Genomic DNA, 43,178 nt, shown 5'->3' with positions numbered 1-43,178 from the left:
CCCATCCCGAACTCAGTAGTGAAACGACGCATCGCCGATGGTAGTGTGGAGCTTCTCCATGTGAGAGTAGGTCATCGTCAAGCTCCTATCCCAAACCCCCGATACGCCCAGGCGTGTCGGGGGTTTGTCTTTGGGCACGGGAAAACATCTGCGCACGCGAGAGCTGTGGCCCCCAGTCAGAAGGAGTACCTGACAATCCACACGTGCCGCTATTCTGCTGGCTGGTTCACGACTCGTGCGATGAGATGGCTGACCTGCAGGCTTGAAAGTCAGTCTGGGTGCCTTCCATCCTCGGCACACCAATCGGTAATCAGCCGACGATACAACCTTACGGCTTCCTCGATGCGGGGAACTTCGCAGTACTCATCTGCCTGGTGGGCCATCTCAGGGGTGCCCGGCCCGAGGATGACCATAGGCACGCCCGGATGGGCATGCTGCAATGCGCAGGCGTCGGTGAAGTAACTAGCGCCTCTGGGCTCAGGGCGTATTCCGGTTTCTTCCTCGACGATGCGGTACACCGTCGCTACCCAAGGAGCGTCGATGTCGGTGAATACACCTGGCAGGTCGAGTACCGGGGTTGCCTCTGCGATGTCGGGACTCAGCTCGGCAACCAGCGCTGCAGCGGTGGCGGGGTGGGACATGCCGGGCAGGGTGCGGATATCGACGCACAGCTCGGCATGGTCCGGTACCACGTTGATGCTGCTACCTGCGTGCAGGGTGCCCGCGCTGATGGTGGCTGCGCCCAGAATGGCGTGGCGCGGCGCCGGCACTTGATAGCCTTGGATCCTCTGCAGTGCGCGCCCAGCCTTGTAGAGCGCGTTGTCGCCCTTCTCTGGCATCGAGCCATGGGCACTTTTGCCGTAGGCGGTGAGCTTGAGCCAAAGGGCGCCCTTATGGCCGATCAAGGGGTAGTTGGCGGTCATCTCCCCCACGATGATCGCGCCGGCATTGTGTTGATCGACGCCATCGCGCACCAGGGCCATAGCGCCCTGGCAGCCAGTTTCCTCGCTGGCCGTGAGGACCAGCACAACACCACTGCTGTTTACGATTGACTCTCGCTCTTCCAGTGCAGCGGTAATGAAGGCCGCGACTCCGGCCTTCATGTCGCTGCTGCCACGTCCGTACAACTTTCCGTCCCGGATCTCTCCGGCGAACGGATCGACCGACCAGGTTGCCTTGCCAAGAGGCACGGTATCCAGGTGGCCGGTGAAACAGAGCGGGCGACCGCGACCGTTGCCCAGATACGCCACCAGGCTCGCTCGATCTGGTTCCAGCTCATGCAGAGTGACGCTGAATCCCTCCCTCTCCAATAACTCAGCCAGAAACTCGGCACAGCGCCCCTCATTGCCGGGTGGGTTCGTGGTGTCGAACCTGACCAGATCCCGGGTCAGGTCGATTGCGTATTCGAGTAGGCTCATAATGATCTCCCGTCAGTACGTCGGTGGCGTTTCAGGGCTGCAACTGTTTGACAAGGTCGACGGCCACAGCGTCCACCTGAAGCGGAACGCCGCGCGGCAGTCCATTCACACGGACCACCGTGAATGGCGGCAGAGATTCTCCACAGAGCTGCTTCAGGGCAGCAGCGAACAGTGACATGGCATGCTCGGGAGCGTCATTCGCCTCGTCGCCGGCGATAAACACGTGCAGGTGGGCGAGGGCGGTCGGGCTGCTACCAACGGCTTCAAGCTTGAGCGCGAGCTGGTTCACCACGTCTTCACATGCCGGCTCGAGCGCCTTGTATCTGGCGCTCAAACCGGCAATCTGGATATGCGATCCTGTGCGCAGTACCTGATGCTCCGCTGCCCAATTGCGGTTGCTGGCCCGCGTCTGTAACGCCTTGCTGGCAAGGCCAACGTGGGCGGTTGCGTCGATCTCCAGCAATAGCCCTTCGTACAGCAAGCTGATGCCGAAGGCAGTGACTGGTGGCAGTGTCTCGCCGCAGATGTCGCGGATCACCTTCATGATCTCCTGCAGACGTTGCTCGGCAGCGTGGGCGTCGCCGTCATGCAGGTAGCAGACCTTGAGCTGAGTCAGGTCGGCAAATCCTGCCCCGGCGTCCAGCAGCACGTGGCGGATGTGCTCCAGCACATTATGTGTCTGCCCAGGCAGATCGCCGATGCTGACCGCTTTCCCGGCCATGTCGGCCGAAACCTGTCCGCCGACCCAGACCTGGCTGCCGATCTTCCAGCCCTGTGACAGCGGCACCGGAATGCTCCAGTCCCAGCTCTTGCTCGGCATGATCCGCTGTCGCTGCGCGGCTGGAGCGGCGAACGCCTCGGCTTCCAATTGTATCAGCGCCCCAGAACGCCCCATTCCCCGCACGCGCACGGCTGTGGCGGCAGGCCCTGGGTTGGGCAGGTACTGCAGGCGAACCCGGGTCATTTTCTCCCAGTAGAGCGTGGCATCGCTCTCGTAGCCCTCGAACACGTAATAGGTGTTGAGCCGAACCAGGTCGGACATTTCCAGGCCAGCACTTTTCAGTGCTACATGAAGATTGCGGAATACCGCGTGAGTCTGGGCCTCGATGTCCCCGGCCCCTCGCAGGGTGCCCTCCGGGCTGATAGGCAGGACGCCGCCGATGAACAACTGCTCGCCAAAGCGGCGAGATTGGAAAGGGTAAGGCGAAACCAGCGGGGCGCAGTCCGACATGTTTAGACTCCAGGGCGTGACGGGATGGTCGAGAGGTAGACCATTGATTCGTCCCGACTCTAGAGAGTCTGATAAGTTGGAAAAATATTCGGATCAAGAAGTTAACTTCGGCGTTAGGCGAATCAAGGGCCCCACCAGGCCTGTCACCCGTTGGCTGCACCTACGAAACTGCGTCCGGTCTGAGCACGGAGCTGCTGAGCAACTGCTCATGGAATGCCGTGACCGCGCGCGGAGTGCTGGCCCCGTGACGCATGATGATGTCGAAATCGAGGAAGGTGGCGTACGCCTCGGGACGAAGCCGGCGCAGCTCACCCTTGTCCACCCAGGGCTGGGCATAGTGCAGGGGCAGAAATCCGATGTACTGGCCGGACAGGATCATCATGGCCCGCGCCTCCACATTATCCACGCTGCCTGCGGCTTGTTCGGCCCGCAGTTGTTCAAGATCGAAGCGCCCTAGGAAGGCGCGCGCAGCGACCCTCGACTGGCTCAGCCGGGGCAAGGTGATCTCGGCATCATCTTGTGCGTACAGCGGGTTGGTACGGGAGCAGAAGAGGCCGTGGGTTTCGCGATAGAGCGGCGTGTAATCAAGCCCTGGCAGCCTGGCTGGAAAGGGTCCAACTGCAAGGTGCAGGCGGCCATCCATGACCCGTTGCTCCAGTGCGTTGGGGGTATCGATTTGGACCTGCAGGTGAACCTGCGGTGCGATTTCACCAAAGCGTCGAATGGCGAGGGTGAGGGGGCTACCCGGATCGGTCAGGGTCGCGTCGATTACACCAACGCGCAGTGTTCCGCGCAGTTGACGGCGCAAGGTCTCAGCCTCCATGCGGAAGGTTTCGACTGCCGACAACATGCGTTGCGCGGCTTCATACAGGACCTCTCCCTCTTCGGTCAGTCGGAAGCCGGAGCGGCCACGCTCGCACAACCTGACGCCCAGTCGGGTTTCCAGCTGACTCATCTGCTCGCTGATAGCCGAAGCACTGATGTTAAGAACGGACTGGGCTGCCGAGAATCCGCCACATTGCACAATCGTCTCGAAGATCCGCAGTGACTTCAGATCTGCGTCCTGTATCTGCATTATCGTGGCTCCTCGCTTCAGCTTGTTCGGGGCTGTATGAGAACGCGTCGTGTGAAGTCTGGGCAAGGTGCGTGTCAGCGCCGAGAGCTATCATTCGAAACCAGTCGAGTAACGTAGGCGACGCAATTGCCGCATCGGCGTGGCTGTGCAGAGCGGTGCGTGAGTGGCTAGGGCCCGGGTACTGCGGCCCGGAAATACTACCCGGTGTAGCAAGAGAGCTCACTTGGCCTGACCGGCATCTCTCCTGCGCCTCATCTCTGCTCAGCGGCATTGGCAAACGGGGAAAACGATCAGATCAGAGCGCCGGTTGCCTTAATCCTTCAATGACGCCTCACGGAACCTGAATCTCACCCGGCCAGCGTCGGGTCGCTCGATCAAGCAACTGGAGCGCGAGCTGGCCATTTTGGGCGTACGAAACCACGGCCGGCTCAGGACGCAGGAGGAGACAGCCATAAACAAGAAAGCCCGCACAGGGCGGGCTTTTCAGGGTGTTTCGTAGACTGCTGGAGACAGGTAGAAACTGCTATTTGGCGCATCCGGCGGGATTCGAACCCACGACCCCTGCCTTCGGAGGGCAGTACTCTATCCAGCTGAGCTACGGATGCTTGTGCGGGCGCAATCATACTCATCTCGAGCCCTGGCGTCCACGTTGGCGCGTTTGTTCGTAATGTTGAACGAACGTGCGTCGTTCGGTCATCTTTGATCAGGATTTCGACAAAGGGCATCTACTTTTTGTTGATTTTATCGAACGGGCTATTGCCCTTCACTTCCTCGCACCCTAGGATTCGTTTGAGATTTCAAACGCCCTTTTGGCCCCCCCACATGAGCCGGGCCGCTCCAATCGACTCCGTCCTGGCCGATCGTGGATTGGCTGGAGAACAACCACCTACCCCGGCGCACGTTGCGACGGTGTGAAGGAGACAGAGATGCAACTGAAAGACGCCACGCTGTTCCGCCAGCAAGCCTATATCGATGGCGCTTGGGTGGATGCCGACAACGGCCAGACCATCAAGGTCAACAACCCGGCTACCGGCGAGATCATCGGCACTGTGCCGAAGATGGGCACCGCCGAGACCCGTCGCGCCATCGAGGCTGCCGATCGGGCTCTGCCGGCTTGGCGTGCGCTGACTGCCAAGGAGCGCGCCAACAAGCTGCGCCGCTGGTTCGAATTGCTGATGGAAAACCAGGACGACCTCGGCCGCCTGATGACCATCGAGCAGGGCAAGCCGCTGGCCGAAGCCAAGGGCGAGATTGCCTATGCCGCGTCTTTCATCGAGTGGTTCGCCGAAGAAGCCAAGCGCGTCTACGGTGACGTGATTCCTGGCCACCAGCCGGACAAGCGCCTGATCGTGATCAAACAGCCGATCGGCGTCACCGCGGCGATCACCCCGTGGAACTTCCCTGCGGCGATGATCACCCGCAAAGCCGGCCCCGCCTTGGCCGCTGGCTGCACCATGGTGATCAAGCCTGCGTCCCAGACCCCGTATTCCGCGCTGGCCCTGGTCGACCTGGCCGAACGTGCCGGCATTCCGAAAGGCGTGCTGAGCGTGGTCACCGGCAGTGCCGGCGAAGTCGGTGGCGAGCTGACCAGCAACCCGATCGTGCGCAAGCTGTCCTTCACCGGCTCCACCGAGATCGGCCGCCAGCTGATGGCCGAATGCGCCAAGGACATCAAGAAGGTGTCCCTGGAACTGGGCGGTAACGCTCCGTTCATCGTCTTCGATGACGCCGATCTGGATGCCGCCGTTGAAGGTGCGCTGATCTCCAAGTACCGCAACAATGGCCAGACCTGCGTCTGCGCCAACCGCCTGTACGTGCAGGAAGGTATCTACGACGCCTTCGCCGAGAAGCTGAAGGTCGCCGTGGCCAAGCTGAATATCGGTAACGGCCTGGAGGCTGGCGTCACCACCGGCCCGCTGATCGACGAGAAGGCCGTGGCCAAGGTCCAGGAGCACATCCAGGACGCGGTCAGCAAAGGTGCCAAGGTTGTCGCCGGCGGTAATCCGCATAGCCTGGGCGGCACCTTCTTCGAGCCGACCATCCTGATCGACGTGCCGAACAACGCTGCCGTGGCCAAGGAAGAAACCTTCGGCCCGCTGGCCCCGCTGTTCCGCTTCAAGGACGAGGCTGATGTGATCGCCATGGCCAACGACACCGAGTTCGGCCTGGCTTCCTACTTCTACGCCCGTGACCTGGGCCGCGTGTTCCGCGTGGCCGAGGCCCTGGAGTACGGCATGGTGGGCATCAACACCGGCCTGATCTCCAACGAAGTGGCGCCTTTCGGCGGCGTGAAGGCTTCTGGCCTTGGCCGCGAAGGCTCCAAATACGGCATCGAGGATTACCTGGAGATCAAGTATCTCTGCCTCGGCGGTATCTGATCCAAAGACGGGGCAAGGCGCGAAAGAGCGCGCGGCGCCCCAGTTCCACCACAAAACCAAACGGGCCTCCGGCAAGCCTGCGCAGTCGATCATCGAATGCTGCGCTGGCCCCTACCGGGGGCATTCATCCTTGAGACTGCGCCGCCCGATGAGCGGCCGTGAGGAACTTATGAGCAAAACCAACGAATCCCTGCTGAAACGCCGTGCTGCCGCTGTTGCCCGTGGCGTTGGCCAGATCCACCCGGTTGTCGCCGAGCGCGCCGAAAACGCCACCGTATGGGACGTAGAAGGTCGCGAGTACATCGACTTCGCCGGTGGCATCGCCGTACTGAACACCGGCCATCTGCACCCGAAAGTGGTCGCCGCTGTTCAAGAGCAGCTGACCAAACTGTCCCACACTTGCTTCCAGGTGCTGGCCTATGAGCCCTACATCGAGCTGTGCGAAGAAATCGCCAAGCGCGTTCCGGGCGACTTCGCCAAGAAGACCCTGCTGGTGACTTCCGGCTCCGAAGCGGTCGAAAACGCTGTGAAGATCGCTCGTGCCGCCACCGGTCGTGCTGGCGTGATTGCCTTCACCGGCGCCTACCACGGCCGCACCATGATGACCCTTTCGCTGACCGGCAAGGTGGTTCCGTACTCCGCTGGCATGGGCCTGATGCCCGCTGGTGTGTACCGCGCTCAAGCACCGTGCGAGCTGCACGGCGTGAGCGAAGACGAGTCCATCGCCAGCATCGAGCGCATTTTCAAGAACGACGCTCAGCCCCAGGACATCGCCGCGATCATCATCGAGCCGGTTCAGGGCGAGGGTGGTTTCTACGTCAACTCCAAGCCGTTCATGCAGCGTCTGCGCGCCCTGTGCGACCAGCACGGCATCCTGCTGATCGCTGACGAAGTGCAGACTGGCGCTGGCCGTACCGGCACCTTCTTCGCCACCGAGCAACTGGGCATCGTTCCGGACCTGACCACCTTCGCCAAGTCCGTTGGCGGTGGCTTCCCGATCTCCGGCGTATGCGGCAAGGCCGAAATCATGGACGCCATTGCTCCCGGCGGCCTGGGCGGCACCTATGCCGGTAGCCCGATCGCCTGCGCCGCGGCCCTGGCCGTGCTGAAAGTGTTCGATGAAGAGAAGCTGCTGGAGCGTAGCCAGGCTGTAGGCGAACGCTTGAAGGCCGGTCTGCGTGACATCCAGGCCAAGCACAAGGTCATCGGTGACGTTCGTGGCCTGGGTTCGATGGTTGCCATCGAGCTGTTCGAAGGCGGCGACGAGAGCAAGCCGGCTGCCGAACTGACTGGCAAGATCGTTGCCAAGGCGCGCGAGAAGGGCCTGATCCTGCTCTCCTGTGGCACCTATTACAACGTCATCCGCTTCCTGATGCCGATCACCATCCCGGACGCTCAGCTGGACAAAGGCCTGGCCATCGTTGCCGAGTGCTTCGACGAACTCGCCTGAGTCTCGACCGTGATGTAAGAAGAAACCCGCTTCGGCGGGTTTCTTTTTGCCCGGAGTTCCGCCGACACGGGCAAGTCCCTCTTCTACTGGTGCCGTGGCTCCATGTCGTGCCTGGCTACGTTGCGCTTCATTCCGTCAGCCCAGCCAACGAGGCTCAGCCTTCAGTTCTGTTTTGTTTGAACTGGGGCAAGGTCGCTCAGCAAGGCTTCACGAGAACCGCTCATCGCTCTGTTCAGTGAGTAAGGCGGCAGTTTAGACTCCGCGGCTTCCAGCTCTTCCCGTCCGCACGATCTTTCCGCCAGTCGAGGTACCGATGCCTGCCCCCTCCAAGGTTCCGGAGATCTTGATCGCAGAGGCCGATCCATGGACAGCAGAGCTGATCGCCCAACTGGTGTTGGACCTGCATGCGAATGCCCGAGTGGTGTTGGTCAGCGATGGGCACGAAGCGCTCGGCCGCTGCAAGCGCCGCCTCCCGGAACTGGTCATCGCGGATGGCGAGTTGCCCGGTATCAATGGCGTCGAGTTGCTGCGCCAGTTGCGCCGCCACCCGCGCACCCCGGCGCTGCCCTTCGTGCTGATCAGTGCCCGGGTCGACGCCAATAGCGTGCGCGCCGTACGCCCGCTGGCGCCATCCGCCTATCTGGGCAAGCCGTTCAACGCCGCCAAGCTGCGCAAGCGTCTGTCTGCCTTGCTGCCGGCCCAGGATGCCGGCGCAGGTAGCCCAGCCCCCGCGCTGCTGGTGGACAATCTCAATGAGTACCTCGACGGCGTGCGTGAAGAAGGCTTCGGCGCTCCGTTGCTGGGTGATGTGCGGGATGCCGTCAGCCAGTGCCTGAACGCCGACCAGATCGACCTGGGCGATCTTGAAGAAACCTTCTCCCGTGACCCGCAGATCACCGCGAGGCTGATCGCCGCTTCCAACAGCGCCGCCCAGCATCTGGGCGTACCCTGCCAGACGCTTTTCCAGGCGATTCAGCGTCTAGGTATCACCCACGCGTTGAACCTGGTGCTGGGGATGGCGTTGGAGCGTAATGCACGGCTGCATGACCCGCGCCTGGCTGAGTTGGCCAAGAGCACCTGGCAGTCAGCCCAGCGCAGTGCGGAGTTGGCTTACTGGCTCGCCAGCGAGTTGGATCTGGATGCCGAGCTTTGTTACACCGCAGGTCTGCTGCACAACATGGGCGAGCTGGCCTTGCTGCGTAGTCTGCAGGACTGGCAGGACCGCGGGGGCAGCCTGGACGACCAGGCGCTGCAGGCTACCCTCACGCAACGCGCCGCCAGCTTCGGCTCGGCGCTGCGCATCCGCTGGCGTCTACCCTTTGGCCTGCGTGAGCTGGTGGCGGCCTACCACGTTCTGGGTAGCGGCGTATTTTCCCGCGAGACGCTGGTGCTCAACCTCTGTGCTGCACTGCTGGAACTGCCCGCCGGGCGGTCACCACTGAGCCTGATGGATGAACGCGTCACGCGACTCTTGCGCATCGATCCAGAGGTACTGGAGCGACTGCCTGCCCGGTTGTTGGCCGGCTGATCAGCTGCCTGCAAGCGCCTCGGCGACGAAGTCCAGGCGGTCCTGGCCGAAAAACATCTCATCACCGACGAAGCAGGTCGGCGCACCGAATACGCCACGCTTCACCGCCTCTGCGGTGGCAGCCTTGAGCGCGTCTTTCACCTCTTGATTCCCTACCAGGGCAAGCACCGTTTGCGGGTCGAAGCCCGCCGCCTCCAGCGTTTGCACCAGGACAGCCGGGTCGCCGAGATTGCGTTTGTCCTGCCAGAGCGCTTTGAACATGGTGTCCAGATAGGCCTCGAAGCGCTCCGGCTGGTGCAGCTGGATGCCGATGGCGCCGCGCATCAGTGTCAGGGTGTTGATCGGAAAGTACGGGTTGAATACCAGAGGCACGCCATAGCGCGTAGCAAAGCGCTGCAGGTCGATCATCGAATAGCGCCCTTTAGCCGGCACGGCGATGGGCGAGGCGTTGCCGGTGGCCTGGAACACGCCGCCAAGCAGCATCGGGCGATAGCGCAGGGTTGCGTTGCTCCGGGCGCAGATCGCCGGGAGTTGGGTCCAGGCGAGGTAACTGGCCGGGCTGCCCAGGTCGAAGAAGAATTCGATGGTTTTGGTCATGGGGTGGTTTCTCGTTGTTGTTGGCGAAGGCTTACCAGCGTTCCATCCAGGGCCGTAGGTCCAACTCGAAGGTCCAGGCATCTCGCGGCTGGCTGTGCAGATACCAGTAGCTGTCGGCGATGTGTTCCGGGTTGAGGATGCCGTCCTGGTCCTTAAGCGCGTAGCGCTCGGGGAAGGACTCGCGGATGAACTCGGTGTCGATGGCACCGTCCACCACCACATGAGCGACGTGGATGTTTCGCGGCCCCAGTTCGCGCGCCATGCTCTGCGCCAGCGCGCGGATGCCGTGCTTGGCCCCGGCGAAGGCGGCGAACCCGGCGGCGCCGCGCAGGCCGGCAGTGGCGCCGGTGAAGAGAATGGTGCCGCGCTCGCGGGTCACCATGCGCCTGGCCACCGCCTGGCTGGTGAGGAAGCCGGCGAAGCAGGCCATTTCCCAGATCTTGAAGTACTTGCGTGCCGTTTCGTCGAGGATGCTGCACGGCACGTTGGCGCCGATGTTGAAGACAAAGGCCTCGATCGGGCCGATATCGCGCTCGATGGTTTCCACCAGCGCCGCCACCTCTTCTTCCTTGCGAGCATCGGAGGCGAAGCCATGGGCCTCACCGCCTTCAGCGCGGATGGTCTCCACCAGCGGTTGCAGCTTGTCGGCATGGCGCCGGGTCACGCAGGCAACGTAACCCTCGCGGGCAAACCGCCGGGCAATGGCGCCGCCGGTGGCATCGCCAGCCCCTACAACCAGCACGACCTTCTTCTTATTCGTCTCGTTCGTCATGGTGCTCACCTTTTACTAAACGATCGTTAGTTTAACGGACGTTATGCTATGCTTGCCCACGCGTCAAGCCAGTCAAAGCGGAGGTCGTTGTGCGCTATTCATCCACCCATAAGGAAGAAACCCGGCAGAAGCTGCTGGAAAGCAGCGGCGCCATTGCCAAGCGCGGCGGCTTTTCCGCAACCGGCGTCGACGGCCTGATGAAAGCCATTGGCCTCACTGGTGGGGCTTTCTACAGCCACTTTCCCTCGAAGAACGACCTGTTCACCGCCATCGTCCAGCGCGAGCTGTCGCAGAGTCTGATCGGCAACGTTTCGCGTGAGCAGGGTTTCACGCGCGACAAGCTCGAGCGCTGCCTGGAGCGTTACCTGAGCATGGCCCATCTGCAGCATCCCGACAGTGGCTGCGCCATTCCGGCCCTGGGCGCGGAGATCGCTCGCGCCGACCTCGCCGTACGCGAAGAGGCCGAGCACTGGATGCGTCAGCTACAGCAGGCCTGGGCGGAGATCCTCAACAGCGAGGAACTGGCCTGGGCGTTGATCGCTCAATGTGTCGGCGCGCTGGTGGTGGCACGCATGCTGGCTCGGGAAGGGACGCAGGAGCAGGTGCTGAGCGCCAGTCGCCGTTTCCTCGGCGAAGCTCTGGAGGGGCGGTTAGAGCAGTGACTGCTCGGCACAAACGCTCAGTATCTGCTCGCGCAGCCAGGCATTCGCCGGGTCCTGGTCGAAGGGCTGGGCCCAGAGCAGCTCCAGGGAGAAGCTCGGTAGGCCATCCAGCGGGCTACTGACTTCGGTACGGGCGTCACTGAGCAGTGCATACACTCGAGCCGGCAGGACCAGCAGCAGGTCGCTGCCGTGCACCAACTGCAGGGCTGCCAGATAGTTGTTGGTTCGTGCGGCGATTTGTCGGGCTCGGCCCTGTTGCTGCAACCAGCCGTCGATCATGTTGCGATCGGAGTCCCAGGGCGTCGGAAACATCTGTCGCCGTGCACAGAAGCTGTCGAGGTCCTCCACCGGCGCAGTGCCGGCTGCCCTCACGCAGAGCAGATCGTCCTTAAGCAAGGCCAGGCTGACCAGGCCAGGATGGGCACGGTGCTGGTGCGGGCCGAAGCCGAGGGCAAGGTCCAGCTCACCGTTCTGCAAGGCATCGGCGGGAATCTCCTTGCCCAGGCGCTGCACGATGAGGCTCACCGGGTAACCCGCCGCGCCGATTCGACGCAACAGCAGCGGCAGGATCAGCAGCTCGAAATACTCCGGGGCGCAGAGCCTGAAGGTGCGCGGAGCCTGTTTGGGGTCGAAACTGCTGGCCTCGCTGTAGCAGGTGTTGATCAGGTCCACCATCGACTTGGCGTGGGGGCGCATGGCCAGCGCCTTTCGCGTCGGTTGCATGCCGTTGCGGGTGGCGATGAACAGCTCGTCGGCAAAGCATGAACGCAGCTTTTTCAGGCTGTAGCTGATACTTGAGGCACTGAGATTGAGGGCCTCGGCCACCTCGCCCAGATGCTGGCGCTCACAGATTGCGAGGAAGACCAGCAGGTCCTGGATGTCGATCTTGCGCAGTCCATTGGCGAGCAGCATGGCGTCGTTCCGGGAAGATGAGGACACCATCAGAACCCGAGGCTCCGCTGATCGCAAGGCAGATCACGTGTGCCTGCCATCGACCTGATCAACCCTTGGCCACACGGGCCGGACTCAACCGCACCAGCCAGGCCATGCCGAACAGGATCAGCAGCGCACCGGCCCAGGCCAGCGGCGCTGGTGCATGGTCCAGCCAGGCGCTTTGCAGCAGCAGGGCGAACAGGCCGCTCAGGTAGCTGTAGGCAATCACCGTGGCCGGCGGCAGCGAGTGGATGGCGCGGTGCAATAGCCAGAAAGTCGCCAGGGTAGCGCTCAGGGCCAGGTAGAGCAGCCAGGCGAAGTCGCTGGTGGATACTCCCCGCAGCCCCTCCCAACGCTGCCCGAGGGTGCTGGCCAGCGCCAGCAGCAGACCACCGGCCAGCAGGTTACCGCAGGCCAGCGAGGCCGCGCTGCGCTGTTCGCCCAGCCAGGGTTTGAGGCATTGGCTGAGCGGTGCGTAGAGCGCCATGGCCAGGCAACCGAGGCCATACAGACCATAGGCGTAGGCATCGAAATGGGCGCGGTCGAGTCCGAGCAGGGCCAGAGCGCCGAGCGCGGCCACCAGGGTTGGCCACAGGCGCTGAAGCACGGACCTGCGCAGCAGCAGGCGCTCTCCGGCCAGGGTCAGCAGCGGCACGCTGACATAGAGCAGCGCGGTATCCAGGGCCGTGGTGTGTTTGAGGGCCTCGAACAGGCTGCCGAAGTACAGTGCCAGGAGGAAGCCGAGAACAGCATGGGCTGTCAGCGCCCGCCCATTCGGCAGGCTGGGTCGTCGCAGCAGAAAGGGCAGGAACATGGCGGCCGAAAGCAGCAGGCGCAGGGCCGTCAGTGGTAACGCATCCAGCGCCGGGTTGACCTCGGCGGCGGCAAAGAACGACAGCGCTACCAGCAGAGCCCAGAGCAGCATCGAGGCGTGGGCGTTCAGCATGTTGGGTCTCCGGCGAATGGTAGGAAGGCCATTGCGCCAGCGAGGCCAAGAGCGGGCAACTCAAAAACCGGAAGGGTGATGCAGGAAATTGGTGTGGCGCGAGCGCGCTTGGGGTGTCGTCGGACTAGAGTTATGCCCAGCCCCCGACCGAGATGAACCCCATGGCCCATGACGCATCAGCGCACCTCGCCCTGGCGAGCGCTTGCAGCTTGCTCGCCGCCTTCACCCCGGTTCAGGCCGACGAGCGATTCGCCGCCGCCCGAGCCACCTTGCTGGAGGACAGCCACTTCCTCCGTGATGCCACCTTCGAGCGGGTGCAGCAGGTGCGTTTCTCGTTCCGTGAACCGCCATTGGAGGAGGGGCAGACACCCACCTGGGGCCGGGCCTTCGGTAGCCACGGTTCAGTGGATAGCGACCACCAGGCCGCGCGCCGTGAGCGGGACATCGGTGGCCTGTTCGCCGGCAGCGAGCGCAAGATCGGCAGTTGGCTGCTGGGGGCTATGGCCGGATACTCGGCGACCTCGGTCGAAGTCGAGAGTCGCGACCTGGATCTCCACAGTCTCCACTTGGGCGGCTATGCCGGCACCAAGATCTACAACCAGATCGGGGTGAAGCTGGGAGCAGCCTGGAGCGGATCTGATGCGGACGGGCAGGGTGGCGATTCCGACAGCGGGCAAGTGTTCGGCGAGCTGAGCTATTCGCTCGACTTCCGCGATTTCAGCCTGGAGGGTTTCAGCGAACTGGCGTACGTGCGTCTGGATACCGATTCCCACGGGGCCTTGGACAGCCAACGCGATGAGATCGGCTACAGCACCTTCGGCCTGCGCGGCACGACGCGCATCAGCCTCGCCTCGGGCAAGCGCCTGACCGCACGCCTCAGCTCGGGTTGGCGGCATGCCTACAGCGACAGCCGACTCACTGATGAAAGCGGCGCCGAGGTCGCGCTTACCGAAGACAGCATCCGCCTTGACCTGGGGCTGGACTATGAACTCACCGAGCAGGCTTACGTTGGCCTGTTCTACAACGGCGCCTATGCCGAGGACACGCGGGACAATGGGTTGAGCGTCCGGCTCAGTTTGAGGTTGTAGGGTAAGCCGATTCCGACCTTAGATTGCTTGCATATCGAAATCGGCCTTGCCGACGCCGCAGTCCGGGCAGACCCAGTCGTCCGGCACATCGGCCCAGCGCGTGCCTGCGGGGATGCCCTCTTCAGGCCAGCCCTTGGTTTCGTCGTAGATCAGACCGCAGACCACACAGATCCAGGTTTTCATATCGCTACCTCGCTTGCCGCTCATTCTCGGATAAGGCGCGCGCCCAGGCGTGCGTGTTGGCGCGACCATAGACGCGCAGGGGCTCGGGTGCGGCCCCAACCATTGATTGGCGTTAGCAGGCTGTTGAAAAACCACCTGCGTTGCCGATAGGGCATTGAAAACGGGCTCAGAATACTCATTTACAGCTTGTAAACTCCGCTTCTTCGGCCGTTTGCCTCGCCTACTTTTTCATCAAACTGCTAGACGGCCTGTACCTTTTCCGCCGTCGTCCGCTCCTGCGCGTGCCAGCGGTTGGCGCGGGCGAAGGTGCCGAAGTCGTTGAAGCGCACCCCCATCTCGCGCATCACCTTGTGCGCCACTGGCGCGGTCATTTGACGGATGTAGAAGGGCTCCTTCACCACGAAATGGTGAATGGCGTGGGTGCTGCCGAAGTTGAAGCAGAACGCCTGCAGCGGCCACATCCACCAGGGGTTGAGGACCTGGGTCTGCTGGATCACGTTGCCCGGCTCGACGTCGCCGTAATAGTGCATGTTGGAGCTGACGAAGTGCAGGCAGAAGGTGCGCAGCACGTTGGGGCCGACCAGCACCACCACTGCGATGTCGACGATCCCCATAGCCTCCAGCGTGGCGCCCGACCAGCTGATCGGTGCACCCAGGGCACTGGCCAGTGCGTCCGCGGCATGGAAACCGAGGAAGACGTACCAGGTGCTCCAGTTGAGCAGGGCCAGGGGCGCGTAGACCTTGAGCGTGCGCAACAGGATGCTTCTCTTGTGGATCCAGCTCTGGGCTCGCAGCATGCGGATCAGCGACGACATCACGTTGTCGCCTACCATCAGCAAGCGCGCGATGCCCCAGGGTTCGCCGTTGGTGATGGCGCGCTCCTCCATGTCGGTCTCGGTGCCCGACACTTTGTGGTGGTTGAGGTGCAGGTGACGGCGGATCCAGGGGTTGATGGTGCTTGGCCGAGCCAGCCAGACCATCGCCATCATCAGGTTGTGCGCGATTCGCTGCTTGCGGAAGTACATGCTGTGGATAAGGTCATGCTCCAGCTCGTGGGTCAGCGAGGCGAAGAAGGCATTGAGCAGCAGGCACGCCCACCAGGCGATGACGCCTTCCAGGTAGAGCAGGGCCGAGCCGCACATGCCGACCAGGGCGACGGTGAGGATACCGGCGCCGAGCAGGTCCTGATGCTTGAGGATCGGGTAACGCTTGCGCAGTTCGACGCCGTGGGCCATCACCACTTCACGAATATGCGCGGATCGCTGTTGGTCATTGACGAGCTGGGGGCTTGCGGTCGGGCGGGACATGCTTCCATCCTCTTGTTGGCGATGGGCCTACTCTGCCGTCGCAGGCCCGGGCCGCGCCCGACCGAGCACGCCAACCTGTTGACCGGAAACGCCAACCTGCATGAGCGCCGAACCTACCACCCTCGCCAGTTGGACCCGCGCGCTGCGCAAGCAGCTGGATGCGCTCGGCCTTGACAGCGCGGCCCTCTGCCGTCAGGCGCACCTCGACCCGGCGCTGATGGACGACCCCAACGCGCGCTATCCGCTGTCGGCCACCACCCGTCTTTGGGAGCTGGCCGTGGCGGCCAGCGCTGACCCGGCGCTGGGTCTGAAGGTTTCCTCCTACGTCAGCCCCACAACCTTCCATGCTCTGGGTTATGCGCTGGTCGCCAGTTCGAGCCTGCGCGAGGTGTTCGAACGCATCGCGCGCTATCACCAGGTGGTCAGCGACGCGCTGGAGTTGGAGCTCTGCCGGCAAGACGACCGCTATGCGTTCCGTCTGCGGGTTCCCGACGACGGACCGGAGCCGGCGCCTGAGGCGCTGGATGCGTTCGCTGCCATCTACGTGCGCACCTGCCGCAATCGGCTGGGGCGTGACTATGCGCCGCTGGCCGTCTACTTGCGCAGGCCGTGTCCGGCCGATCCACAACCCTGGCACCTGGTGTTTCGCGCGCCACTGCATTTCGGTGCCGAGGAAAACCGCCTGGAATTCGCCATTGCTGACTTCGAGCAAGCCCTGGACGACGCCAACCCCGAGCTGGCCGAACACAACGAAGCGGTGCTCAAGCGCGCCCTCGAGCAATTGCAGCAACCCACCTGGTCGCGCCGGGTGCGTGCCTGCCTTGAAGCGCAGCTGCCCAATGGCGAGCCTTCCGCCGAGCGCATCGCGCAGTCCCTCCACCTCAGTCTGCGCAGCCTGCAACGGCACCTGGCGGACGAAGGCTGCAGCTATGAACAACTGCTCGGTGATACGCGCCAGAATCTCGCGCTGGTGCACATGCGTGATCCGCGCTGTTCCATCAGCGAGATCGCCTACCTGCTCGGCTTTGCCGATGCCAGCAGCTTCAGCCGCGCGTTCAAGCGCTGGACCGGGCAGAGCCCGAGCCAGTATCGCGGAAGTCTGCCCCGTTGAACCTGGGTGGGTTCAAGCCCACGCCAGGGGCCTGATCTTTGTGGGTGCGAATTCATTCGCAACGGGCAGCGCAGCAGTCCCGCTTGACCACGCAGGGCAGGCCTTAGGCCTGCTTCGCAAATGAATTCGTCCCCACGATAGGGGCTTAGCCAGGGTGGGGCAGGCGGCGCTCTGCTGAGCGAAGCGATAGCCTCGGGCGAGATTGATGGGTATCGCTGCGCCGACCCATTCTACGAATCTACGGTCTCCGAGCCGCGTGGCGCAGGCGTTCGAGGTCGAGGATTTCGATTTCTCCGTAGGTCAGGCGCAGCACGCCTTGGGCCTCCAGTTCCTTGAGGATCTGGTTGGTCGTCTGCCGCGACACCGCCAGCATCAGCGCCAGCTGCTCCTGAGCGAGCTGGATCACTCGCCGTCGCTCGGCCGTTTCGCCGTAGCCTTCGGCGATCATCAACAGACGCCGTGCCAAGCGCTGCGAGGCCGGTAGCAGGCTCATCTCTTCCAGGGCGATGAAGGCCAGACGCAGCTTCTGGCTCATCAGCAGGGCGAAATCTCGCCAGTACCTGGGCTCGCGCTGCAGCAATGCCAGCAGTGCTGCCTGGGGTACGTTGAGCAGCGTCGTCGCCGTCTCGGCAAAGGCGTCGTGGGTGCGCGGGAGTCCGTCGAAGAGGGAGATCTCACCGAACCAGGACGGTGTCTCCATCATCATCAACAGCGCTTCCTTGCCGCTTTCGCTGGTGCCGCCCACGCGGACCGTGCCATCCAGCACGGCGTACAGGCCGCAAGGCGGGTCGCCCCGGCGAAAGAGCCGCTGGCCCGGCGCCAGTGGGCGCAACTGTGCCAGGGCGAGCAATTCGTCCTGCAGGTTGCAGGGCAGGTTGCTGAACCAGTGGCCCGCGAGCAGTTGGGTGCGATAGGGCTGGAGATCGGTCGAGGCCATGGGCTTTGTCGGCTACCTGACAGAAGTGGTCCGGGGGCTGAGGCCATTATCGACGCCACAGCGTGCCACCGGAGGACTACAACAATGAAAACGCTCATCGACCATCTTGGCCAATATGCCGAATATCACCGCGACCGTCGCAATATCGCCAGCCATTTCATTGGCATCCCGCTCATCGTGGTCGCTGTGGCGGTGTTGCTGTCGCGCCCGGGTTTCGAGGTGCTCGGCCTATGGCTGTCGCCCGCTGCATTCGTGGCTCTGGCATCGGCACTGTTCTACCTACGACTGGATCGGCGGTTCGGCCTGGTCATGGCTGCGTTGCTCGGGCTTAGTCTGTGGGCGGGTGCGGCGCTGGCAGTTCAAGGCGCCGGCACCTGGCTCGGCGCCGGCCTGGGAATGTTCGTGGTGGGCTGGGTGATCCAGTTCGTCGGCCATTACTACGAAGGGCGCAAGCCGGCATTCGTCGATGACCTGATGGGTCTGGTCGTCGGGCCGCTGTTCGTGGTGGCGGAACTGGCGTTCATGCTGGGTCTGCGCAAAGAGGTGGAGCGTGCGGTGGAAGAGCGGGCGGGGCCGACCCGCATTCGGACGAACAAGGCTGCATTTTGACTGCCGACACCCCTCACCCCCGGCCCTTCTCCCGGGGGGAGAGGGGAGTTGGTCCGCGCCGAGGTTGATGGCTGTGCTCAGCCGCATTCCGAGTCACCAGCCACTTGTGAGGTGTCATGCGCGAGTCACCTCTCTCCTCTTCAGGGAGAGGAGCTGGGAGAGAGGGCGCCCAACGCCAGCAACTGGCCGCTCATCGATCGTGCATGGCGGTCCACCATGATCGGTGCGTAGGGGCGGCCCGACGTGCTGACCAGGGCGTTGCTCTGGCTGTTGAGGTCGCGCAGCGCCGCCCTCAGGAAACTCCAGCGTGTCTTCAGCTTGGCCACCGCCGGGTCGACCTTGCCGTCGAGCGGCTGCAGTTGTGCATCGATGGCCGGTAGCAGCGTCCGCTCGTCCTGACCGATGTAGGTGTCGGAGTTCTCGCGGGCGATCTCGAAGGTGCCGATATAGGCTCGGCTGAGGTACTGCACGGCGAGGTACTCGACCTTGGCGGGCAACTCGGCCCGTGCCGCGTCGCTGGACTGGGTGCGCGCGGCGATGAGGTAGTCACGCAGCGCCTTGCTCAGTTCCTGGGGGTAACGCCAGGGCACGTCCTCTTCCTTGTGGCCGAAGGAAACACCTCGCTGCAACTGGGTAACGAGTAGCTCGTGCGATTGGCGTAACCGGTCGCTGGGTTCGGCGATGCGCCGGTAGGCAACATCCAGCGACTTGAGATCCGCCTCCAGACGAGCCGAATGACCCTGTTGAAATCCTTCGCCACGAAAGAGCAGCAGGCTGCTGGTGGCACGGCAGGCGTGTATCTGCACCAGCTCCAGCGGCCCGATTGCCTCGGCCAGGGCCGAAGCGAAGCTGCCGCAAAGCCAGAGGGCGAAGCCGAACAGCAATCGGCCTATAGACATACGAATCATCTCGGGTGCTCCTGTTGTTTTTGTTGTGAGCAATCGCTGAGGTGCAGTCGGGCGCCATAGATGGGCCCCCGACAAGCGTAAAGCGCCGGAGCCTGGAGACCATTACCCGAAAGAGTGATTTGTGCGTACGTCGAGGTTTAGGCACTCTACGGACCTCGTCAGAACCCCACCGTTGGCTGCTGCCACGCCTTGGGCTTGAAGTACAGCGTCTCGCCGCGCACCAGGCCGGTCAGGCTGTCGTGGTCTTTCACCACCTCGGCCTCGATCAGTTCGTCCTGGCCCTGTACCTTCAGCGTCACCCGGGTGATGGCGCCCAGTGGGCGGATGTCGCGCACTTCCGCTTCGCGGTGGTCTTCCACTTCCTGGCGCGACAGCGAGACCTCGTGCGGACGGAACAGCATGTGCTGGTCGTCGCCCAGATGCAGGCGGTTGGAGTCGCCGAGGAAGTGGTAGACGAAGTCGCTCGCCGGCTTTTCGTACACCTCGCCCGGCGCACCGATCTGCTCGATCACGCCTTTGTTCATCACCACGATGCGATCGGCCACCTCCATGGCTTCTTCCTGGTCGTGGGTGACGAACACCGAGGTCAGGTTGATCTCTTCGTGTAGGCGCGCCAGCCAGCGGCGCAGCTCCTTGCGCACCTTGGCGTCGAGGGCGCCGAAGGGCTCGTCGAGCAGCAGGATCTTCGGCTCCACCGCCAGGGCGCGGGCCAGGGCGATGCGCTGGCGCTGGCCACCGGAGAGTTGCTCCGGGTAGCGGTCGGCGAGCCAGTCGAGCTGCACCATGCTCAGCAGTTCGTGGACTTTCTCGGCGATCTGCTTCTCGCTCGGGCGCTCGCGCTTGGGTTTCATGCGCAGGCCGAAGGCGACGTTGTCGAACACCGTCATGTGGCGGAACAGCGCGTAGTGCTGGAACACGAAGCCGACGTTGCGATCGCGCACATCGTGCTGCGAAACATCCTCGCCGTGGAACACGATGCTGCCCACGTCCGGGGTTTCCAGGCCGGCGATGATCCGCAACAGGGTGGTCTTGCCGCAGCCCGACGGGCCGAGCAGCGCCACCAGTTCGCCGCTGTGGATATCCAGGTTGATCTCGTTCAGTGCCTTGAAGGCATTGAAGTTCTTGCTGACGTTACGGATTTCGATCGACATGAATTATTCCTCCGCGTCGCTGTGACGTAGGCGGGAAAGACGGGCTTCGCTCCACTGCTTGAGCAGCAGGATGAACAGCGCCAGTACCAGCAGCAGGCTGGCAACGCTGAAGGCGGCGACGTGGTTGTACTCGTTGTAGAGAATCTCGACGTGCAGTGGCAGGGTGTTGGTGACGCCTCGGATATGGCCCGAAACCACCGACACCGCACCGAACTCACCCATGGCTCGCGCGGTGCAGAGCACCACGCCGTAGATCAGGCCCCATTTGATGTTCGGCAGGGTCACGTGCCAGAACATCTGCCAGCCGCTTGCACCCAGCAGTCTCGCGGCTTCTTCTTCCTGGGTGCCCTGTTCTTGCATCAGCGGAATCAGTTCGCGGGCGACGAAGGGGAAGGTGACGAACAGGGTGGCCAGGACAATGCCGGGCACGGCGAAGACGATCTGGATGTCGCGCTCCTGCAGCCAGGAGCCAAAATAGCCCTGGGCGCCAAACAGCAGCACGTAGATCAGACCGGCGATCACCGGGGACACCGAGAAGGGCAGGTCGATCAGCGTGACCAGCAGGCTCTTGCCGCGGAACTCGTACTTGCTCACGCACCAGGCGGCGGCCACGCCGAACACCACGTTGAGCGGTACCGAGATGAACACGGCGAGCAACGTCAGCTCCAACGCGGCGAGGGCATCTGGCTCGAAGATGGCGGTGAAGAAGGTGCCCAGGCCTTGCTTGAGCGCCTCGCTCAGCACCACCAGCAGCGGCAGCAGGAGAAACAGGGCGAAGGCCAGCCAGGCGCCGGCGATCAGAATACGGCGACCCCAGGCGTTGCCCCGGCGGGCGGCGTTGGCGGAGGACGCAGTGGTTAGCGTTGCAGAACTCATGGCGCGCTCCTCAGGGGGTCTCGATGCGGCGTTGCAGCAGGTTGATCAAGAGCAGCAGGACGAAGGAGACCACCAGCATCAGCACGCCGATTGCGGTGGCGCCGGTGTAGTCGTACTGGTCGAGCTTGACCATGATCAGCAGCGGCAGGATTTCGGTCTTCATCGGCATGTTGCCGGCGATGAAAATCACCGAGCCGTACTCGCCAACGCCACGGGCGAAGGCCAGCGCGAAACCGGTCAGCCAGGCTGGCAGCAGGGCCGGCAGCAGCACGTGGCGAAACACCTGGAGTGGCTTGGCGCCGAGGCAGGCAGCGGCTTCTTCCACTTCACGCGGGATATCGGCCAGCACCGGCTGCACCGTGCGCACCACAAAAGGCAGGGTTACGAAGGTCAGTGCCAAGGTGATACCGAGCGGGGTGTAGGCGATCTTGAAGCCGATGTCGGTGGCGAACTGGCCTACCAGGCCGGCCGGTGCGTAGAGCGCGGTCAGGGCGATCCCCGCCACCGCGGTCGGCAGGGCGAAAGGCAGGTCGACCATGGCGTCGATGACCTTGCGACCGAAGAAGTCATAGCGCACCAGGACCCAGGCGAGCAGGGTGCCGATGATGCCGTTGAGCACGGCGGCGGCCAGGGCAGTGCCGAAACTGAGCTTGAGGGCAGCGATCACGCGGGGCGCGCTGATGATGCTCCAGAACTGTTCCCAGGTCAGCTCGGTGGTCTTGAGAAACAAGGCCCCCAGGGGAATCAGGACCAGCAAGCTGAGGTACACCAGGGTGTACCCCAGGGTCAGCCCGAAGCCGGGTATGACCGGTGAGATGCGTCGTGACATGTTCTGTCCTTACTTTGCGTTGGAACGCTTGGTTGCTCTGGAGCCAGCCCCGTCGAGCCGCTTCCAGCAAACAGGCCCGATCCGTGGATCAGGCCTGGTCAACTCCTTCCCTGGAGTCCGTAGGATGGGTTGAGCGGAGCGATACCCATCAAGTCCGCCCGATGGGTATTGCAGGCTCAACCCATCCTACTGGTGGGGTGGCGATCATTGCGCCTGGTAGATCTGGTCGAAGATCCCGCCATCGTTGAAGAACTTGGGTTGGGCGTCCTTCCAGCCGTTGAAGTCCTTGTCCACGGTCACCAGGTCGAGTTTCGGAAACTGCTTGGCGTATTCGGCCGCGACTTTTTCGTTACGTGGGCGGTAGAAGTTCTTCGCCGCAATGCGCTGACCTTCCTCGCTGTACAGGTACTGCAGGTAGGCTTCGGCGACCTTTCGGGTGCCCTTCTTGTCGACGTTCTTGTCCACCACCGATACCGGCGGCTCGGCGAGGATCGACAGGCTTGGCGCGACGATCTCGAAGTTCTCGCCGCCCTGTTCCTTCAGGGCCAGGAAGGCTTCGTTCTCCCAGGCCAGCAGCACGTCGCCGATCTGGTTGTTGACGAAGGTGATGGTCGAACCGCGGGCGCCGGTGTCGAGAACCGGCACATGCTGGTACAGCGCCTTCACGTATTCCTGGGCCTTGGCTTCGCTACCGTACTCTTTCTTCGCCCAGGCCCAGGCGGCCAGGAAATTCCAGCGGGCGCCGCCTGAGGTCTTCGGGTTCGGGGTGATGACTTCTACGCCAGCTTTGGTCAGGTCGCCCCAGTCTTTGATGCCCTTGGGGTTGCCCTTGCGGACCAGGAATACGATGGTCGAGGTGTAGGGCGTACTGTTCTGCGGCAGGCGGGCCTGCCAGTTTTCCGGGATCAGCTTGCCGAGTTTCTGCAGTTCGTCGATGTCGCCGGCCAGCGCCAGGGTCACCACGTCGGCCTTCAGACCATCGATCACGGCGCGGGCCTGTTTGCCGGAGCCGCCGTGGGATTGCTGGACTTTCACGTCTTCGCCACCCTGGGCTTTCCAGTGCTTGGCGAAGGCAGCGTTGTATTCCTGGTAAAGCTCACGGGTCGGGTCGTAGGACACATTGAGCAGTTCGGTGGCGGCGGCCGGGCCGGCGATCAGGGCGCTGGCGAGGGCGGCGAGGGCGAAGCGGCGAATCGACATTATCTAGCTCCTGGAATCTGGACTTGTTCAGTGTTGGCTGGGGCTGGTTGTTCTTCGCAGGCGCGGTTGGCGCGAGCTGCTCGTCGATACGCCCTCCGGAGGTCCGGTCGGGTCGTCAGGAAATCAGTTGTTGCGGGTTGCAGGGGGCTGCAGACGGAATTTCTCTTTGCGTTCGATCTGCACTACCTGGCCGTTGTGCACGGTGATCTCCACCGAGCCGAAACGCAGGCCATTCAGGGCGCTCTGGATTTCTCGCAGGACGCTGGCTTCGTCCTGGCCTTCCAGGCTACGGAGGGTTGCGCTCATGGTCGTGCTCCTTGAGAGGGGCCCGCGGCGTAGGGCGTGAGGAGTTCCGCGTGGCTGAGCGCATCTTAAGCAGGCAAGTAATATTCTTAAAAAGACTATTTAAGAATTTTTATATAACCAAATATCTATGTCTGTCAGGGTCAGGCTTTGGGCCAGTTGCGCTCGATGTCCTCGGGCGGCAGGGGGCGGCTGAACAGGTAACCCTGGCCGTAGTCGCAGCCGATCTGCTGCAGGAAGTCCAGCTGCTGCGGGGTCTCGATGCCTTCGGCGAGCACCACGAGGCCGAGGTTGTGGCCCAGCGCATTGACGGCTCGGGCGATGGCTGCGTCGTCCTTGTCGGCAGGCAAGCCGCGAACGAAGCTCTGGTCTATCTTCAGCTTCTGCACGGGCAGACGCTTGAGGCGCTGCAGCGACGAATAGCCCGTGCCGAAGTCGTCGATGGCCAGGCGAACGCCCAGTTCACGCAGGCGCTCGAGCAGTTCGCGGGCGCTATCCGGGTCGGCCATCACGGCGCTTTCGGTAATTTCCAGTTCCAGATGCGCTGGCGCCAGGCCGGTATCGGCCAGTACGCGGGCGATCTCCTGACTCAGGCCTGCCCGGCTGAACAGTCGGCATGACAGGTTGACTGCGACGAACGCCAGCTCGCGGCCCTGCCCAAGCCAGGTCTGCATCTGCCGGCAGGTCTGTTCCAGCACCCAGAGATCGATGCTGGCGATGAGTCCGGTTTCCTCTGCAATCGGCAGGAACTCGCCGGGCGGAACCAGTCCGCGCTCCGGGTGCAGCCAGCGCACCAGGGCCTCGAAGCCGATCAGGCGGTTGTCGGTCAGGCGCTGGATCGGCTGGTAGTGCACGCGCAGCTCGCCCTGCTCCAGGGCATGTCGCAGTGCGGCGACCATCTCCACGCGCTGGCGCGCCTGGTTGGTCAGCTCCAGGCTATAGAAGGCGAAGGTCTCGCGGCCGTTGCTCTTGGCCTTGAACAACGCCGAGTCGGCGTTGCGCATGATCTGCTCGACGTTCTCGGCGTCGGTCGGGAACAGGCTGATGCCCAGGCTGGCGCTGATGAACAACTCGTGGTCTTCGATCCGGAAAGGCTGTCGCAGGGCGGAAAGGACGCGCTGGGCAAGGTCGGCGGCCTGGTCCGCGCTTGGGCAGTCTTCCCAGATCACGCCGAATTCGTCGCCGCCCAGTCGGGCCAGGGTCATGCCACCTTCCAGCAGCCCCTGCAGGCGCAGGCCGGCCTCCTTGAGCAGTTGGTCGCCGCGAGAATGGCCAAAGCTTTCGTTGACGTGCTTGAAGTGGTCCAGATCCATGAGCAGCACGGCGCCGGGCCGATCTTCCCGAGTCGACCGCTCCAGTGCATGCTCGACGCGCTCGGTAAAGAGCAGGCGGTTCGGCAGGTTCGTCAGGGGGTCATGGTGGGCCAGGAAGTCGAGTTCGTGCTGCGAGCGCTTGATCGCACTGATGTCGGAGAAGACGGCAACGTAGTGTGTCAGCTCACCATCTTCATCGAAGATGGAACGGATGTTCTGCCAAAGCGGGTAAACCTCGCCGTTCTTGCGACGATTCCAGACCTCGCCACTCCACTCATTACGGTGGTGCAGTGCACTCCACATCGCCTGGTAGAAATCCAGCCCATGGCGTCCGGAGCTGAACATGCGCGGATTGCGCTCCATGACCTCTGCCTCGGTATAGCCGGTAATACGGGCAAAAGCGCGATTGACGTGGACGATCTCGCTCTGGGCGTTGGTGACCAGCACCCCCTCCAGGGTGCTGTCGAACACGGCAGCGGCCTGGCGCAGGCTGCTTTCCTGGGTGCGGCGGGTCTGCAGGTATTCGCGCAGGCGGCGTAGGTGCAGGCACAGCAGCAGGTAGAGCATCAGGCTGGTGACGAGGACGAAGCCCAGTCCCTTGAACGTCTGTAGCTCGGCGAGCTCGCGCACGCCAATGTCAAGCGCCATGAGGGCATGGTCGCTGAACAGCACCCAGAGGCTGGCAATCATGAAATAGGGCAGCACCAGTTTCAGGGCGCTGAACTTGGAACGCATGGACGTGCCTTCCTGGCTCGGGTGATGGGGCGGGGCGCGCATTATAGAGCAACTGCTGGCTATTTGATTTCTATCTAAAAGACAGGATGGTTTTCTTGTGGGCCTTGGTGATAATGCAAACAAGTTTGTCCGACAAACTGTGTTTTCTTACTACCGAGGCAATACCATCCATGTGGTACAACGGTTTTCTCGATCTGTCGCCGTGGCAACTGGTGGCGGTCACTCTCGTGCTGACCCATATCACCATCGTCAGCGTTACCGTCTATCTGCACCGCTATTCCGCGCACCGTTCTCTGGAGCTGCATCCGGCGCTCAAGCATTTTTTCCGCTTCTGGCTGTGGATGACCACCGCCATGAATACCCGCGAGTGGACCGCCATCCACCGCAAGCACCACGCCAAGTGCGAAACCGCCGACGACCCGCACAGCCCGGTGGTCAAGGGGGTGTGGACCGTCCTGCGCAAGGGAGCCGAGCTGTACCAGATCGAGGCGAAGAACGAAGAGACCCTGCGCATCTATGGCAAGAACTGCCCGGATGACTGGATGGAGCGCAATGTCTACGCGCGCTTCCCCATTGCAGGCGTGACGCTGATGGCGCTCATCGATATCGCTTTGTTCGGGGCGCTCGGCCTGACCGTCTGGGCCGTGCAGATGGTCTGGATTCCGCTCTGGGCCGCCGGCGTCGTCAATGGCTTGGGCCATGCCATCGGCTACCGCAACTTCGAATGCCGCGACGCGGCCACCAACCTGGTGCCCTGGGGCATCCTCATCGGTGGTGAGGAACTGCACAACAACCACCATACCTACCCGAACTCCGCCAAGCTGTCCGTCAAGAGGTGGGAGTTCGACATGGGCTGGGCCTGGATCAAACTGTTCAGCCTGTTCGGCCTGGCCAAGGTGCAGCGTGTGGCGCCCATCGCCCACCGCGTGGAAGGCAAGGGCAACCTGGACATGGACACCGCCATGGCCATCCTTAACAACCGCTTCCAGATCATGGCGCAGTACCGCAAGCTGGTGATCGGTCCGCTGGTGAAACAGGAACTGGCCAAGGCTGACGCGTCGGTCCGTCACTCGTTCCGCCGCGCCAAGCGCCTGCTCTCCCGCGAGACCAGCCTGCTGGACGAACGCCATCAAGCGCGCATCGCCGCCATGCTGGAGCAGAGCCAGTCCCTGAAAGTGATCTACGAGAAGCGCCTGGCGCTGCAGCAGATCTGGGTGAAGACCAGCGCCAACGGCCACGACATGCTCGCTGCCATCAAGGACTGGGTGCAGGAGGCCGAGGCCAGTGGCATCCAGTCGCTGCGCGATTTCGCCGAGCAGCTCAAGACTTACTCGCTGCGCCCGGCTACCGCCTGATAACGCAGTAACCGTGAAAGAGGCCGGCAGATTTGCCGGCCTTTTTTGTTTGCGCGCGGGGGCTTCTGCTCCTTGTGGGGGCGATTTCAATCGCTAAGGGCAGCGCAGCTGCCCCGGAAATTGCAGGCCGAACCTGCGGCCCGGTCAGCGAATGAATTCGCACCCACAAGAAGGCTCCCGCACTGGCTTCAGAACACCTCGATCGGGTAGTCGACGATCAGGCGCAGTTCGTCCACGTCGTTGTCCACGGCGTTATAGCCGTTGCTACCGCGGTGGTTGGCCCAGCGGGCGCGCACGGCGAGGTCCTTGGCCGAGCCCTCCTGCACCACGTACTTGATGTCGAAGTCGCGCTCGTAGTGGCGCGCATCCTTGCCGTCGACACTGTACCAACTGCTGTAGCCGGGGCTGTTCGGGTCGACTTTGGTCAGGTCCAGCTCGCCACGCGAGTAAGCGACCATGGCACTCAAGCCGGGGACGCCAAGGCCGGCAAAGTCGTAGGCGTACTGCAGCTTCCAGGATTCCTCGTTGGGACCGTTGAAGTCGGAGTACTGCTGCGAGTTGTCCAGGTAGATGCTGTCGCCCTGGTTGATGTAGTCGAAGGGGGTGTTGCCGTTGACCTTCTGGTACACCGCCGTGACCTTGTGGTGGCCGACGCCGACCGCGAAGTGCGCGCTGTAGGTGTTGTTGTCGATGTCGCCAAGCAGCGCATCGCCGGTGTCCTGGGTTCTGTAGTAATGAATGCCTGGGTTGAGGCTGACCAGGTCGTTGAGCTGCCAGGTGTAGTCCATATCGGCGTAGTACTGGTTCCACACGTCCTGCAGTTCGGAAGCGTAGAGACTGCTGGTGAAGCCTTCGGGGCCCGTCCAGGTGCCGCCCAGCCAGCTGATGTGGTGACTCTTGCGGTCGTCAGGGAAGCTGCCGTAGGAGCTGTCGATGCGACGATGCCCGCTCTGGTTGTAGAGCTTGGTGAAACTTACCTGGCCACCTTCCAGGCGCAGGTCTTTCACGCTCTGGTTGACCAGGCTCACGCCACGGAAGGTCTGCGGCAGCATGCGCGTGGTGCCGCCTGCGATCACCGGATTGTTGATGAACTGGTCGCCGAGCTTCAGCTCGCTGTCGAAGCCTCGCAGCTTGAGCGCTGCGCCGGCGCTGGAGAACTCGTCCGGTGCCTTGCCGTACTTGAGTCCGGGCTTGGTCGGCGAGGTGGTCGGCAGAATCGAGGAGCCGCCCGTGCCGCCACCGCCATCCAGCTTCAGGCCGAGCATGCCGTAGGCGTCGATGCCCACGCCGATCGGGCCCTGGGTGTAGCCGGAACTGAACAGGCCGATGAAGCCCTGGCCCCACTCCTGGCTGTTCTGGGTCTGACTGTCGCGACGGTCACGGTTGAAGTAGTAGTTACGGGTCTGGACCGTCAGGTGCGAACCCTCGATGAAACCTTCCTGGTTAGTGGCTTCATCGGCGTGTGCTTGGGTGGCGAGTAGCGCCAGGGCGAGGGGGGTGAGCAAATGTTTGGCGTTCACGGTGTGTGCTCCTTGTGGTTATGGCAGCTCAAAGCAATGCGGCACACCTCTTTGTTGGATTGAGGCATGGCCGAAGAGCGCCTGGCGTAGTCCGCGGACAGCAAAAAAAGGCCGCTCGAGAGGAGCGGCCTGAACAGGACGTCGATTAAGGAGCTGTCACGCATCAACGTCAGGAGGTGGAGAAACGGGGGGGAACTCAGCTGTCCTGGGCGTTGCCAGCCTGCGACTGTTGTTCGGCAGCGTTCTGCTTGGCGACGGCTTCCTGGTGGGCAGCGTCGGCGGCGCGCTGCTCCAGCGCTGCATTGCGTGCAACAAAGGCGGAAGATTCTTCAGCAAGGCTCAGTTGCGAGAAAAACAGCGAAAAAGCGGCGAAAACGGCAGTAAAAATAAGGTTGCGTTGCATATCTTGACCCTCTCAGATGGTTTCTTGCGAAACATGGCGCCATCTTAGGGAGGGCAACAAAGGGGAAAAATAGCGGATTCAGTGAATGACTGTTTCGCGCGATGCAACAGTTATCAGCAAGTGGCCCAATGGGTCGAGTCGTCCAGGATCGCCTCGTCCAGTGCCAGCAGCGGCGGCAGTTCCGCTTTCAGGAAATCGACCCAGGTCTTGATCTTGGCATCGAGGAAACGCCGTGACGGGTAGATCGCGTAGATATTGCGGGCGCGTAAGCGATACTCCGGCAGGACCCGTAGCAGGCTGCCTTCACGCAGAAACGGGCAGGCGACGAAAGAGGGCAGCAGGCAGAAGCCCATTCCCGCCTGTGCGGCCTTGGCCAGGGACTCGGCGACGTTAACCTGGAGGCTCTCGGCTGGCAGCACGTCGAACTCACCGTCATCTCCATTGAGCACCCAGTTGTCGTGATAGAGCGGGTCCAGCAGGCGCAGGTAACGGTGCTGCTGCAGGTCCGCCGGGTCCTGAGGGACGCCGTGCTTGGCCAGGTAGCTGGGGGCTGCGCAGATCACGCTGTACATCGGGCCGAGCACCTGGGCCACCATCTGCGAGTCGGGTAGTTCGCGCGCGAAGGTGATGATCACATCCTGGCCGTCCTCCAGCAGGTCCGGCGTGCGCTGCGACAGGGTCAGTTCGATCACTACTTCCGGGTACAGCTCGCTGTAGCGCGCGACCAGGGTCGTCAAGTGCTGCAGACCCAGCCCGGTCATGGTGTGTACGCGCAGTCTGCCGCTGGGCTTGAGGTGTGCTCCGCGCGCTTCGGCGGAGGCCTCCTCCACCTCGGCGAGGATCTGCCGGCAGCGTTGCAGGTAGCGCTCGCCAACCTCCGTCAACGCCAGGCGGCGGGTGGTGCGGTTCAGCAGGCGTGCTTCGAGCTGCTGCTCCAGATCGGACACCAGCCTGGACACCTGCGCAGTGGAGAGGTCCAGGGCCAGGGCCGCGGCGGTAAAGCTGCCGGTATCGATGACCCGGACGAACACCCGCATGCTGTGCAGTGTGTCCATTGTTACTCCTTGTGTAAGGCTGCTTCTCTAGATCGCCGGATTATCCACGATTCGCCGCTCAATATACTGCCGACCCATGAGCGGCTCGGGTCGAGACTTGGCCGTTCCCTCCGTTTCTGCCCCCGCCTTCTGTTCGCGTTGTCTTGAGGTATGCATGACCCCGGATCAACGATTTGCCCGTCGGGTCCAAGTCGCCATCGCCCTGTTCGCCCTGCTGTTCGTCTACTTCCTTGCAGCCGACCTATGGATGCCCATCACGCCCCAGGCCCAGCTTACCCGCCCGGTGCTGCGCATTGCCCCACGTGTGAGCGGCCAGGTCCAGGACGTCGCCGTCGCCAACAATCGCCATGTGCAGGCCGGTGACCTGCTGTTTCGCCTGGATCCCGAGCCTTTTCGCCTGGCCGTGCGAGCCGCGGAACTGGCGCTGGAGCAGGCAGCGCAGGACAACCGCCAGCTCGACGCAGCCCTGGCCGCCGCGCGCGCCGATCAAGCTGCCGCCCAGGCCAGCGCCAGCGAGCTGCAGCGCGAAACCGCGCGCCTGGGCCGCCTGGTGCAGAGCCAGCATGTCTCGCGGCAGCTCTTCGAGCAGACCGAGGCCCAGCGTCAGGCGGCCCAGGCCAAACTTGCCGCAGCGACCGCGCGCATCCGCGAGCTGGCGGCCCAGCGCGGCGCCGAAGGTCACGACAATCTGCGTCTGCGCCAGGCCCGCAATGCCCTGGAACAGGCCCGATTGCAACTGCAATACAGCGAAGTTCGTGCCGAGCGCGCCGGCACCCTGAGCAACCTGCAACTGTCACCCGGGGCCTTCGTCAGTGCCGGCGCGTCGGTGGCCGCACTGGTGGCTGACGAGGCGGACATCAGCGCCGACTTCCGCGAGAAGGCCCTGCGCTATGTGCGCCTGGACGACACTGCGTCCGTGGTCTTCGATGCCCTGCCCGGGCACATCTTCGACGCCCGCGTCAGTGCCATCGACGCCGGGGTGAAAGAGGGTCAGCTCGACGCCAATGGCGACCTTGCAGCCCCGGCAATCTCTGACCGCTGGGTGCGCGATGCCCAGCGCCAGCGCCTGCACGTGGAGCTCGGCGAGGCATTGCCATTCCCGCTGCCCAGCGGTGCCAAGGCCACGGTGCAGCTGTTTCCGCGCGACTCCAGCCTGGCGGCCGCCTTCGGCCGCCTGCAGATCGCGCTGATCAGCCTGCTGCATTACATCTACTAAGGGCTGGGTGTACTGATGAGTCGCAAGGCGCTGACCGAGAACGACCTGCGCCAGTGTCTGCGCCTGGCCGGTGGCGGTACGCTGGGCCTGTTCCTGTGCAAGCTTATGGGCTGGGACAACGGCTCGTTCTTCTGCGTCTACCCGATGTTGCTGCTGGGGCTGACGCCGAGCATCAACGCCCACGTGGTGCGCCAGTTTCTGCTGCAGGCGGTGGTGGTCAGCCTCGAAGTGCTGATGATCTACGGGCTGTTCGGCGATCGCCCGCAGTTGATGGTTCCGCTGGCCTTTCTCGCCTTCTTCTGGCGATTTCGCCTGATGGCACAGGGCTCGCTGTTCATGTTCGGCGCCCTGGGCAGTGTGTTCCTCTCCATGCAGCTGCACTTCGCCAGCTACCCGGATACCCACCTCTACGACCTGGTCACCAGCAACCTGGTGGCGGCGCTGCTGACGGTGTTGATCGCCTGGCTGATGTTCTACCTGTTTCCCGATGCAGACCCGCGCACGCCGCGCCAGCCAGCCACCAAGGACCTGCCCAGCCAGCGCCATGAAGCGGTGCTGGGCGCGACCATCGCGACACTTTCGTTCATCCTGTTCCAGAGCTTCGACCTGCGTGACTCGCTGTCGGCACAGGTGGCATCGATCCTCGTGCTGTTCCCAATGCACTGGAACGGTATCCGCTTCGCCGGTCGCATCCGCGCCCTCGGCACCCTGCTTGGGTGCCTGATAGGGTTGGGGCTCCAGTTGCTGCTCTACAGCCACTACGATGTGCTGCCGCTGGTCACTCTGTTGTACTGGACCGCTGCCATCTGCTGCGCCCGGCTGCATGTGCTCGAAGGCAACCAGGGCATCGGCTTCGGCGCTTTGACCACCCTGGCTATCGTCTTTGGCCAGTACCTCACGCCGCAGCACGACGTCGTGTATTCCATCGCCTATCGCTTCAGTTCCGTGTGTGCGGCTGTGTTCCTGACGCTGCTCGCCGTGTTCGTCCTGCACGGTTTGCTAAACCGCTTCGCCGCCACCCGTCATGCCAGCCACACCTGACCGTCGGCCCGGTTTGCGGGCTGCACTTCTGCCTGCCTAATCTGTCGAAGCCTGGTCCCACTGAGGTACTGGCTTAATGGATCGCCCGGTCGAAGACTCCGCTGAACTGGAAAGACTGACGCTGGCCCTGCTGCATTGTCGTGGCGAGGTCGAGCGGCTGAGTGAGCGCGAGCGCATTTTCAGCAGCCTGCTGGGCGGCGTGAATGCTGTGCTTTGGGCCTTCGACTGGGAGGCGCAGCGGGTGATCTACGTCAGCCCCGCCTACGAGCGCCTGTTCGGTCGCTCCGCCGCCTTGCTGCTGGCCGATTACGGCGAGTGGCGCAACTGCATCTACCCGGACGATCTCGACTACGCCGCGCGAAGCTTCGCCGAGGTGCTGGAGAAAGGTGCCATTGAAGCGCGCGAGTACCGCATCATCCGCGCTGACGGCCAGCTGCGCTGGATCAGCGACAAGTGTTTCATCAGCCAGCAGGGCGGCGCGGGGCAGCCGACCATCGTGGTCGGCATCGCTGAAGACATCACCGAGAAGAAGCAGCTGGAAGGTGAGCTGCACTGTCTGGCCACCACTGATGTCCTGACCCAGAGCAGCAACCGCCGGCACTTCTTCGAATGCGCACAGGGTGCATTCGAGCATGCCGTGCAGTTCGGCAGCCCGCTGGCCTTCATCCTGCTCGACGTCGATGACTTCAAGCGAATCAACGACACCCATGGCCATCAGGTCGGCGACCAGGTGCTGCAGCGCATCGCCCAGTGCGGCACCAACGCCCTGCGCCGTGGCGACCTGTTTGGCCGCATCGGCGGCGAGGAGTTCGCCGCCCTGCTGCCAGGCTGCCCGCCGGACCTGGCCAGGCAGATCGCCGAGCGCCTGCAGCGCGAGGTGCAGCGCCTGAGCTTCCAGGCAGGGGGCAAGCAGTTCAGCGTGACCGTCAGTCAGGGACTGGCCAACCTGCGCGACGATGGCAACCTGGACAGCCTCTATGCGCGGGCCGATGCGGCGATGTATCAGGCCAAACGGGGCGGGAAGAATCAGATCATCCTGGCCGATTGAATACTCGACGGCACCTGGTGGAGGGCGTTCGGTCCCACACGTTGCTTTGGTAGGTTGGTCCTCGCTGTGCGAGGCCCAACGCGCAGGCCCTGCTCCGTGTCGTTGGGCTTTGGTGGCCCCTGGGGCCAACCGGCAAGCGCTATCCCTTTTGCAGAGCAGGTGCAAATCGATTCCCTTGGTAATTCGTGCGGAATCTTCGGCAACTTCGAGGGCTCTTTCCGCGCGTCTCCACCTTCAACGACGGTGCTGGTTGCAGTCGCTCAGCACAATCTGACGGCTTCAGACCGTTCCCCTGTACTTATCGGATCGGTCCTCTTTCCCCGCCTTGCGGTTATCGGCCTAGATATCTGCTGGACCGCCAGCGTGGCGATCGCCTTCAAAACAACGTGTCATCTGAAGCAACCGCTTCTGCCGTTGTTCCCCCTGTAAACCCAGCAAAGAGTGCGAAATGGAATTCACTCGCTCTGATCGGACTGACGGCCTTGCACGGGCTTGGCCGTGGTCATGAATTCCTGCTCGACGGCTTTCACTGACCTCCCGCACGGGAGATATCTGGAGTAGTCATGGCATCGAACAGTTTCCAAAACGAAGTACCCAAGGCACGGGTCAACATCAAGCTTGATCTGCACACCGGTGGTGCACAGAAGAAAGTAGAACTTCCGCTGAAGTTGATGCTGATGGGGGACTACAGCAATGGCCGGCAAGTACGTCCGCTTTCCGAACGCGGCAAGGTCGATATCAACAAGAACAACTTCGACAGCGTACTCGCCGAGTTCAACCCTTGTTTGAAGCTGGCTGTGGAAAACACGCTTGCGGACGACGATTCGGAATCCTCCGTCGAACTGGCTTTTTCCCGCATGAAGGACTTCGAGCCCGAGCAGGTGGCTCGACAGATTCCGCAACTTCGCGCCCTGCTCGCCATGCGCAATCTGCTGCGCGACCTCAAGTCCAACCTCCTGGACAACGCCACGTTCCGCCATGAGCTGGAACGCATCCTCAAGGACGACGCCCTCAGCGATGAACTGCGCGCCGAGCTTGCGGAGCTTGCCCCCCAAGACGCCCGTTAACGCATCCGGTCATTCAAAGGAAGGTCACCCATGTCCGTCGAACACACCTCCACAGCCTCTCGCGGCAGCGTAGTCTCCCAGGAACACCAGGGCGTCTATGCCGCACTCTTCAGCAAGATCAACCTGAACCCCATCAGTGAGCTGGGTAGCCTCGAAGCATTCCAGAACACCGAGGAATTGTCCGAAGCTTCCGCGGACGAGCGGGTCACGGCAGCCGTCAGCGTTTTCCTCGATCTGCTCAAACATTCGTCGCAGCGGGTGGAACGTCTGGACAGGACGCTGCTCGATGAACACATCGCCTCCCTCGATGCACAGATCAGCCGCCAACTCGATGCGGTCATGCACCATACGGATTTCCAGCGCGTCGAGTCCACCTGGCGCGGCGTCAAATCACTGATCGACCAAACCGATTTCCGCCAGAACGTACGCATCGAGCTGCTCGACATCAGCAAGGATCATCTGGTGCAGGACTTCGAGGATGCGCCGGAGATTGCCCAGAGTGGCCTGTACATACACACCTACACCCAGGAGTACGACACCCCCGGGGGTGAGCCGATCGCGGCAGCCATCTCCAACTACGAGTTCGACAGCAGTCCGCAGGACATCGCCCTGTTGCGCAACCTGTCCAAGGTTGCCGCGGCGGCCCACATGCCCTTCATCGGATCTGTCGGGCCGGCCTTCTTCGGCAAGGAGTCGATGGAAGAGGTCGCCGCCATCAAGGACATCGGCAACTACTTCGATCGGGCCGAGTACATCAAGTGGAAATCCTTCCGTGACAGCGACGACGCCCGCTACATCGGGCTGACCCTACCGCGTGTGCTCGGTCGCCTGCCTTATGGCCCTGACACCATTCCGGTGCGCAACTTCAACTATGTCGAGAGTGTGAAGGGGCCCGACCACGACAGATACCTGTGGACCAACGCCACCTTCGCCTTCGCCGCCAACATGGTGAAGAGCTTCATCAACAACGGCTGGTGTGTGCAGATTCGTGGCCCACAATCGGGCGGTGCGGTGACCGATCTGCCGATCCACCTCTACGACCTGGGCACCGGCAACCAGGTGAAGATTCCTTCGGAAGTGATGATTCCGGAGACCCGAGAGTTCGAGTTCGCCAACCTGGGTTTCATCCCCCTGTCCTATTACAAGAACCGCGACTACGCCTGCTTCTTCTCCGCCAACTCGGCGCAGAAACCCGCGCTGTTCGACACGGCCGACGCCACGGCCAACAGCCGCATCAACGCACGCCTGCCCTACATCTTCCTGCTGTCGCGCATCGCCCACTACCTGAAGCTGATCCAGCGGGAAAACATCGGGACCACCAAGGATCGTCGCGTGCTGGAACTGGAACTCAACAAGTGGATCGGCGGCCTTGTGACCGAGATGACCGACCCCAGCGACGATCTGCAGGCTTCGTACCCGCTGCGCGAAGCGAAGGTGATAGTCGAAGACATCGACGACAACCCCGGCTTCTTCCGCGTCAGGCTCTACGCCGTGCCCCACTTCCAGGTGGAAGGCATGGACGTCAACCTCTCGCTGGTTTCGCAGATGCCCAAGGCCAAAGCCTGAACCTTGCCCTAGGGAAACGACGTCATGAACATCGACCGCCCCCTATGGGCTGCGGGGACATTGTTGTCCCCGCAGCAGTTCCAGCAGCAGGCGCGCTGGGAGGCCTGGACCAACGAATGCATCGCCCATCTCGCCCTCGTTCATCCTTGGGGCGTGCTGGCGGCTGCCTTCGATCCGGACGCGCTGAAGCTGGGGAAGCTCAAGGCATCCCGGCTCCACCTGCGGATGCCGGATGGCACCTTGATCGACACGGATGGCACCGATCGCCTGCCGCCGGCGCTGGATCTGTCCCGCGTGCTGGCGAACGATATCCAGAGCGCAACCCTGCTACTGGCGCTGCCGCTGGAGCAGGGAAACGGCAACAATTGCCTGCTCGATGGCAGTCGCGAGGACCGACCCACCCGTTACCGCCAGGACTGGCGCACGGTGCAGGACCTATACGGCGATGAGCGCCAGTCCATCAGCGTGATGGAGCACCAGCTCAGTCTGCGCCTGGCGAGCGACGACAACGGTGACTATCTGACCTGCCCGGTCGCGCGCCTGATGCGCGATGCCCAGGGCATCTGGACCCTCGATCCCGGCTACGTTCCGCCCCTGCTGAGCTTCGCCGCTCACGTCGGTCTGCTGGCACAGCTGGACAACCTGTTCACCCAACTGTCCGCTAAGCGCCAACGCCTGATGGGCATGCGCCGTGAAAGCAACCAGCGCATGGCCGACTTCGCGGTGGCGGACGTCTCGCTGTTCTGGCTGCTCAATGCGCTCAATACCTACCAGCCGATACTGGCCGACCTCAGGGCCCATCCCGCGCGCCACCCCGAGCAGGTCTACCGGGAGCTGTCGAAGCTTGCCGGCAGCCTGTCGACCTTCTCGCTCGAGCACGATATCGAGCAGGTCCCGGCTTACCGGCATGACCAACTGGAGGCTGTCCTCCCAATCCTGATGAGCATGGTTTCCTCCCTGCTCGAAGCCAGCCTGCCCTCGCGCGTCATCGCTATGGAGCTGGAAGAGAGCGGGGCCAACCGCTGGAAGGTTTCGCTCAACGACCCACGGCTACGCGAGCCAGACGGCGCCGACTTCTACCTGTCCGTGCGCTCGCGCCTGTCGGCGGCGCAGTTGCAGAGTCAGTTTCCGCACCTCTGCAAGATCGGCACTCCGGATGACGTCGACCACCTGGTCAATGCGGCGCTCGACGGCATTCCGCTGCTGCCCCTCAACCATGTCCCGGCCGCGATTCCGCTGCGCCTGGAAAACCAGTATTTCGCGTTGGATCTCGGACATCCCAAGGGACGGGCCATGTTGGCGGCAGGGGTGTGCGCCTTCTATGTACCCGCCGCCCTGATCGAGGCGCGACTCGAACTATTCGCGGTGCTGCGCTCATGACTCCGAACACTCCAAGAAACCAGCCTTCGGCCGTCGATATCGATGCGTTGCTGCAGGACAGCTATCTGCTGGTCGTATCCCTGCGTGAAGGTGCAATGGCACGAAGTGGACGTGATTTGTGGAGGCACTGCTGTGAGCAGATCGAGGTCCTGCGCCAGGCGCTGAAAGACGCTGGCATGAGTCAGCGGAACATCGACTGCATCAGCTATGCCCAATGTGCCTTGCTGGATGAAACGGTACTGGGCTACGCCAGGGACGAGGCCCACGCCGACTGGGCCGGCGAGCCTTTGCAGGCGAAGTTCTTCAATCGCCACCAAGCGGGCGAGTTCCTCTACGAGGACATGCGCGACGTCCTGCGCGACCCTGCACCGAACCCACAGGTCCTGACCGCATACCACCGAGTGCTGATGCTGGGGTTCAAGGGGCGCTACAGCGACCTGCAGGACCCGGAGCGGGAAGAACTGCTCAGAACGCTCGATGCCCAGGTGGCGCCCTTGGCGATGTGTGGCCTGCTGATCTCCGGTACGAGACGAAGGCGCAGTGTCGTCCTGCAGCGCTGGTTGCGCAGCCCTGCCATGCAACTCCTGGTGGCTGCCCTGCTGATAGTCGGGACCTGGTGGGGTTTGGATCAGCTCCTGAGCCGCTTGGTCTCCTCGTTGCTGCCTGGTGCAGCGTGAAGGTGGTGCGATGACCTTCACGCTGATGCGCGGCCTCTATCTGTGGAGCGCTCTGCTCACCCTGGCACTGTTGTTCATTTTTCCCCTGGGTGGCTGGCAGCGGGTGGGGGCCGCGCTGGCAGTCGCGTTCGCCCTGATTCTGGCGTGGCGCTGGATGAGGCAGCGGGCGCTGAACCTCGACCGAGAGCTGCCGTTGCCTGCGGCAGACTTCCAGCAACCCGTGGTGCTGGTCTGTGGCGATGGCTTGCAGGGGCTGTTCGACGCCGCGAAAGCCGATAAACCCCTCTGGAGGATGACAGCTCAGGGCTGCTATCTCCGGGTGGATAGCCTGGAGCACCTGCCCTGGACGGTGCGCCGTGTTCTGGATCACCGCCCCCATTGGGGAGGACAGCTCAGCGTCCTGCTCGTCGTCAATCCGGACGAACACAGCGACCCAGCCGAACTGGATGGGCAGCTTCGAGCCTTCCGTCACCAGTTGGCACTGGCGCGCCGGCACGGCGCCGCCTTGCCGTTGCTCCAGGCCACCTACCTGCAAAGCAGCCAGGGGGAAGGCCCCTGGTTCTGTTGGGTGGGAGGCGCGCAGCAACCGGATGTCCTGGAGGCGGGAGCACGTATCCGTTTCGGTGAGTGGCAGAAACGCACGGATGACCTCCCGCTCTCTGCGCTGCACCTGCGCACCGGCGTACTGCTGGAAACTGTGGTCGGCTGGTTGAATCGGCATGTGCCGGCTCATCTCGTCAGCCGTGAAGTCAGTGATCCGCCCGCTGTCGCGATGGCCTGCGCGGTCACACTGGTTCCGGCGCTGCCTGGTAGCGTCGCCGGGAGTCTCTGGCAGCAATGGGTTCACGACAGGACCGCGCTGAGCAAAACGGCGGCATCTGCGTCCGAGACGTCGCTCCTGCTGCCGCTCCCGGATGCGCTTCTGCCGTTGTTGCCCCTGCAGTTCAAGACCAGTCCGCTGCGCCGGGCCGGGGCGATAGCGCTCTGGCTATCCACGCTGTCGATCCTGATAGCACTGGCCGGCTCCGCCTGGCAGAACCGCCAACTGGTGCGTCAGGTTAGCGATGACCTGCATCGTTATCTGGCCATCCCCTATGCCCAACACCGAAATCAGCCGGAGTTCGCGCAGCGTGAGGAGGTCATGTCGGTGCTGCGTGCCGACGCTGCCCGTCTGGATCGTTATTACCGTCACGGCGAACCGCTTTGGCTCGGATTCGGCCTGTACCGGGGCGAACGCCTGAGGGGTGAACTGCTGGCCGCGATCACGGGTTACCGGTTACCGCACGATGCTCCCGTGCAGGCCCTGAAAGTACCAGAACCCGTGAGGCTGGACAGCCTGTCGCTGTTCACCGTGGGCAGCGCCACGCTCAAGCCCGAATCGACCAAGTTCCTGATCAACGCCCTGGTCGACATCAAGGCTCAGCCGGGCTGGCTGATCGTTATCGCCGGCCATACCGATGCCACCGGTAGCGCCGAGCAGAACCTTCAACTGTCCCGAGCTCGCGCCGGTGCCGTACGCGATTGGATGCAGCGTATGGGCGATATCCCTGACATCTGTTTCGCCGTACAGGGCTTCGGCGCCAGTCAGCCGATCGCCAGCAATGACACCGAAATCGGGCGGGCTGCGAACCGGCGCGTCGATATCCGTCTGGTGCCGGAGGTGGGGGCCTGCGCGCTGCCCACCGCCGCTCCGGAAGGCAAGCACCAGTCGCATTCTGCGGCTGTCAACCTCTGAGAAGGAGTTTCAAATGGCAATTCCCGTATACCTCTGGCTGCAGGACGATGGCGGCGCGAACATCAAGGGTTCGGTGGACGTGCAAAAACGCGAGGGCAGCATCGAGATCGTCGCCCAGGATCACAGCCTCTACATCCCCACCGACAACAACACCGGCAAGCTGACCGGAACCCGGGTTCACACCCCGTTCCTGTTCACCAAGGAAATCGATGCGTCCAGCCCTTACCTGTACAAGGCGGTGACCACCGGCCAGACCCTCAAGAGTGCCGAGTTCAAGTGGTATCGCATCGACGACGCCGGCCAGGAAGTCGAGTACTTCATCACCAAGCTGGAGAACGTCAAGGTCGTGAAAGTCGCGCCGAAAATGCACGACATCAAGGACCCGTCCAAGGAGAAGCACAACCACCTGGAGCAGGTCGAGTTGCGCTACGAAAAGATCACCTGGACCTACAAGGACGGCAACATCATCCACTCCGACTCCTGGAACGAACGTCAGAGCGCCTGACGTCGGGTAGAGCCGGCGGAGCCAACTGCTCTGCTGGTTTCGGTATGCCGGTTCGAGCGTCCGTTCGCGGACGCCCGACCGGTCCATCGCACCCCATGCCGGACACGCAAGCGCCACGAACCTCGTACAAGGACGCACCCCCATGGCCCAGAACTCCGCCAGCCTGCTTCGTCGCCTCAACCCCTATTGTGCCCGGGCGCTCGGCGCCGCCGCCTCGCTGTGCCAGAGCCGCGCCCACAGGCAGATCACCCCCGAACACTGGTTGCTCAAACTGCTGGAGCAAGGAGAGGGCGATCTCACACTGATCGCGCGCCGGTGCGAATGGGACCTCGATGCACTCTGGCAAGGGTTGCTCGACCATCTGGACAGCCTGCCTCGCAGCGTGCGCGACAAGCCTCAGCTCAGTGGAGAATTGCGGCAACTGATCCAGAGCGCCTGGTTGCGCGCCTCGCTGGACGATGACAACGACCGTCTGCGTTCGCTGCATCTGCTTGGCGCCCTGCTGGAGACGCCCAGGCTGGTCGGTTGCGAGGCGGCCTGGCCGCTGTTTAGTCTCAGCGAGGCGCAGTTGCAGTGTTTGATGCCGCTGCTGGACCAGCACTCCGAGGAACGCCCGGAACTGCAGCGCGAGGCCGCGCTCGAAGGCGACGAAACCCGGGCCATCACACTGGCGGTACCTTCCTCCGGCAGCGCCGGGAGCGACGCCTTGCAGGCGGTACTCGACAGGTTCACCCAGGACCTGACCGCCCAGGCACGCGAGGGGCGCATCGACCCCGTGTTCGGGCGCGACGACGAGATCCGCCAGGTCATCGACATTCTCAGCCGGCGGCGCAAGAACAACCCCATCCTCGTAGGCGAGCCCGGAGTCGGCAAAACCGCATTGGTCGAAGGACTGGCCCTGCGCATTGCCGAAGGCAAGGTGCCCGACAGCCTCAAGCCTGTCAGCGTGCGCACCCTCGACCTCGGCCTGTTGCAGGCTGGCGCGGGTGTCAAGGGCGAATTCGAGCAGCGCCTGAAGCAGGTCATCGACGCGGTCCAGCGTGCGGAACAGCCCGTCCTGCTGTTCATCGACGAGGCCCATACCCTCATCGGTGCCGGCAATCAGGCCGGTGGTGCCGATGCCGCCAACCTGCTCAAGCCCGCGCTTGCCCGTGGCGAACTTCGTACCATCGCCGCCACCACCTGGAGCGAGTACAAGCAGTACTTCGAGCGTGATGCGGCGCTGGAACGGCGCTTCCAGATGGTCAAGGTCGACGAGCCGGACGACAGCAACGCCTGCCTCATGCTGCGCGGCCTCAAGGCCCGATACGCCAGCCACCATGGCGTACACATCGAAGATGCTGCGGTACAGGCTGCCGTCACCCTGTCGCGCCGCTACCTGACCGGCCGTCAATTGCCCGACAAGGCCGTCGATCTGCTGGACACCGCCAGTGCCCGCGTCCGCATGAATCTCGACTGCGAGCCCCTGGCGTTGGTGCGTCTGGAAGCCCGACAAGCTGCATTGGAGCTGGAGCGGCAGGCCCTGGAAGCGGACAGCCGCCTCGGTGGCCAGGCTCCCGCCAAGCGGCTGGACGAACTCGCCGAGCAGCGCGCCGACCTGCTGCAACAGCACCGCGAACTGGAGCAGCAATACCACCGTGAGCTCGACCTGAGCCTGCAACTCCTGGCGGCTCGCCGGGAGGCGCCCCGGCAGGCGGAGCGTTGCGCCGAGCTGCAGCGGCAGTTGGAAGAGGCCCAGGGCGAGCGGCTGCTGCTGTCCCTCGATGTCACATCTCGCAGCGTTGCCGAAGTAGTCGCCGACTGGACCGGAGTCCCCCTGGGCAGCCTGCTCAAGGACGAACAGACCAACCTGCTGGAGCTGGAGCATCAGCTCGGCCAAAGGGTCATCGGCCAGGATCACGTCCTTGTGGCCCTGGCCCAGCGGTTGCGTGCTGCACGCACCGGCCTGACCAGCGACCAGGCCCCGCAGGGCGTGTTCCTGCTGGTCGGCACCAGCGGCGTCGGCAAGACCGAAACTGCGCTGGCGCTGGCCGACAGCCTGTTCGGCGGCGAAAAATCGCTGATCACCCTGAACCTCTCCGAGTACCAGGAAGCCCACACCGTCAGCCAGCTCAAGGGCTCCCCACCGGGTTATGTCGGTTATGGCCAGGGCGGCGTGCTCACCGAAGCAGTGCGCCAGCGCCCCTACAGCGTGGTGTTGCTCGACGAGGTGGAAAAAGCCCATCGCGACGTGCTCAACCTGTTCTATCAGGTCTTCGATCGCGGCTTCATGCGAGACGGCGAAGGTCGCGAGATCGACTTCCGCAACACCGTCATCCTCATGACCTCCAACCTGGGTGGTGACCTCCTGCAGGCCTGCCTGCACGAACAACCGGATGCCACCGACGGCACCCTCCAGGAGCTGCTGCGCCCGGTCCTGCGCGACCACTTCCAGCCAGCGTTGCTGGCCCGCTTCCAGACCCTGATCTACCGGCCTCTACTGGCCGACTCGCTCAAGCGCATCGTTGATCTCAAGCTCGCCCAGGTCGCCCGCCGACTGCTGCGCCATTACGGACTGGACTGCCGGATCGACGGCGCCTTGAGCGATGCCCTGTCCGCGGCCTGCCTGCTGCCCGACACCGGCGCCCGCAACATCGATAGCCTGCTCAGCCAGCAGATCCTACCGGTTCTCAGCCAGCAGCTGTTGCAGCGCCAGGCCACCCGGCAGGACACCTGCAGTGTCACCTTGGGCTACAGCGATGCCGACGGCATCACCCTGCATTTCTCCGACTCGCTGACGCATCCACATCCGGCACGTGAGGAGGCCTGAACATGCTCGCTGAAATCCGCACCTTCTTCGACCACAGCCGCCACAAGCTCCAGGTCCGCGACCTCGACGCCGCACTCGACGTGCTGGCCTTCCAGGGCGAAGAGGCGCTCAGCCAACCCTTCAGTTACCGCATCGAGTTCACCGCCACCCAGCGCGACCTCCCCGCCGACCGGCTCCTGGGCCGGGACGCCCGCTTCAGCCTCTATCCGCCGCCCACCCCGGTGCCCTTCGCCGGTCTGAGCGTGCCGCCCACCCAGCCCT

General features: G+C 63.2%; 38 protein-coding genes, 1 tRNA gene, 1 rRNA gene and 1 pseudogene. 20 read left to right on the top strand and 21 right to left on the bottom strand.

Features of this window, described 5'->3' with window-relative positions; genetic code table 11:
* Nucleotides 1-83 (top strand): 5S ribosomal RNA (rrf, locus tag J7302_RS27185); the annotation flags it as partial.
* A 186-nt stretch (nt 84-269) separates the two neighbouring features.
* On the opposite strand, the gene J7302_RS24910 is transcribed toward rrf, so the two are convergent.
* The 4 genes from J7302_RS24910 to J7302_RS24895 form a co-directional block, all read right to left on the bottom strand.
* Entirely contained in the window at nt 270-1,418 is a 1,149-nt protein-coding gene (locus J7302_RS24910; protein ID WP_215381150.1) for a M20 family metallopeptidase, read from the bottom strand.
* A 31-nt stretch (nt 1,419-1,449) separates the two neighbouring features.
* Nucleotides 1,450-2,649 carry a RidA family protein gene (locus tag J7302_RS24905; protein ID WP_215381148.1) on the bottom strand — a complete coding sequence of 400 codons (1,200 nt, stop codon included), beginning with the start codon at nt 2,647-2,649 and terminating at the stop codon, nt 1,450-1,452.
* 160 nt (nt 2,650-2,809) lie between these two features.
* A complete protein-coding gene (locus J7302_RS24900; RefSeq protein ID WP_251702256.1) occupies nt 2,810-3,724 on the bottom strand; it encodes a LysR family transcriptional regulator in 915 nt (304 codons plus the stop codon).
* A gap of 528 nt (nt 3,725-4,252) precedes the next feature.
* Nucleotides 4,253-4,329, bottom strand: a tRNA-Arg gene (locus J7302_RS24895).
* 321 nt (nt 4,330-4,650) lie between these two features.
* Between J7302_RS24895 and gabD the strand changes: the two genes are divergently transcribed.
* From gabD to J7302_RS24880, 3 genes are all read left to right on the top strand, one after another.
* Complete coding sequence (gabD, locus tag J7302_RS24890) at nt 4,651-6,102, top strand: NADP-dependent succinate-semialdehyde dehydrogenase (protein WP_215381146.1); 1,452 nt, start codon at nt 4,651-4,653, stop codon at nt 6,100-6,102.
* Nucleotides 6,103-6,271: 169 nt separating this feature from the next.
* The gene (gene gabT, locus J7302_RS24885) at nt 6,272-7,552 is read left to right on the top strand and encodes a 4-aminobutyrate--2-oxoglutarate transaminase (protein ID WP_215381143.1); all 1,281 of its coding nucleotides are present in this window, start codon (nt 6,272-6,274) and stop codon (nt 7,550-7,552) included.
* Nucleotides 7,553-7,865: 313 nt separating this feature from the next.
* Nucleotides 7,866-9,080: an HDOD domain-containing protein gene (locus J7302_RS24880; RefSeq protein ID WP_215381141.1), complete on the top strand. Its 1,215-nt coding sequence runs from the start codon at nt 7,866-7,868 to the stop codon at nt 9,078-9,080.
* On the opposite strand, the gene J7302_RS24875 is transcribed toward J7302_RS24880, so the two are convergent.
* Nucleotides 9,081-9,677: a 2-hydroxychromene-2-carboxylate isomerase gene (locus J7302_RS24875; protein WP_215381139.1), complete on the bottom strand. Its 597-nt coding sequence runs from the start codon at nt 9,675-9,677 to the stop codon at nt 9,081-9,083. It lies immediately after the preceding gene.
* Between the two features lie 31 nt (nt 9,678-9,708).
* Nucleotides 9,709-10,449: an SDR family oxidoreductase gene (locus tag J7302_RS24870; protein ID WP_215381137.1), complete on the bottom strand. Its 741-nt coding sequence runs from the start codon at nt 10,447-10,449 to the stop codon at nt 9,709-9,711.
* 89 nt (nt 10,450-10,538) lie between these two features.
* On the opposite strand from J7302_RS24870, the gene J7302_RS24865 reads away from it, so the two are divergent.
* Entirely contained in the window at nt 10,539-11,111 is a 573-nt protein-coding gene (locus tag J7302_RS24865; RefSeq protein WP_215381133.1) for a TetR/AcrR family transcriptional regulator, read from the top strand.
* Here the strand turns inward: J7302_RS24865 and J7302_RS24860 are convergent.
* Nucleotides 11,100-12,023: a LysR family transcriptional regulator gene (locus J7302_RS24860; RefSeq protein WP_215381131.1), complete on the bottom strand. Its 924-nt coding sequence runs from the start codon at nt 12,021-12,023 to the stop codon at nt 11,100-11,102. The genes J7302_RS24865 and J7302_RS24860 overlap by 12 nt on opposite strands.
* A gap of 88 nt (nt 12,024-12,111) precedes the next feature.
* A complete protein-coding gene (locus tag J7302_RS24855; RefSeq protein WP_215381129.1) occupies nt 12,112-12,990 on the bottom strand; it encodes a DMT family transporter in 879 nt (292 codons plus the stop codon).
* A gap of 161 nt (nt 12,991-13,151) precedes the next feature.
* Here J7302_RS24855 and J7302_RS24850 point away from each other — a divergent pair, with 161 nt between their 5' ends.
* Nucleotides 13,152-14,078: an autotransporter outer membrane beta-barrel domain-containing protein gene (locus J7302_RS24850; RefSeq protein ID WP_215381127.1), complete on the top strand. Its 927-nt coding sequence runs from the start codon at nt 13,152-13,154 to the stop codon at nt 14,076-14,078.
* Nucleotides 14,079-14,096: 18 nt separating this feature from the next.
* On the opposite strand, the gene J7302_RS24845 is transcribed toward J7302_RS24850, so the two are convergent.
* Entirely contained in the window at nt 14,097-14,261 is a 165-nt protein-coding gene (locus J7302_RS24845) for a rubredoxin (RefSeq protein ID WP_215381124.1), read from the bottom strand.
* 239 nt (nt 14,262-14,500) lie between these two features.
* Nucleotides 14,501-15,568, bottom strand: a complete 1,068-nt coding sequence (locus J7302_RS24840) for a fatty acid desaturase (protein WP_215381121.1) — start codon at nt 15,566-15,568, stop codon at nt 14,501-14,503.
* A 100-nt stretch (nt 15,569-15,668) separates the two neighbouring features.
* On the opposite strand from J7302_RS24840, the gene J7302_RS24835 reads away from it, so the two are divergent.
* Complete coding sequence (locus J7302_RS24835) at nt 15,669-16,679, top strand: AraC family transcriptional regulator (protein ID WP_215381119.1); 1,011 nt, start codon at nt 15,669-15,671, stop codon at nt 16,677-16,679.
* A gap of 238 nt (nt 16,680-16,917) precedes the next feature.
* Here J7302_RS24835 and J7302_RS24830 read toward each other — a convergent pair whose 3' ends face one another.
* On the bottom strand, nt 16,918-17,616 hold the full coding sequence (locus J7302_RS24830; RefSeq protein ID WP_215381117.1) for a Crp/Fnr family transcriptional regulator: 699 nt from the start codon (nt 17,614-17,616) through the stop codon (nt 16,918-16,920).
* An 84-nt stretch (nt 17,617-17,700) separates the two neighbouring features.
* On the opposite strand from J7302_RS24830, the gene J7302_RS24825 reads away from it, so the two are divergent.
* Nucleotides 17,701-18,225 (top strand): Mpo1 family 2-hydroxy fatty acid dioxygenase, encoded by a 525-nt coding sequence (locus tag J7302_RS24825; protein ID WP_215381115.1) that lies wholly within the window; start codon nt 17,701-17,703, stop codon nt 18,223-18,225.
* A gap of 140 nt (nt 18,226-18,365) precedes the next feature.
* Here the strand turns inward: J7302_RS24825 and J7302_RS24820 are convergent, their stop codons facing one another.
* The 7 genes from J7302_RS24820 to dibA form a co-directional block, all read right to left on the bottom strand.
* A complete protein-coding gene (locus tag J7302_RS24820; protein WP_251702258.1) occupies nt 18,366-19,124 on the bottom strand; it encodes a hypothetical protein in 759 nt (252 codons plus the stop codon).
* Nucleotides 19,125-19,291: 167 nt separating this feature from the next.
* Complete coding sequence (locus J7302_RS24815; RefSeq protein ID WP_215381113.1) at nt 19,292-20,284, bottom strand: sulfate/molybdate ABC transporter ATP-binding protein; 993 nt, start codon at nt 20,282-20,284, stop codon at nt 19,292-19,294.
* A gap of 3 nt (nt 20,285-20,287) precedes the next feature.
* Nucleotides 20,288-21,160 carry a sulfate ABC transporter permease subunit CysW gene (gene cysW, locus J7302_RS24810; protein WP_215381111.1) on the bottom strand — a complete coding sequence of 291 codons (873 nt, stop codon included), beginning with the start codon at nt 21,158-21,160 and terminating at the stop codon, nt 20,288-20,290.
* Nucleotides 21,161-21,170: 10 nt separating this feature from the next.
* Nucleotides 21,171-21,989: a sulfate ABC transporter permease subunit CysT gene (gene cysT, locus J7302_RS24805; protein ID WP_215381109.1), complete on the bottom strand. Its 819-nt coding sequence runs from the start codon at nt 21,987-21,989 to the stop codon at nt 21,171-21,173.
* A 204-nt stretch (nt 21,990-22,193) separates the two neighbouring features.
* Nucleotides 22,194-23,189 (bottom strand): sulfate ABC transporter substrate-binding protein, encoded by a 996-nt coding sequence (locus tag J7302_RS24800; RefSeq protein ID WP_215381106.1) that lies wholly within the window; start codon nt 23,187-23,189, stop codon nt 22,194-22,196.
* A gap of 123 nt (nt 23,190-23,312) precedes the next feature.
* Nucleotides 23,313-23,495 carry a sulfur starvation response protein OscA gene (gene oscA, locus J7302_RS24795; protein ID WP_215381103.1) on the bottom strand — a complete coding sequence of 61 codons (183 nt, stop codon included), beginning with the start codon at nt 23,493-23,495 and terminating at the stop codon, nt 23,313-23,315.
* Nucleotides 23,496-23,635: 140 nt separating this feature from the next.
* Nucleotides 23,636-25,540 (bottom strand): phosphodiesterase DibA, encoded by a 1,905-nt coding sequence (gene dibA / locus J7302_RS24790; protein WP_215381101.1) that lies wholly within the window; start codon nt 25,538-25,540, stop codon nt 23,636-23,638.
* Nucleotides 25,541-25,710: 170 nt separating this feature from the next.
* On the opposite strand from dibA, the gene desA reads away from it, so the two are divergent.
* Nucleotides 25,711-26,895, top strand: a complete 1,185-nt coding sequence (desA, locus tag J7302_RS24785; RefSeq protein ID WP_215381099.1) for a delta-9 fatty acid desaturase DesA — start codon at nt 25,711-25,713, stop codon at nt 26,893-26,895.
* 188 nt (nt 26,896-27,083) lie between these two features.
* On the opposite strand, the gene J7302_RS24780 is transcribed toward desA, so the two are convergent.
* The 3 genes from J7302_RS24780 to J7302_RS24770 all read right to left on the bottom strand — a co-directional run bounded on the left by J7302_RS24780 (nt 27,084) and on the right by J7302_RS24770 (nt 29,873).
* Complete coding sequence (locus J7302_RS24780; RefSeq protein WP_215381097.1) at nt 27,084-28,415, bottom strand: OprD family porin; 1,332 nt, start codon at nt 28,413-28,415, stop codon at nt 27,084-27,086.
* A 196-nt stretch (nt 28,416-28,611) separates the two neighbouring features.
* Nucleotides 28,612-28,818, bottom strand: a complete 207-nt coding sequence (locus J7302_RS24775) for a hypothetical protein (protein WP_215381095.1) — start codon at nt 28,816-28,818, stop codon at nt 28,612-28,614.
* A gap of 113 nt (nt 28,819-28,931) precedes the next feature.
* Complete coding sequence (locus J7302_RS24770) at nt 28,932-29,873, bottom strand: LysR family transcriptional regulator (protein ID WP_215381092.1); 942 nt, start codon at nt 29,871-29,873, stop codon at nt 28,932-28,934.
* A gap of 154 nt (nt 29,874-30,027) precedes the next feature.
* On the opposite strand from J7302_RS24770, the gene J7302_RS24765 reads away from it, so the two are divergent.
* The 11 genes and pseudogenes from J7302_RS24765 to J7302_RS24715 form a co-directional block, all read left to right on the top strand.
* Complete coding sequence (locus tag J7302_RS24765) at nt 30,028-31,089, top strand: HlyD family secretion protein (RefSeq protein ID WP_215381090.1); 1,062 nt, start codon at nt 30,028-30,030, stop codon at nt 31,087-31,089.
* Between the two features lie 15 nt (nt 31,090-31,104).
* Complete coding sequence (locus tag J7302_RS24760) at nt 31,105-32,130, top strand: DUF2955 domain-containing protein (RefSeq protein ID WP_394359113.1); 1,026 nt, start codon at nt 31,105-31,107, stop codon at nt 32,128-32,130.
* Between the two features lie 76 nt (nt 32,131-32,206).
* Nucleotides 32,207-33,178 (top strand): GGDEF domain-containing protein, encoded by a 972-nt coding sequence (locus J7302_RS24755; RefSeq protein ID WP_215381087.1) that lies wholly within the window; start codon nt 32,207-32,209, stop codon nt 33,176-33,178.
* A 563-nt stretch (nt 33,179-33,741) separates the two neighbouring features.
* Nucleotides 33,742-34,245, top strand: a complete 504-nt coding sequence (gene tssB / locus J7302_RS24750; RefSeq protein WP_215381084.1) for a type VI secretion system contractile sheath small subunit — start codon at nt 33,742-33,744, stop codon at nt 34,243-34,245.
* A 30-nt stretch (nt 34,246-34,275) separates the two neighbouring features.
* Entirely contained in the window at nt 34,276-35,811 is a 1,536-nt protein-coding gene (gene tssC / locus J7302_RS24745; protein ID WP_215381081.1) for a type VI secretion system contractile sheath large subunit, read from the top strand.
* A 24-nt stretch (nt 35,812-35,835) separates the two neighbouring features.
* Nucleotides 35,836-37,191 (top strand): type VI secretion system baseplate subunit TssK, encoded by a 1,356-nt coding sequence (gene tssK / locus J7302_RS24740; protein WP_215381079.1) that lies wholly within the window; start codon nt 35,836-35,838, stop codon nt 37,189-37,191.
* Nucleotides 37,188-37,868: a type VI secretion system protein TssL, short form gene (tssL, locus tag J7302_RS24735; protein WP_215381076.1), complete on the top strand. Its 681-nt coding sequence runs from the start codon at nt 37,188-37,190 to the stop codon at nt 37,866-37,868. Before tssK ends, tssL begins: the two co-directional genes overlap by 4 nt.
* A 10-nt stretch (nt 37,869-37,878) precedes the next feature.
* Nucleotides 37,879-39,603 carry an OmpA family protein gene (locus J7302_RS24730; RefSeq protein ID WP_215381073.1) on the top strand — a complete coding sequence of 575 codons (1,725 nt, stop codon included), beginning with the start codon at nt 37,879-37,881 and terminating at the stop codon, nt 39,601-39,603.
* A gap of 13 nt (nt 39,604-39,616) precedes the next feature.
* Entirely contained in the window at nt 39,617-40,108 is a 492-nt protein-coding gene (locus tag J7302_RS24725; protein ID WP_215381071.1) for an Hcp family type VI secretion system effector, read from the top strand.
* Nucleotides 40,109-40,250: 142 nt separating this feature from the next.
* Nucleotides 40,251-42,917, top strand: coding sequence for a type VI secretion system ATPase TssH (gene tssH, locus J7302_RS24720; RefSeq protein WP_215381069.1), 2,667 nt, complete (start codon nt 40,251-40,253; stop codon nt 42,915-42,917).
* A gap of 2 nt (nt 42,918-42,919) precedes the next feature.
* Nucleotides 42,920-43,178 (top strand): annotated as a pseudogene (locus J7302_RS24715) (type VI secretion system tip protein VgrG); the annotation flags it as partial.

Origin of the sequence: Metapseudomonas boanensis (assembly GCF_018704125.1) — a bacterium.
Lineage (GTDB): Bacteria > Pseudomonadota > Gammaproteobacteria > Pseudomonadales > Pseudomonadaceae > Metapseudomonas > Metapseudomonas boanensis.
Note: the sequence above shows the minus strand (reverse complement) of the source record. Positions and strands in the feature narration are given on the sequence as shown.

Excerpts from the sequence above, each read along its gene's own strand:
- J7302_RS24760 (WP_394359113.1), top strand. The coding sequence starts at position 31,105 with ATGAGTCGCAAGGCGCTGACCGAGAACGACCTGCGCCAGTGTCTGCGC.
- J7302_RS24835 (WP_215381119.1), top strand. The coding sequence starts at position 15,669 with ATGAGCGCCGAACCTACCACCCTCGCCAGTTGGACCCGCGCGCTGCGC.
- gabT (WP_215381143.1), top strand. The coding sequence starts at position 6,272 with ATGAGCAAAACCAACGAATCCCTGCTGAAACGCCGTGCTGCCGCTGTT.
- desA (WP_215381099.1), top strand. The coding sequence starts at position 25,711 with ATGTGGTACAACGGTTTTCTCGATCTGTCGCCGTGGCAACTGGTGGCG.
- J7302_RS24880 (WP_215381141.1), top strand. The coding sequence starts at position 7,866 with ATGCCTGCCCCCTCCAAGGTTCCGGAGATCTTGATCGCAGAGGCCGAT.
- J7302_RS24770 (WP_215381092.1), bottom strand. The coding sequence starts at position 29,873 with ATGGACACACTGCACAGCATGCGGGTGTTCGTCCGGGTCATCGATACC.
- J7302_RS24905 (WP_215381148.1), bottom strand. The coding sequence starts at position 2,649 with ATGTCGGACTGCGCCCCGCTGGTTTCGCCTTACCCTTTCCAATCTCGC.
- J7302_RS24820 (WP_251702258.1), bottom strand. The coding sequence starts at position 19,124 with ATGTCTATAGGCCGATTGCTGTTCGGCTTCGCCCTCTGGCTTTGCGGC.
- J7302_RS24800 (WP_215381106.1), bottom strand. The coding sequence starts at position 23,189 with ATGTCGATTCGCCGCTTCGCCCTCGCCGCCCTCGCCAGCGCCCTGATC.
- J7302_RS24825 (WP_215381115.1), top strand. The coding sequence starts at position 17,701 with ATGAAAACGCTCATCGACCATCTTGGCCAATATGCCGAATATCACCGC.
- J7302_RS24875 (WP_215381139.1), bottom strand. The coding sequence starts at position 9,677 with ATGACCAAAACCATCGAATTCTTCTTCGACCTGGGCAGCCCGGCCAGT.
- J7302_RS24815 (WP_215381113.1), bottom strand. The coding sequence starts at position 20,284 with ATGTCGATCGAAATCCGTAACGTCAGCAAGAACTTCAATGCCTTCAAG.
- J7302_RS24910 (WP_215381150.1), bottom strand. The coding sequence starts at position 1,418 with ATGAGCCTACTCGAATACGCAATCGACCTGACCCGGGATCTGGTCAGG.
- J7302_RS24725 (WP_215381071.1), top strand. The coding sequence starts at position 39,617 with ATGGCAATTCCCGTATACCTCTGGCTGCAGGACGATGGCGGCGCGAAC.
- tssB (WP_215381084.1), top strand. The coding sequence starts at position 33,742 with ATGGCATCGAACAGTTTCCAAAACGAAGTACCCAAGGCACGGGTCAAC.
- gabD (WP_215381146.1), top strand. The coding sequence starts at position 4,651 with ATGCAACTGAAAGACGCCACGCTGTTCCGCCAGCAAGCCTATATCGAT.
- J7302_RS24900 (WP_251702256.1), bottom strand. The coding sequence starts at position 3,724 with ATGCAGATACAGGACGCAGATCTGAAGTCACTGCGGATCTTCGAGACG.
- J7302_RS24855 (WP_215381129.1), bottom strand. The coding sequence starts at position 12,990 with ATGCTGAACGCCCACGCCTCGATGCTGCTCTGGGCTCTGCTGGTAGCG.
- J7302_RS24755 (WP_215381087.1), top strand. The coding sequence starts at position 32,207 with ATGGATCGCCCGGTCGAAGACTCCGCTGAACTGGAAAGACTGACGCTG.
- J7302_RS24850 (WP_215381127.1), top strand. The coding sequence starts at position 13,152 with ATGGCCCATGACGCATCAGCGCACCTCGCCCTGGCGAGCGCTTGCAGC.
- cysT (WP_215381109.1), bottom strand. The coding sequence starts at position 21,989 with ATGTCACGACGCATCTCACCGGTCATACCCGGCTTCGGGCTGACCCTG.
- tssL (WP_215381076.1), top strand. The coding sequence starts at position 37,188 with ATGACTCCGAACACTCCAAGAAACCAGCCTTCGGCCGTCGATATCGAT.
- J7302_RS24860 (WP_215381131.1), bottom strand. The coding sequence starts at position 12,023 with ATGCTGCTCGCCAATGGACTGCGCAAGATCGACATCCAGGACCTGCTG.
- J7302_RS24775 (WP_215381095.1), bottom strand. The coding sequence starts at position 28,818 with ATGCAACGCAACCTTATTTTTACTGCCGTTTTCGCCGCTTTTTCGCTG.
- J7302_RS24845 (WP_215381124.1), bottom strand. The coding sequence starts at position 14,261 with ATGAAAACCTGGATCTGTGTGGTCTGCGGTCTGATCTACGACGAAACC.
- J7302_RS24730 (WP_215381073.1), top strand. The coding sequence starts at position 37,879 with ATGACCTTCACGCTGATGCGCGGCCTCTATCTGTGGAGCGCTCTGCTC.
- cysW (WP_215381111.1), bottom strand. The coding sequence starts at position 21,160 with ATGAGTTCTGCAACGCTAACCACTGCGTCCTCCGCCAACGCCGCCCGC.
- J7302_RS24840 (WP_215381121.1), bottom strand. The coding sequence starts at position 15,568 with ATGTCCCGCCCGACCGCAAGCCCCCAGCTCGTCAATGACCAACAGCGA.
- J7302_RS24830 (WP_215381117.1), bottom strand. The coding sequence starts at position 17,616 with ATGGCCTCGACCGATCTCCAGCCCTATCGCACCCAACTGCTCGCGGGC.
- J7302_RS24765 (WP_215381090.1), top strand. The coding sequence starts at position 30,028 with ATGACCCCGGATCAACGATTTGCCCGTCGGGTCCAAGTCGCCATCGCC.
- tssC (WP_215381081.1), top strand. The coding sequence starts at position 34,276 with ATGTCCGTCGAACACACCTCCACAGCCTCTCGCGGCAGCGTAGTCTCC.
- J7302_RS24870 (WP_215381137.1), bottom strand. The coding sequence starts at position 10,449 with ATGACGAACGAGACGAATAAGAAGAAGGTCGTGCTGGTTGTAGGGGCT.
- dibA (WP_215381101.1), bottom strand. The coding sequence starts at position 25,540 with ATGCGTTCCAAGTTCAGCGCCCTGAAACTGGTGCTGCCCTATTTCATG.
- tssH (WP_215381069.1), top strand. The coding sequence starts at position 40,251 with ATGGCCCAGAACTCCGCCAGCCTGCTTCGTCGCCTCAACCCCTATTGT.
- tssK (WP_215381079.1), top strand. The coding sequence starts at position 35,836 with ATGAACATCGACCGCCCCCTATGGGCTGCGGGGACATTGTTGTCCCCG.
- oscA (WP_215381103.1), bottom strand. The coding sequence starts at position 23,495 with ATGAGCGCAACCCTCCGTAGCCTGGAAGGCCAGGACGAAGCCAGCGTC.